Source organism: Streptomyces aureoversilis, from assembly GCF_042657885.1.
GTDB lineage: Bacteria > Actinomycetota > Actinomycetes > Streptomycetales > Streptomycetaceae > Streptomyces > Streptomyces aureoversilis.
On sequence record NZ_JBHSKJ010000003.1, the window covers coordinates 57,672 to 114,721 of the forward strand.

At 73.3% G+C, this 57,050-nt stretch carries 49 protein-coding genes (3 of these 49 running past the window's edge); 34 read left to right on the forward strand and 15 right to left on the reverse strand.

Going from position 1 to position 57,050, the window contains the following annotated elements; all coding sequences use genetic code 11:
* The 5 genes from mtnB to ACFPP6_RS05645 form a co-directional block, all read right to left on the reverse strand.
* Positions 1–524 carry the 5' portion of a methylthioribulose 1-phosphate dehydratase gene (gene mtnB, locus ACFPP6_RS05625; protein ID WP_382037814.1) on the reverse strand. Its footprint begins 103 nt before the window's first position, so the window shows 524 of its 627 coding nt (coding positions 1–524); the start codon lies at positions 522–524; its stop codon lies off the left edge, out of view.
* Complete coding sequence (gene mtnC, locus ACFPP6_RS05630; protein WP_382037816.1) at positions 521–1,246, reverse strand: acireductone synthase; 726 nt, start codon at positions 1,244–1,246, stop codon at positions 521–523. Before mtnC ends, mtnB begins: the two co-directional genes overlap by 4 nt.
* The gene (locus ACFPP6_RS05635) at positions 1,243–1,827 is read right to left on the reverse strand and encodes a 1,2-dihydroxy-3-keto-5-methylthiopentene dioxygenase (RefSeq protein WP_382037817.1); all 585 of its coding nucleotides are present in this window, start codon (positions 1,825–1,827) and stop codon (positions 1,243–1,245) included. Before ACFPP6_RS05635 ends, mtnC begins: the two co-directional genes overlap by 4 nt.
* A gap of 112 nt (positions 1,828–1,939) precedes the next feature.
* On the reverse strand, positions 1,940–2,665 hold the full coding sequence (locus ACFPP6_RS05640; RefSeq protein WP_382037819.1) for a 2OG-Fe dioxygenase family protein: 726 nt from the start codon (positions 2,663–2,665) through the stop codon (positions 1,940–1,942).
* Positions 2,666–2,920: 255 nt separating this feature from the next.
* Complete coding sequence (locus ACFPP6_RS05645; RefSeq protein WP_382037821.1) at positions 2,921–3,919, reverse strand: beta-ketoacyl-ACP synthase 3; 999 nt, start codon at positions 3,917–3,919, stop codon at positions 2,921–2,923.
* Between the two features lie 306 nt (positions 3,920–4,225).
* On the opposite strand from ACFPP6_RS05645, the gene ACFPP6_RS05650 reads away from it, so the two are divergent.
* The 14 genes from ACFPP6_RS05650 to ACFPP6_RS05715 all read left to right on the forward strand — a co-directional run bounded on the left by ACFPP6_RS05650 (position 4,226) and on the right by ACFPP6_RS05715 (position 20,344).
* A complete protein-coding gene (locus ACFPP6_RS05650; protein WP_382037823.1) occupies positions 4,226–5,035 on the forward strand; it encodes a thioesterase family protein in 810 nt (269 codons plus the stop codon).
* A gap of 103 nt (positions 5,036–5,138) precedes the next feature.
* Positions 5,139–6,920: a fatty acyl-AMP ligase gene (locus ACFPP6_RS05655; protein WP_382037825.1), complete on the forward strand. Its 1,782-nt coding sequence runs from the start codon at positions 5,139–5,141 to the stop codon at positions 6,918–6,920.
* Positions 6,921–6,932: 12 nt separating this feature from the next.
* Entirely contained in the window at positions 6,933–7,898 is a 966-nt protein-coding gene (locus ACFPP6_RS05660) for an acyl-CoA desaturase (RefSeq protein ID WP_382037826.1), read from the forward strand.
* Positions 7,899–7,908: 10 nt separating this feature from the next.
* Positions 7,909–8,856 carry an acyl-CoA desaturase gene (locus ACFPP6_RS05665; protein ID WP_382037828.1) on the forward strand — a complete coding sequence of 316 codons (948 nt, stop codon included), beginning with the start codon at positions 7,909–7,911 and terminating at the stop codon, positions 8,854–8,856.
* Between the two features lie 107 nt (positions 8,857–8,963).
* Entirely contained in the window at positions 8,964–9,263 is a 300-nt protein-coding gene (locus ACFPP6_RS05670) for an acyl carrier protein (protein ID WP_168094481.1), read from the forward strand.
* A 14-nt stretch (positions 9,264–9,277) separates the two neighbouring features.
* On the forward strand, positions 9,278–10,381 hold the full coding sequence (locus ACFPP6_RS05675; RefSeq protein WP_382037830.1) for a fatty acid desaturase: 1,104 nt from the start codon (positions 9,278–9,280) through the stop codon (positions 10,379–10,381).
* Entirely contained in the window at positions 10,378–11,241 is an 864-nt protein-coding gene (locus ACFPP6_RS05680; RefSeq protein ID WP_336010275.1) for an alpha/beta fold hydrolase, read from the forward strand. Before ACFPP6_RS05675 ends, ACFPP6_RS05680 begins: the two co-directional genes overlap by 4 nt.
* The gene (locus ACFPP6_RS05685) at positions 11,238–11,420 is read left to right on the forward strand and encodes a rubredoxin (protein ID WP_372504645.1); all 183 of its coding nucleotides are present in this window, start codon (positions 11,238–11,240) and stop codon (positions 11,418–11,420) included. Before ACFPP6_RS05680 ends, ACFPP6_RS05685 begins: the two co-directional genes overlap by 4 nt.
* Before the next feature lie 27 nt (positions 11,421–11,447).
* Positions 11,448–12,674, forward strand: coding sequence for a cytochrome P450 (locus tag ACFPP6_RS05690; RefSeq protein WP_382037832.1), 1,227 nt, complete (start codon positions 11,448–11,450; stop codon positions 12,672–12,674).
* A gap of 382 nt (positions 12,675–13,056) precedes the next feature.
* Positions 13,057–13,677: a hypothetical protein gene (locus tag ACFPP6_RS05695; protein WP_382037834.1), complete on the forward strand. Its 621-nt coding sequence runs from the start codon at positions 13,057–13,059 to the stop codon at positions 13,675–13,677.
* Between the two features lie 209 nt (positions 13,678–13,886).
* Positions 13,887–15,290 carry an MFS transporter gene (locus ACFPP6_RS05700; RefSeq protein ID WP_382037836.1) on the forward strand — a complete coding sequence of 468 codons (1,404 nt, stop codon included), beginning with the start codon at positions 13,887–13,889 and terminating at the stop codon, positions 15,288–15,290.
* Positions 15,291–15,822: 532 nt separating this feature from the next.
* Positions 15,823–16,893 carry a hypothetical protein gene (locus ACFPP6_RS05705; RefSeq protein ID WP_382037837.1) on the forward strand — a complete coding sequence of 357 codons (1,071 nt, stop codon included), beginning with the start codon at positions 15,823–15,825 and terminating at the stop codon, positions 16,891–16,893.
* A gap of 448 nt (positions 16,894–17,341) precedes the next feature.
* Positions 17,342–18,412: a hypothetical protein gene (locus ACFPP6_RS05710; RefSeq protein ID WP_382037839.1), complete on the forward strand. Its 1,071-nt coding sequence runs from the start codon at positions 17,342–17,344 to the stop codon at positions 18,410–18,412.
* A 132-nt stretch (positions 18,413–18,544) separates the two neighbouring features.
* Complete coding sequence (locus ACFPP6_RS05715) at positions 18,545–20,344, forward strand: S9 family peptidase (RefSeq protein ID WP_382037841.1); 1,800 nt, start codon at positions 18,545–18,547, stop codon at positions 20,342–20,344.
* Positions 20,345–20,629: 285 nt separating this feature from the next.
* Here ACFPP6_RS05715 and ACFPP6_RS05720 read toward each other — a convergent pair whose 3' ends face one another.
* The 3 genes from ACFPP6_RS05720 to ACFPP6_RS05730 form a co-directional block, all read right to left on the reverse strand.
* Complete coding sequence (locus ACFPP6_RS05720) at positions 20,630–21,352, reverse strand: RraA family protein (protein WP_382037842.1); 723 nt, start codon at positions 21,350–21,352, stop codon at positions 20,630–20,632.
* A gap of 89 nt (positions 21,353–21,441) precedes the next feature.
* Complete coding sequence (locus ACFPP6_RS05725) at positions 21,442–21,753, reverse strand: AzlD domain-containing protein (RefSeq protein WP_382037844.1); 312 nt, start codon at positions 21,751–21,753, stop codon at positions 21,442–21,444.
* The gene (locus ACFPP6_RS05730; protein ID WP_160330202.1) at positions 21,750–22,472 is read right to left on the reverse strand and encodes an AzlC family ABC transporter permease; all 723 of its coding nucleotides are present in this window, start codon (positions 22,470–22,472) and stop codon (positions 21,750–21,752) included. Before ACFPP6_RS05730 ends, ACFPP6_RS05725 begins: the two co-directional genes overlap by 4 nt.
* A gap of 121 nt (positions 22,473–22,593) precedes the next feature.
* On the opposite strand from ACFPP6_RS05730, the gene ACFPP6_RS05735 reads away from it, so the two are divergent.
* The 5 genes from ACFPP6_RS05735 to ACFPP6_RS05755 all read left to right on the forward strand — a co-directional run bounded on the left by ACFPP6_RS05735 (position 22,594) and on the right by ACFPP6_RS05755 (position 26,891).
* A complete protein-coding gene (locus ACFPP6_RS05735) occupies positions 22,594–23,124 on the forward strand; it encodes a CGNR zinc finger domain-containing protein (RefSeq protein WP_382037846.1) in 531 nt (176 codons plus the stop codon).
* 116 nt (positions 23,125–23,240) lie between these two features.
* Positions 23,241–24,188, forward strand: coding sequence for an ABC transporter ATP-binding protein (locus ACFPP6_RS05740; RefSeq protein WP_382037848.1), 948 nt, complete (start codon positions 23,241–23,243; stop codon positions 24,186–24,188).
* Positions 24,185–25,183, forward strand: a complete 999-nt coding sequence (locus ACFPP6_RS05745) for an ABC transporter permease (RefSeq protein WP_382037850.1) — start codon at positions 24,185–24,187, stop codon at positions 25,181–25,183. Before ACFPP6_RS05740 ends, ACFPP6_RS05745 begins: the two co-directional genes overlap by 4 nt.
* Positions 25,184–25,231: 48 nt before the next feature.
* On the forward strand, positions 25,232–25,618 hold the full coding sequence (locus ACFPP6_RS05750) for a GntR family transcriptional regulator (protein ID WP_382037852.1): 387 nt from the start codon (positions 25,232–25,234) through the stop codon (positions 25,616–25,618).
* A gap of 73 nt (positions 25,619–25,691) precedes the next feature.
* Positions 25,692–26,891, forward strand: a complete 1,200-nt coding sequence (locus ACFPP6_RS05755) for a hypothetical protein (protein ID WP_382037854.1) — start codon at positions 25,692–25,694, stop codon at positions 26,889–26,891.
* 30 nt (positions 26,892–26,921) lie between these two features.
* Here ACFPP6_RS05755 and ACFPP6_RS05760 read toward each other — a convergent pair whose 3' ends face one another.
* Positions 26,922–27,746 carry an SAM-dependent methyltransferase gene (locus ACFPP6_RS05760; RefSeq protein ID WP_382037855.1) on the reverse strand — a complete coding sequence of 275 codons (825 nt, stop codon included), beginning with the start codon at positions 27,744–27,746 and terminating at the stop codon, positions 26,922–26,924.
* 177 nt (positions 27,747–27,923) lie between these two features.
* On the opposite strand from ACFPP6_RS05760, the gene ACFPP6_RS05765 reads away from it, so the two are divergent.
* The 4 genes from ACFPP6_RS05765 (at position 27,924) to ACFPP6_RS05780 (ending at position 31,081) form a co-directional block, all read left to right on the forward strand.
* Positions 27,924–28,583 carry an RNA polymerase sigma factor gene (locus tag ACFPP6_RS05765; protein WP_382037857.1) on the forward strand — a complete coding sequence of 220 codons (660 nt, stop codon included), beginning with the start codon at positions 27,924–27,926 and terminating at the stop codon, positions 28,581–28,583.
* Complete coding sequence (locus tag ACFPP6_RS05770; protein ID WP_382037858.1) at positions 28,583–29,251, forward strand: hypothetical protein; 669 nt, start codon at positions 28,583–28,585, stop codon at positions 29,249–29,251. The genes ACFPP6_RS05765 and ACFPP6_RS05770 overlap by 1 nt, the downstream gene beginning before the upstream one ends.
* Positions 29,252–29,384: 133 nt before the next feature.
* Positions 29,385–29,933, forward strand: a complete 549-nt coding sequence (locus ACFPP6_RS05775; protein WP_382037860.1) for a cupin domain-containing protein — start codon at positions 29,385–29,387, stop codon at positions 29,931–29,933.
* Entirely contained in the window at positions 29,930–31,081 is a 1,152-nt protein-coding gene (locus ACFPP6_RS05780; protein WP_382037862.1) for a serine hydrolase domain-containing protein, read from the forward strand. Before ACFPP6_RS05775 ends, ACFPP6_RS05780 begins: the two co-directional genes overlap by 4 nt.
* A gap of 43 nt (positions 31,082–31,124) precedes the next feature.
* Here the strand turns inward: ACFPP6_RS05780 and ACFPP6_RS05785 are convergent, their stop codons facing one another.
* Positions 31,125–31,937, reverse strand: coding sequence for an ABC transporter ATP-binding protein (locus ACFPP6_RS05785; protein ID WP_382037864.1), 813 nt, complete (start codon positions 31,935–31,937; stop codon positions 31,125–31,127).
* Between the two features lie 174 nt (positions 31,938–32,111).
* Between ACFPP6_RS05785 and ACFPP6_RS05790 the strand changes: the two genes are divergently transcribed.
* Complete coding sequence (locus ACFPP6_RS05790) at positions 32,112–33,107, forward strand: ABC transporter substrate-binding protein (protein WP_382037866.1); 996 nt, start codon at positions 32,112–32,114, stop codon at positions 33,105–33,107.
* Between the two features lie 51 nt (positions 33,108–33,158).
* On the opposite strand, the gene ACFPP6_RS05795 is transcribed toward ACFPP6_RS05790, so the two are convergent.
* A complete protein-coding gene (locus tag ACFPP6_RS05795) occupies positions 33,159–34,286 on the reverse strand; it encodes a M20 family metallopeptidase (RefSeq protein WP_382037868.1) in 1,128 nt (375 codons plus the stop codon).
* Between the two features lie 142 nt (positions 34,287–34,428).
* Here ACFPP6_RS05795 and ACFPP6_RS05800 point away from each other — a divergent pair, with 142 nt between their 5' ends.
* From ACFPP6_RS05800 to ACFPP6_RS05810, 3 genes are read left to right on the forward strand one after another with little or no spacing between them, the layout of a single operon-like run.
* The gene (locus ACFPP6_RS05800) at positions 34,429–41,634 is read left to right on the forward strand and encodes an amino acid adenylation domain-containing protein (RefSeq protein WP_382037870.1); all 7,206 of its coding nucleotides are present in this window, start codon (positions 34,429–34,431) and stop codon (positions 41,632–41,634) included.
* 4 nt (positions 41,635–41,638) lie between these two features.
* A complete protein-coding gene (locus ACFPP6_RS05805; RefSeq protein WP_058042684.1) occupies positions 41,639–41,842 on the forward strand; it encodes an MbtH family protein in 204 nt (67 codons plus the stop codon).
* Positions 41,839–43,269, forward strand: coding sequence for a DHA2 family efflux MFS transporter permease subunit (locus ACFPP6_RS05810; RefSeq protein ID WP_382037872.1), 1,431 nt, complete (start codon positions 41,839–41,841; stop codon positions 43,267–43,269). The genes ACFPP6_RS05805 and ACFPP6_RS05810 overlap by 4 nt, the downstream gene beginning before the upstream one ends.
* A 79-nt stretch (positions 43,270–43,348) precedes the next feature.
* On the opposite strand, the gene fes is transcribed toward ACFPP6_RS05810, so the two are convergent.
* The 3 genes from fes to ACFPP6_RS05825 all read right to left on the reverse strand — a co-directional run bounded on the left by fes (position 43,349) and on the right by ACFPP6_RS05825 (position 47,502).
* Positions 43,349–44,581: an enterochelin esterase gene (fes, locus tag ACFPP6_RS05815; RefSeq protein ID WP_382037873.1), complete on the reverse strand. Its 1,233-nt coding sequence runs from the start codon at positions 44,579–44,581 to the stop codon at positions 43,349–43,351.
* A gap of 102 nt (positions 44,582–44,683) precedes the next feature.
* Entirely contained in the window at positions 44,684–46,879 is a 2,196-nt protein-coding gene (gene fhuB / locus ACFPP6_RS05820) for a Fe(3+)-hydroxamate ABC transporter permease FhuB (protein WP_382037875.1), read from the reverse strand.
* Between the two features lie 14 nt (positions 46,880–46,893).
* Positions 46,894–47,502, reverse strand: coding sequence for a histidine phosphatase family protein (locus tag ACFPP6_RS05825; RefSeq protein ID WP_382037876.1), 609 nt, complete (start codon positions 47,500–47,502; stop codon positions 46,894–46,896).
* A 285-nt stretch (positions 47,503–47,787) separates the two neighbouring features.
* Between ACFPP6_RS05825 and ACFPP6_RS05830 the strand changes: the two genes are divergently transcribed.
* The 7 genes from ACFPP6_RS05830 to ACFPP6_RS05860 form a co-directional block, all read left to right on the forward strand.
* Positions 47,788–48,012 carry a CbtB domain-containing protein gene (locus ACFPP6_RS05830; RefSeq protein WP_058042688.1) on the forward strand — a complete coding sequence of 75 codons (225 nt, stop codon included), beginning with the start codon at positions 47,788–47,790 and terminating at the stop codon, positions 48,010–48,012.
* A gap of 21 nt (positions 48,013–48,033) precedes the next feature.
* Positions 48,034–48,798: a CbtA family protein gene (locus ACFPP6_RS05835; RefSeq protein WP_382037879.1), complete on the forward strand. Its 765-nt coding sequence runs from the start codon at positions 48,034–48,036 to the stop codon at positions 48,796–48,798.
* A 236-nt stretch (positions 48,799–49,034) separates the two neighbouring features.
* Positions 49,035–49,979 carry a D-alanyl-D-alanine carboxypeptidase family protein gene (locus tag ACFPP6_RS05840; RefSeq protein WP_382037881.1) on the forward strand — a complete coding sequence of 315 codons (945 nt, stop codon included), beginning with the start codon at positions 49,035–49,037 and terminating at the stop codon, positions 49,977–49,979.
* 512 nt (positions 49,980–50,491) lie between these two features.
* Positions 50,492–52,546, forward strand: a complete 2,055-nt coding sequence (locus ACFPP6_RS05845) for an ABC transporter ATP-binding protein (protein WP_382037882.1) — start codon at positions 50,492–50,494, stop codon at positions 52,544–52,546.
* Positions 52,547–53,212: 666 nt separating this feature from the next.
* Positions 53,213–53,863 carry a DUF4360 domain-containing protein gene (locus ACFPP6_RS05850; protein WP_382037884.1) on the forward strand — a complete coding sequence of 217 codons (651 nt, stop codon included), beginning with the start codon at positions 53,213–53,215 and terminating at the stop codon, positions 53,861–53,863.
* Positions 53,864–54,216: 353 nt separating this feature from the next.
* Entirely contained in the window at positions 54,217–54,750 is a 534-nt protein-coding gene (locus ACFPP6_RS05855; RefSeq protein ID WP_382037886.1) for an ATP-binding protein, read from the forward strand.
* 221 nt (positions 54,751–54,971) lie between these two features.
* Positions 54,972–57,050, forward strand: the 5' portion of a protein-coding gene (locus ACFPP6_RS05860; protein ID WP_382037887.1) for a SpoIIE family protein phosphatase. 30 nt of this gene lie beyond the right edge of the window; the window shows 2,079 of its 2,109 coding nt (coding positions 1–2,079); the start codon lies at positions 54,972–54,974; its stop codon lies beyond the right edge, outside the window.
* On the reverse strand, positions 57,034–57,050 hold the 3' end of the coding sequence (locus tag ACFPP6_RS05865; RefSeq protein ID WP_382037889.1) for a cytochrome P450 family protein. The gene runs 1,243 nt beyond the window's last position; only the last 17 of its 1,260 coding nucleotides appear in the window; its start codon lies off the right edge, out of view — the gene reads right to left on this strand; the stop codon is at positions 57,034–57,036. The two genes, ACFPP6_RS05860 and ACFPP6_RS05865, sit on opposite strands and share 47 nt — an antisense overlap.

The following is a 57,050-nucleotide window of genomic DNA, read 5'->3' on the forward strand; positions in this document are numbered from 1 at the left end:
ACGTACAGCCCGTGCCCGGCCACGACCACCGCGGGCATCCGCGGCTCGCGGGCGGCCGCCAGCCGGTCGCCCAGCACCCGCATGTCCTGGCTGTTGCCGATCACCGGCAGGACGACCTCCGGTCCGTCGGCCGGGAGCCCGAGCCCCTTCAGTATCTCCAGGCCCTTCAGCACGATGCCCCCGGGACGGCGGCGGGCCATCGCCACCGACGCGACCGTGTGGACGTGCACGACCGCACCCGCGCCCGTCAGCCGGACCACCCGCGCGTGCAGCGCCGCCTCCGCCGAGGGCCTGCCGCCCGCCACGGCCGCGCCCTCGCCGTCGACCAGCACCACGTCGGCGGCCGTCAGTTCGCCCTTGTCGAGCGCGCTCGCCGTGACCGCCAGGCGCAGCGGCTCCCGGCCGGTGACCACCGACAGGTTCCCCGAGGTGCCGCGCATCCAGCCGAACGACGCGAAGCGGGCCGCCTCCGCGGCCAGCACCGCACCCGCCTCCGCCAGGTCCGGAAGCTCCGCGCCGGTCACGGCCCGCTCCCCGCCCGCGCGACGTCGATGCCGGCGAACGACCCCGTCTCCGGGTGCCCGCCCGTGCCCTGCGCGTAGTACGGCTCGCCCGGGCGCCGCACGCCCGCCGTGAGCCAGCCCGCCGTCCGCGCCGCGTCCAGCTCCGCGGGCCGGTCGGAGAGGAACAGGGTCCGGCCCGGCGGCGCCCCGATGGCCTCGGAGATGGCCCGGTACGAGCCCGGCGACTGCTTCGGCCCGGCGTTCTCCGTGTCGTACAACCCGTCCACCAGCGGCAGCAGATCGCCCTGCGCGCTGTGCCCGAACCACGCGCGCTGCGCCGCCACAGACCCGGAGGAGTACACGTGCAGCCGCACCCCGCCCGCGCGCCACCGCCGCAGCGCGGGCACCACGTCCTCGTAGAAGTGCGGGACCAGCTCGCCGCGGGCGAACCCCTCCGACCACACGATGCCCTGCAGGGTCTTCAGCGGAGTGGCCTTGCGGTCCTCGTCCAGCCAGGAGTTGAGCGCCTGCACGATGCGCGGGGCGTCCGCGGCCGGCTCCCCCAGGAGCGTGCGGACCTGCTCGGCGGCGCGCCGCACCGCGGGCTCGGCGGCCCGCTCGGTGAGCAGGGGGCCGAACCGGCTGCGCGAGTACGGGTAGAGCACGTCCACGACGAAGCCCGTCGCGCTCGTCGTGCCCTCGATGTCCAGGACCACGCAGTCCGCCGCGAACCGCAGGCTCATGCCGCCCGCCCGGCGCGCAGCTCGTCGAAGGAGGGGAAGCGGGAGGCGATGTCGCTGCCCGTGAAGGTGGCGGCCCAGCCGTCCGGCGCGTGGAAGAAGCGGATCGCGGTGAAGGACGGCACCGTCCCCATGTCGAACCAGTGCCGGGTGCCCCGCGGCACCCCCAGCAGGTCGCCCCGCTCACAGCGCACCGCGTGCACCAGGCCGTCCACGTGCAGGTAGAACACCCCGGCCCCGGCGACGAAGAAGCGGATCTCGTCGTCCTCGTCGTGCGTGTGCTCGGCGAGGAACTTTTCCCGGGCGGCCGCGGCCTTCGCCGGCCGGCCGGGGGAGCCGTCGGGGTGGAGCGCGGCCACGTCGACCGCGGCGAAGCCCTCCTCGGCCGTGAGCCGGCCGACCTCGGGGGCGTACGCGGTGAGCACGGCCCCGGCGGAGGCGCCGGCCGGCACGCCGCCGCGCACGGGCCACTGCTCGAAGCGCACGCCCGCCGGGGCCGGCGCCGCCGCGATCCGGGCGGCCTCGCCCGTGCGCAGGAGGAGGGTCTCCGGGCCGGAGTCCGGCCAGGTGCTCAGCAGCGTCATAGCAACTCCGGGGTCCGGACGGCCGGGAGGAACTGCCCGTCCGGATCGTAGTCCGCCGTGGCGGGGCGCCCAAGGTGGCACGGCCCGCAGAGGGGCTCGGGTCCGCAGGGGCTCACCCCGGCGATGCGACGTCCCCCTCAACCGGCAATGCGACGTCCCCCTCTCCGCGGGCGTCGTCGCCTCCTCCGGGGAAGAAGTCCACCAGCAGCATGTCCCGCACGCCGCAGGACGCGCCCGGCGCGGGCCGGACGGGCGAGACGCCGTGCAGCAGCCGCCGGTCGTCGAGCACGATCGTCTCCAGCGGGGTGGTGAGCACGGCCCGGTGGACCGGGCGGCTGCGCAGGTCGTACAGGGCGGATTCCGCGCCGCTCACGCCCTCGCGCCGGATCAGCACCTGGGCCACGTAGCAGTGCCCGTCCTGGTGGACGCCCTCCGGGGCGGGGTGGCCCTCGGTGCGGGTCGTGGCCGTGACGCGTATCTGGTGGACCCCGCAGGTGTCCATGCCGGCGCGCGGGCCGGGCAGATGACGGCGCAGGGTGTGGACGACCGTGCGCAGCACCTCGCCGCCGGCGACGGAGGCGGAGAGCGGGGCGAACAGGCGCGGCACCCCGCCGTGGACCTTGTTGACGGACTTGTCCTGGAAGAACGCCGTGTGCGGCAGCCGCTCCAGCCGGCCGGGCCGGATCCGGAAGAGCCCGTAGCGGCGGAAGCGGTACGGGGTGCCGGTGCCGAGGTGGGTGTCGGCCGGCAGGTCGTCCCACGATCCCGTGAACTCCTCGACGGCGCCCGCCCCGGCCCCCTCCAGGGCGGCCCCGAGCACCTCCGGTCCGAAGTGCACGAAGGGCGGGCCTCCGGGTGCCGCCGGAGCGCCGGCTGGCGTGCGGGTCAGGCGGGGGGCCGGTGCGCCCGGCGGACTGGAGGTCATGGCGGTGTCCTGCCTTCGTACGGGGAAGCGCTTGGTCTCGACAGTAGGCCGATTGCCGGTTCCGCTGGCCGGAATGCATCGTTCGGCCGCGCGACCGGAAGTGTGTTCCCGTAGGCAGGTGTTGGTGTCGCCGGTACCGGCGCCTTCCGGAGGCGGCCGGTCCGGTGCTCAGGGCAGGCGGACCACCTGGGCGCCCCACGTGAGGCCCGCGCCGAAGCCGAGGAGCAGCGCGAGGCCGCCGCTGCCCACGGACCCCAGCTCCTTCAGGCGCGCCAGGGCGAGCGGGACCGAGGCGGCGGAGGTGTTGCCGCTGTGCACCACGTCGCGGGCCACGGTGACGTGTGCGGGCAGGGCCAGCCGCTGGGTGACGGTCTCGATCATGCGCAGGTTCGCCTGGTGCGGCACGAAGGCGTCGAGCTCGCCGGCGCCGATCCCGGCCGCGTCGAGGGCCGCCCGGGCGACCGGCGGCATCTCCTCGATCGCCCAGCGGAAGACCTCGGGGCCCGCCATCTTCATGGTGGGCCACTCCCTTCCCGGGTCGTCCCGGAACGCGTCCCAGGCGGCGTCGTGCGCGATGAGCCCCGCACGGCTGCCGTCCGAGCCCCAGACGACCGGGCCGATCCCCTCCTCGTCCTGCGGCCCGACCACCACCGCCCCCGCCCCGTCCGCGAAGAGGATCGCCGCCGACGGGTCCTCCGGTCCGACGATGTCCGTCATCCGGTCGGAGCCGATGACCGCGACGTACTGCGCCGACCCGTCGCGGACCATGGCCGAGGCGAGTGCCAGGGCGTAACAGAATCCCGCGCAGGCGGCGTTGAGATCAAAAGCGGCGGCACGGATTCCGAGCCGGTCGGCGATCTCCGCGGAACCGCCCGGGCTCTGCTGCAGATACGACATGGAGGCCAGGATGACGGCGCCCAGCTTTCCGGGCGCGATTCCCGCGTCGGCCGCGGCCTTCCGCGCGGCTTCCACCGCCATATCGGTCACCGATTCGCCCGGGCCGGCATATCGGCGCTCGACGATGCCGGTGCGCCGCTCTATCCACTCGGCGGTCCGGCCGGTGCGGGCCGCGACTTCCGCATTGCCCACCACCCGGTGCGGGCGGTACGCGCCGATGCCCAGAATTCCTACGCCGTTCACCGCAGTTCGCTGCATCAATGCGCGCATACAGGCCCCCCCAAGCCACCTCTGACGTGTCGGCGGCGAGACTATCCCCGGGTGGGTTGGAGGACGCAACCCACTGCAGCGCAGAGTGTGCGTGTTGAACGTCACGCAGGGCCGAGGGTTCACTTCGGTCGTGATGCGGGTCACAAAATTTATTGCTTGCTTGGTGACGCACCGCCCTTCTACGGTCACTCGTGTGATCCAACTCGGAACAGTGAATGGCTTGTTGCCAAGGACCGAGCACCACCAGAGAATTCCGCCCCTCTCCCGCGTTGCGGCCGCCCGGCCGGCGGCCGGATCGGAGGGGCCATGACCAGTACCGCTTCACCGCTTTCCCCGGTGGCGCTCCTCGGCCGGTCCTCCGGCGAAGGGATCGCCGCCGGAAGTCATCTGCACGGTTTCGGCGGCTTTCACGGCGGCCTGACGCTCGCGCTGCTGGCTTCGGCGATGCAGGATGCCGCAGGGGAGGTGGCACCCGGCCTGCGGCTGCAGAGCGCAACGGCGCGTTTCCTGCGGCCGATCGGCGACGACTTCCGGCTGGAGACCTCGTTGCTGCGCGCCGGGCGCACGCTCACCACGCTCGGTGGCCGCGCGGTCACCGAAAAGGGTGTTCACGTAGAAGGATCGGCCGTCTTCGGAAATCCGCAGCCGGCCGACTGGCAGTCGTTCGCTCCGGCGGTTCCGGATGCGCCGCCTCCGGAAGAGTGCGACGTCTTCGTCATCCCGCCCGAGTTCGTCGCCATTTCCACCTACTTGGAGATCCGCCCGGTCGGGCCCAACCGTCCCTATGCGGGCGGCGCCGAGCCCGAACTCATCGCGTGGATCAGGATTTTGGAGGACGAGCGTCCGCCGGACGCGCTGCGTTTCGTGTTCCTGATGGATTCACTGGCTCCGTCGTACGCGGCGGTGCTCTCGACGCTGGCGTTGGTGCCCACGGTCGAACTCACGGTCCGGCCCGGCGCCCATCTCGCGCAGGCGTCGTCACCGTGGATCCTGCTGCGCGCACGGACCCGCTCCGCGACCGCCGAGGGCTGGGTCGACGAGGAAATCGATGCCTGGGGCAGGGACGGGGCCCACCTGGGTTCCGCACAACAGCTCCGCATCGTCCGTACCGGCTGACGAGGGCGACAGCCGACGGTACGGCGCACATCATTTTTCGCGGGCCGCGCACCGGTGACACGGGTGCGGCCCCGCTCACAGAACTGAACTTCACGGGGGCGTTGTGGACCACATAGCGGGGCGGGCCCGTACCTCATTGCCCGGGCTGCCCGGCATCCTCCAGCAGCGGGCCGCCGGGCCCCGGCGCACGGCCTTTCGCTTTCTCGCCGACGGCACCAGCGACGAGGCCGTCGACTGGACCTACCACGACGTGTACGAACACGCCGGCCGTATCGCCGCGGACCTGCTGGAGCGCGAACTCAGCGGGCGGCGCGTGGTGCTGGCACTCGATCCCGGCCTGCACTACATCGCCGCGCTCTTCGGGATATTCCGGGCCGGCGCCACCGCGGTGCCGTCCTTCCCGCCCACCGGGAAACGCGCAGTGGCCCGCTTCGCCTCGATCGTCGTGGACAGCACGCCCGATGTGATCATTGCGGACCGCCGGCTGGAGGGCCGCGTGGCCCAATTCGCCGCGGAACTCCCCGATACGGTGCGCCCGCCGGAATGGCTGTTCGTCGACGACGCCTACTTCGGCGGCCCGGCACCGGCGACCGCCGTTCCCGACGCCGTCTCCGATCCGGCGCTGCTGCAGTACACCTCGGGCTCCACCGGGGACCCCAAGGGAATCGTGCTCACCCACGAGAACCTGGTCAGCAACTGCCGTGCCCTGGAACACAACATGGGGTACGAAGCCGACCGCGTCGGCTGCACCTGGCTGCCGCCCTACCACGACATGGGCCTGATGGGCACGATCATGCTCGCGGTGCACGGCGGCTGGCCCCTGGTGCTCATGTCGCCGGCGCACTTCGTCCAGCAGCCGTACCGCTGGCTGAAGGCGATCACCGACCACAAGGTCACCATTTCCGTCGGGCCCAACTTCGCTTTCGACATGTGCACTTCGAGTATCACCGATGACGAGCTGGAAACCCTCGACCTCGGCACACTGCGCCAGGTCTTCTGCGGATCCGAGCCCGTATCCAGGGTAACCCTCGACAAGTTCCGCGAGCGATTCGGCCCCCGGGGCTACGACGAGACGTCCCTCATTCCCTGCTACGGCCTGGCCGAGGCGACGCTCTACGTATCGGGAAAGCCCACCGGAACCCCCTTGCGGACCGAACGGCTCGACAAGGAAGCCCTCGAGAACGGCGTCGTGCGCCGGTCCGAGGGGGACGGGAGGGATGCGGAGCCCGGCCGGGTCGCGCACGTCGTCAGCTGCGGCACCGTCGCCGACGGGCACGAGGTGACCGTCGTCGACCCCGACACCCTGCTGCCGGTCCCGGCCGGGCGGGTGGGGGAGATCTGGGTGAACGGCCCCAACGTGGCCCACGGTTACCTCGGCCGGCCCGGGCTCACCGCCGCGACCTTCACGGCGCGCACGGCGGACGGTGGCGAGGGGACCCACCTGCGCACCGGCGACCTCGGCTTCCTGCTCGACGGGGAGCTGTTCATCACCGGACGCCTCAAGGACCTCGTCGTCATCGCCGGCCGCAACCTCTACCCGCAGGACATCGAGCTCAGCGTCCGCCAGGCGCACGAGAAGGTGCGCGGCTGCGCGGCCTTCTCCGTCCCCGGCGAGCAGGGCGAGGAGCTGGTGGTCGCCGCCGAGTACCGCGGCACCGCACGCCAGCTGGCCGCGGAGGGGGCGGCCGTGCTGGACGCGGTGATCGCGGCGGTGACGGCCGAGCACGGGGTGCGGCCCGCCGCCGTCCACTTCGGACCGGTCGGCGCGATCCCCATGACCACCAGCGGCAAGGTCCGCCGGGACGCGACACGGAAGGCCTACGTCCAGGGGACGCTGAAGAAGCTGGCCCTGGCCGCCGACGACATGCCGCAGGCCGTGCGGTGACGGGAGCCCACCATGACGATTTCGCCTGAGTCACCCGGGGCCGCCGCAGCCGGTGCCCCGCGCACGTCCCGCCCGGGTGCGGCCCCGCAGGCCGCGGGCGGCGACACCGACGCCTCGGCCCGCCGGCTGGCCTACCTCACCGTCGGCGTGCCCACCCTGGGCTTCGCCGGTGCGGTGGCCTTCGCCTGGAACTACGGATTCACCGGGGTCGACCTCGGTCTGCTCATCGGGATGTACCTGCTGACCTCCCTGGGCGTGGAGGGCGGCTTCCACCGCTTCTTCTCGCACCTGTCCTTCGCGGCCAAGCCGGGGGTGACCGCCTTCTGGGGCATCGCCGGCAGCATGGCCGCGCAGGGCCCGGTCGTCTTCTGGGTGGCGACCCACCGCCAGCACCACGCGTTCACCGACCGCGACGGCGACCCCCACTCGCCCCGGCCGATGCAGGACGGGCGCAAGTACCCCCGGCTGCGCGGCCTGTGGCACGGCCACGTCGGCTGGCTGTTCACCGTCCGCCGGCAGAACTGGAGCAAGTACGTCCCCGACCTGATGAAGAACCGGCTCGTGATGAAGATCAACGAGTACTACTTCGTCTGGGTCCTGGCCGGACTCGCCCTGCCCGCGCTGCTGGGCTGGGCGCTCACCGGCGGCAGCCTCCGCGGTGCGGTCGGCGGGCTGCTCTGGGGCGGTCTCGCCCGCATCTTTCTCCTCGACCACGTGACCTGGAGCGTCAACTCCATCGGGCACACGCTGGGCAGCCGCCCCCACCGCACCCGGGACAACAGCCGCAACGTCGCGACGCTCGCACCCTTCTCGGTCGGTGGCTCCTGGCACAACAACCACCACGCCCAGCCCGCCCTGGCCCACAACCGGCACACCTTCTGGCAGATCGACATCGCCGGCGGATTCATCCGGCTGCTGGACGTCCTGGGCCTGGTCACCAACGTCCGCTACCCCAAACGCGCACGGTCAGAGAGATAAGGAGCGGCCCGTGTCTTCCGCAACCGCCGACCCGCTCGCGTCGGCGATCGTCAAGCTCGACCCCGCAAGCCGCCGCATCAAGCGCTTCTCCGCGCTCACCACGATGACGCTGCCGCTGATCGGCACCGCCGTCGCCGCCTGGTTCCTGTGGACCGGCAACTACACCACCACCGACCTGGTCATGTTCGTCGTCATGTACTTCGTGCACATGGGCGGCATCACCATCGGCTTCCACCGCTACCTCTCGCACAAGGCGTTCAAGACCTCGCCGGCCTTCGAGGCCGTCATGATGATCACGGGGTCCATGGGGGCCCAGGGCCCGCTGATGTTCTGGGTCACCACGCACCGCCGCCACCACCGCTTCAGCGACCGCGAGGGCGACCCCCACTCGCCCAACCTGCACGGCTGGAGCCTCAAGGCGCGGCTGCGCGGGCTGTGGTACGCGCACATGCCCTGGATGCTCAGCGACGAGACCTCCAAGTGGAGCGTCTTCGCCCCCGACGTCCTGCGCGACCGCCGGCTGATGTGGTACCACCGCACCTACCCGGCCTGGGTCCTCACCGGCCTGCTGATCCCGGCCGTCGTCGGCTTCGCCGTCGAGCAGACCCCGATGTCGCTGCTGACCGGCCTGGTCTTCGGCGGGTTCGCACGCATCTTCGTGGCCAACCAGGCCGCCTGGTGCGTGGGCTCGATCTGCCACGCCATCGGCACCCGCCCCTTCGACAACAAGGACCGCAGCGCCAACAACTGGCCCGTCGCCGCCTTCACCTTCGGCGAGGGACTGCAGAACAACCACCACGCCTTCCCCGGGTCCTACCGCCACGGCGTGACCTGGTGGGAGCCGGACCTGAGCGGCTGGATCCTCTTCGGCCTCGGCAAGGCCCGCGTCGTCTGGGACCTGAGGGAGCCGGACAAGGCCACCATCGAACGCAAGCGCGCCATGAAACAGGCCGCGTAGCCGCCCCCCGCCCCCACGGCGGTGCTCCACCCGCGGTCCCACCCGCAGTTCCATTCCCGGATCCACCCGCAGTGCTTTCACCCTCGCACCAGCAGGAGCGTAACCACATGTTCGGACGCAAGAAGGACGCCCAGCAGATCTCGGGCCCCCTCACGGAGGAGTCCCTGCGCCAGTGGCTCATCGAGCACCTGGCCAAGCGGATCGAGGCCGCGCCCTCCGACATCGACACCCAGAAGTCCTTCGAGGCCTACGGACTCGACTCGCGGGTCGCCGTCCAGGTCTCCGGCGCCCTGGAGAAGGTCGTCGAGCGCCGGCTCTCGCCCGGCCTGCTCTACGAGCACCAGACCATCGACGACCTGAGCAGCTATCTGGCCCAGGAACTCAGGCTGTCCCGCCGGACCGGCTGAAGGGAACCACGACGATGGGGGCATACAACTTTCCGTCCGCTCCGGACAAGGCGTTCGAGGACTTCAAACGCAAGTCGGAGCAGATCGAGGGCGAACGGCTCGCGGGGGCCATCCCGAGGGAGTACTTCGAACCACAGGTGGGCCGCGGCCTGCTCGGCTTCGCCGTCAGCTGGGTGCTGTACATCGGTGCGCTCGTCGGCATCGCGTTCTCGCCCCACTGGCTGCTCTGGATCCCGCTGTGGATCGTCGCCGGCCTGGGCGGCTGGGGCCTGCACTGCATCGCGCACGACTGCGGGCACGGCTCCTTCTCCCGCTCGCGCAAGTTCAACTTCGCGATCGGGCACGTCTCGCTGCTGCCGCTGATCTACCCGTTCCACGCCTGGCGCCACGTGCACAACCTGCACCACAGCCACACCAACAACCTGGAGCTGGACACCGACTGGCGTCCGGTCCCGGCGGCGCTCTACGACCGGATGCCGTGGCACGAGAAGGTCATCTACCACGGGACGCGCACCTGGGCGTTCTGGGGCGGCACCATCAACTACTGGCGCGAGTCCGGCTTCCGGCCGAGCTACTTCCCCAAGCGGGAGGCGCGCCGTGACGTCCGCCGGTCGATGCTCTTCGTCCTGGCCGTCATGGTCGCCTACTTCGTCCCGCTGATCTGGTTCACCGGCTTCACGGGCTTCCTGATCTACTTCGTCGCCCCGTGGCTCGCGACCCACGCCTGGTTCAGCGCGACGACGCTGATGCACCACAGCTCCAGCGACATCCCGTACCTGACCAACGAGCACTGGACGCGCAACGCCAGCCGCCTGCTGGTCACCACCGACTTCGTGTACCCGAAGTGGCTGCTGTTCCTCACGCACAACATCTCCATCCACACGGCCCACCACGTCGCCCCGGTCGTCCCCTTCTACAACCTGCAGAAGGCGCAGCGGGCCCTGAAGGAGGCCTACCCGGGCATGGTCCGCGAGGAGCGCGTGAAGCTCCGCCAGCTGAGCACCATCATCCGGCGGCTGCACTTCTACGACACCGAGTCGGGCTTCTACACCGACTTCAACCGGACCACGATCGCCCCGGCGGACGCCAAGCCGGTGACGGTGAAGTCGCCGTCATGACGCCCCTCGTCCTGAGAAGACTCGCCCACGCGGCCGCCGGCGTCCTCGCGCCCGGACCCGGCGGCCGCTGGGCCACCGACGTCTTCAGCCGGACCCGGGCCATCGGCACCCGGCCCGACAACGTCCTCCCGCTCGGCGCCCGGGGCTTCGACATCCTCGGCAACCCCGACGTGCACGGCGGATACCTGTGGGGCGACGACGACCGGCCCACCGCGCTCCTCGTGCACGGCTGGGGAGCCGACAGCAGCAGCATGTACTCGCTGATCGGCCCGCTGCGGGAACTCGGCTACCGGGTGGCCGCGTTCGACGCGCCGGCCCACGGAGTCAACCGCGGCACGCAGGCCACCATGACGCAGTACACGGCGGCCGTGCGCGCCGCCCTGGACTCGCTCGGCGGGGCGAAGGTCGTCGTCGCGCACTCCCTGGGTTCCATCGCCGCCGTCGGCGCGGTGGCCCTGGAGGAGCGGCCGGACGTCGACTGCATCGCCCTGGTCGCCCCGACCTGCACGCTGACCGCGGTGCTGGAGCGGTGGTCCAGGAGCGAGCTGATGCTCTCGCGCGCCGTCGTCGACCGCATCTACCGCGAACTGCACCGCCGCAACGGGGTGCCCGTCAGCCACTGGGACGTCGTCGGCCTCGGCCGCGAGCTCGACGTCCCGGTGCTGGCCCTGCACGACCCCGAGGACCCCGTGGTGCCGTACTGCGAAGCCGAGGCCATTGCCGCCGGCCTGCGCGACGTACGGCTCCAGCAGGCCCCGGGCCGTGGCCACATGGGGATCCTGATGTCCCCCGAAGCGAAAAGCGCCATCTCCGTGTTCGTCGCCGAACACGGAACGAGAACTGGAGAGACCATCCCGTGAGCGAAGACGTCGGGAAAAGGGCATGGATGTGCCTCGTCTGCGGCTGGGTCTACTACGAATCCCTGGGACTGCCCGAGGAGGGGATCGCGCCCGGCACGCCGTGGGAGGAGATCCCGGACGACTGGGAGTGCCCGGACTGCGGGACCACCAAGGCCGATTTCGTCATGGCACCGCTGTAGAACCGCTGTAGATCTAGGAGAAGTGACATGAGCACACCGGTGATGGACCCGGGCCGGGCGATGATGACGCTGCTGAGCCCGGCCGGGAAGCGGGACCCGTACCCGCTCTACGAGGCGCTGCGCTCCTACGGGCCGCTGCTGCCGCTCGGCCCCGGCCAGCTGGTGGTCACCGGGCACGCCGAGTGCGCCCGGGCGCTGCGCGAGCCCGGGCTCCTGTCGACCGACGGGGCCGTGCAGGACACGATGATGCCCGGCTGGCGGGAGCACTCCTCCTGGGTGTGGCTCACCAAGAACATGCTCTTCAGCAACAACCCCGACCACGACCGCTACCGGCGGTTCTTCAGCGTCGGCTTCACGCCGCGCCGCATCGCCGCGCTGCAGCCGGCGGTGGAGCGGCTGATCGGCGCGCTGGTGGACCGCCTGGGCACGCTCGGCGAAGGGGGCGCACCGGTCGACTTCATGGCCGAGTTCGCCTTCCGCGTGCCGATGGCGATCATGGGCGAGCTGCTGGGCATACCCGAGGAGGAGCAGGCGGGGTTCCGGGGCCACATCGGCGCCATCACCACCGCCCTTGAGCCCATCCAGGACCTCGCCCAGCTCCGGCCCGGCGACGCCGCCATGGAGGAACTGGCCGTCTACTTCGGCGACCTGGTCGCCGAGCGGCGGGCGCGGCCCGGCGACGACCTCGTCAGCGAGATGGTCCGCCAGCTCGACACGACGGGCGGCATCAGCGAGGAAGAGCTCGTCGCCAACTTCATGCTGCTGCTGGTCGCCGGCACCGAGGCGCCGATGGACCTCATCGGCAACGCGCTGCGGCTCGCCGTGGAGCACCCGGAGTACGCCGACGCCCTCCGCAAGGACGACTCCCTCGCACCGGGCTACGTCGAGGAGGTGCTGCGCTTCGACCCCGCGGCGCAGGCCCTCAACCGCATGGCCGTCAAGGACATCGACTTCTTCGGGGTCCCGCTGACCGCGGGCACGAAGGTCACGCTCCTGATCGCCGCGGGCAACCGCGATCCGCGGCAGTACGCCGACCCCGGCACGTTCAACCCGTACCGCAAGGGCAACCACGCCCTGACCCTCAGCGGCGGCGCGCACTTCTGCCTCGGCGCGGGCCTCGCCCGCATGCAGGCGGAGATCGCCCTCCCGGCGGTCCTGCGCCGCTTCCCGGCCATCGCCCTCGCGAGCGAACCGACGTTCCGCGACCAGCTGGTCCAGCGGGGCTTCGCGACACTTCCGGTGAAGCTGGCCTGAACGCGGGGGGGCCTCCGGCCCGGGCACACTTCCTCCGCCGCCGCGGTGCGTGACCACGATGGTGGAGCCCGGCGGTGCCGTGCCTGCCTGAGGCGGGTGCGGCACCGCCGGGTGTGTTTGCCGGTGGCTGAGCGCCGTGGCGGCGGAGGGAGTGGTGCGGGCACCCGCACATTCCCGCCGCGGCGGGAACGGAGGCGCGGGGCACCAGAGCTTGGTACGGGCTCCGTCCCGATCCTCCCGAATCCGGTGTCCGGGCACGCTTCCTCCGCCGCCGTGGTGCGTGACCACGATGGTGGAGTCCGGCGGTGCCGTGCGGGCACCGGCCGGATCGGGTGCGAACCCTGCCGTCAGCGTGCTGCAAGGCGCGTCGGATGATGGCCCGGTGAAGCAAGAAACCGCGCGCAAGAGCCTCTGGTCGCCGCCCACGTTCGTCACGGCGACCGGGGCACTCGTGGCAGAGGCGACCCTCGCGATCGGCGTGTTCGTCCTCTGGGCGGTGGTGCATCCGGATGCCGCCCCGGGCTCCGGCGGTGCCGGCGATCCTTCCGAGGACGACAGCGGCGCCCTGGGCCTGATCGTCATCCCGTTCGTCCTGGCCGTCTGGACCCTCGTGGCGGCTTGCCTCGCCGCCGCGCTGGTCGTCCCCGCCGCCGGGCTCGCCCGGTGGGCGGCGCGCCGGACGGGCCGTGCCGGCGCCCGCTGGTGGGTGCCCGCCGCCGCGGCGTGCGTCGCCGTACCGGCGGTCCTGGTCGCGGTCCTGTTCTCGGGCCACGCCGACGTCCTCACCGGGCAGCCGGTGACGTGCCTGTGGTGGTGGGCGGGGGTGACGGCCGCCGTCGCCCCCGCCGCTCTCCTCACTCTGGTCGCGGACCACCGCGCCGCCTCGGGACGCCCGCCCTGGCGGCTGCCCCTGTGGCTGCTGGGCGGCGGCTGCGGTGCACCGATCGGCGCCTTCGTGCTCATGATCGTGGTGGCGCTGGTCGTCCACCTCGTCACCGGCTGACGCCGGCCCGCGCCTCGCCCCGCCGCCCCGCGCCTCCATCCGCCGCCCGAATCCGACACACCGTCAGTACGGCCGCACCAGGCTCTTTTCGGCCCGGTGCGGCCGTACTGCCGTACGGGCGCCGTGACGCCTACATCACACCGACACGCCCCGGGGGACGCTGTATGCTCACGTGAGTTGGAAAAGCCAACTCACTAGCGAGGAGAGCGATGACTCAGACTGCCGCCGGACAGGCGGGCAGCGTGACGAAGCCCGCCTTCGGCCCGGTGTTCGCCGTCGTTGTAGCCGGGGTTGCGATGTCCAACCTCGACATGTTCATCGTCAACGTCGCCCTGCCCGACATCGGCGCCCAGTTCTCCGGGTCCTCGCTGGCTTCGCTTTCGTGGATCCTCAACGCCTACGCGGTGATCTTCGCCGCGCTGCTCGTTCCGGCCGGCAGCCTCGCCGACCGCACCAGCCCCCGGAACGCCTACCTGCTCGGCATCGCGGTCTTCACCGTCGCCTCCGCGCTGTGCGCCGTCGCGCCGGGCGTCTGGCTGCTGGTCGCGGCCCGCGTGGTGCAGGCCGTCGGCGCCGCCATGCTCATCCCCTCCTCGCTGGGTCTGCTGCTGGCCGCCGCACCCCCGGAGAAGAGGATCCCCGCGGTCCGCGCCTGGACGGCCATCAGCGGCCTGGCCGCCGCCCTCGGCCCCGTGATCGGCGGCCTGCTCACCCAGCTCGACTGGCGCTGGGTCTTCCTCGTCAACCTGCCGATCGGCGTCTTCGCCCTCCTCCTCGGGGCGAAGGTCCTGCCGCGCATCGCGGCCCGCCCGGCCGCCGCCCGGCTGGACCTGCTCGGCGCCGCCCTGCTCACCCTGGGCATCGCGGTCCTGGCGCTCGGCCTGGTCAAGAGCGAGGACTGGGGCTGGACTTCGGGCAAGGTGCTCGGCTCCCTCCTGGTCGCCGTCCTCCTGCTGGCCGCCTTCGTCTACAGCTCCTCGCGCCACGCCTCGCCCATCCTGCCGCTGGGCCTGCTGAGGATCCCCGCGGTCGGCCCCTCGACCTTCGCGAACCTCCTGTTCGCCGTGTCCTTCGGCGCGATGCTCCTCTCGGCGGTGCTGTGGTGCCAGCAGGTGTGGCACTGGTCGCCGCTGAAGACCGGCCTCGCCATCGCGCCCGGACCGGTCCTCGTCCCCGCCTTCGCGATGGGCGTGGGCCCCGTCATCAAGAAGTTCGGCTCCGCGGCGGTCTCCGCGGTCGGCTGCGTGCTCTTCGGCGCCGGCATCGGCTGGTGGATCTACCGGCTCGGCACCGCGCACGAGTACGCCGCGGGCCTGCTCCCGGGCATGCTCCTCACGGGCGTCGGCGTGGGCATGGTCGTCCCGACCCTCGTGGGCGCCGCCGTCTCCGCGCTGCCGCCGCAGAGCTTCTCCACGGGCTCGGCCGTCGTCACCATGGCCCGTCAGGTCGGCTCCGTGCTGGGCGTGGCCCTGCTGGTGGCCTTCATCGGCGCGCCCTCCGGCGCGGACGACGCCGTCACGGCCTTCGACCACGGATGGGCCTTCATCCTCGCCGCAACGGCCGCCGCGGCCCTCGCGTGCCTGTTCATCCCCCGCCCCAAGCCAGCCGCGTAATGCCCTGACGCTCACAGGACAGCGCGGCACACGAGCCGGGCGGTCCGCGCAGACACCCCCGACTGCGCGTGACCGCCCGGCATTTTTCTTCCCGGAATCCCTGATTCTGTGTCAGGAGTGATTCACATCACAGTGGTGCGGAGCGGGAAGTTCCGGCCTGTGACCGCCGGTTCTGCGGCCCAGCCCTCATGGATCATGGCCGGAACCGTGCGGCGGCAGGATTCCGGTTTGCCTCCGGGGCCGGAAGTCCCCTCCGGATCGGGGTGGGTGCGGGGGTGTTGAGGTGAGGGGTGAAGCGGGCATACGGTCTGTTTCCCTGTGGTGAGGGCACCGTCGGCCTCGGTCTTCATAGATTTATCTGCCGTGAGACACCCATAGAGCCGGGCAAAGGTGACCAGCCGCCCAAAACGGTCGGACTCCGAGCTCAAACCGGCATATGTTCCGGCCATTGCCCCCCGGCATATTGCGCGGGGTTCGCCGGGTGCTGTTTTCTTGCGTCCAGATAATCAGCCACCTGGGGGTATCGCCGATTATGGCAATCAAGATCAACCCGGCGCGATTCAGTCAGTTCGGCCCGGCCGAGGGAAGCATCTTCTGCCTGATCACCAATCAGGAGATGGTCCAGGAATTCGAAATCGTCAGGGATGCCCCCTACGTGGAGTACCGGACGATCATTCTGAAACCGGGCGACGACTTCGAGAAGATGCTCGCTGATGAAACGGTTCCGCAGAATTCTCATTCGCTGGTCATCTCGCCCTACCGATTCTTCGAGTCCCCGTCCGAGGAGGCGCTCGGCCCGCGCCGCAAGCTGATGGGCATGGCGTGCAACTCGACGCCCACGGACCTGGGCATCATCCGCCACTTCATCGGGGTCATCGAGCGCACCTCGGCCCAGGAGCAGGCGGAGTTCAGCGACCGGTTCTTCGAACTCGCCGAGTCCACCGACCACTTGGTGTACGTCGACGAGCGGCACGGCACCCGCGCCGTCCTGGACCACCTCGCCGACGACCTGGTCTGGAATCAGCAGGCCGGCCCCCTTGAATGGGGCGAGCAGCAGATCGTACCCTCGGGTGAGATCAGCGTCCTGCCGATGCAGATCGTCGAGTTCGACGAATCGCTGCACCTCCCGCTCGAAGGCAGCATCGCGTTCCGCGGCTTCCCCATCCTGCACAACGGAACGCCCTCGTTCCTCCGCAAGGACCAGGCGCGCCTGCAGGGCAAGCTGGCCGGGCTGGAGCACGAGGCGGTCGTGGCCGACGTGCACAAGGGAGCGATCACCTCGCTCCGGCCGTTCCGGCCCGCCGGCGCCCCGGTCGCCGAGGTCTTCGAGGCGATGTTCGAGATCGACTCCCGCTACACCCTGGTCTGGGAGATCGGTCACGCCCTCAACACCAGCCTGGACATCGTCCGGGGCAACCACGCGATGAACGAGGTCTACGGCGGCGACCGCGGCTGCCTGCACTGGGGACTGGGGCTCACCCCCTTCACCCAGTACCACCTCGACATCATCTCGCCCGACACCACCGTCTACACCGAGAGCGGTGAAGTGGTGCTCGGCAACAAAGGCGGCGCCCCGAGCGTCCGCATCGCACCGGCCGCCTGAGCGGCCGGCCGCGGACGCGGCGGGAGCGCGAAATCCATGTGGACGGGAGGTGATTCCCCATGAAGAAGACCATCAAGGTGCGCAAGAACAGCAACTACCTCGGGACCCTGCTGGGCTGAACGCCCGGTGACCCGGCCGGATCCGAGCCAATGGAGGGTGGTGAGTTCCCGTGAAGAAGACCATCAAGGTCCGTAAGAACAGCAACTACCTGGGGACCCTGCTGGGCTAATCGCCCCGCAGTCCATCCGAAAACAATGGCCATTGGCGGGAGGTGAGTTCCCATGAAGAAGACCATCAAGGTGCGCAAGAACAGCAACTACCTCGGGACCCTGCTGGGCTGAACCCGGGTGACGGGCTGAATTGAACAGCCCTGGCGCGAGGCGGGTCGAGGTGCTGACTCGACCCGCCTCGCCGACACGCAACACGCATATCTGGGAGTGGTGTCGCGATGATTATTGTCCGCCCCGAGGCCTACCGCCAGTATCCGGTCGGCCGTACACACTTCGTACTGGTCCTGGAAAAGGCGCTCGCCGACTTCTTCCGCCTCGAGGGCGGCAGCCGTTACGAGCAGTGCGCCACCGTGACCGCCGGCCCCGGCCGCACCCTGGGCGACATCCTGCGCACCGAGGTGCCGGACAACAGCGACGTCCTCGTGATCGCCACCGCCGACGCCCTGCTGACCGCTCCGTCCGCCGACACCGGCCCCGGCCGCACGGTCGCCGTCCTCCGCGCCGGGCAGGGCCCGCTCGCCCTCGACCAGGCCGGCACCGTGCTGACGGCCCTGGAGAAGACCGACCCCGACGAGGTCCAGGCCCGCGCCGACAAGCTCACCGAGGCCCTCGCCGCCTCCGGCGGCCTGCAGATCGAGGAAGCGCTGACCGGCTCCGTCGCCCGGCTGACCTACGACCGGCCGACCTGGTCGCGGACCGACGGCGGCCTCTTCCAGCCGGGCGCCGTCCGCACCGCACCCACCGGCCGGCTGCGCCTCGCCGCCGACCTCACCGGCACCGCGCTCTCCGGCCAGATCACCGTCAAGGGCTGGCCCGTCGTCCGGGCCCGCAGCGCGAGCGCCGACCGCCGCCACGAGATCTACGAGCAGCTGACCGGCCTCTCGCACTACCCGCTGGTGCTGACCGTGGAGAACGGTGCGGTCACCGACCTCAAGGCCGCCGCCACGGGCTCCGGCACGGCCGCGGCCGAGCTCGAGCGCCTCTTCGCCGAGCACCCCGACCACGCGCTGGTCTCCGGGATCGAGTTCGGCCTGAGCACCGGCATGCAGCCGCTGCCCTTCAACACCGAGGGCAACTCCGCGGCCACCGGCAAGGCAACGGTCTCCGCCCACATCGTCCTGGGCGCCCTGCCGCAGACCCCGTACCAGCTGACGCTGGCCTGCTCCACCAGCACGGTCACGGCCCTCGGCGGCACCGAAGCGCTCGCCGGGGCCGGCACGGAGACAGGCGAGGCACGGCCGAGGCGCCGGATGAACCGGGTCACCTCGGCGAGCTGCGGCTGCCACTGACGCACGCGTCCACCCAGGCGCCCGGGAGCCGGCGCCGCCCGCCGGCCGCCCCGGCCCACCGCCGGCGGCGGCGGGTCCCCGATGGAGGGGCGGGGGCGCACACCCCAGGGAGCCACGGGAGGAACCCCCTCGATGACCACGACCGCCCCCCGCCGGCACCTCGCCGACGGGCCCGTGTGGGAACGGCGCTTCCGCGCCCCCCGCCACACCCTGCCGGCCTGGGCCAAGAGCGCGCCCGACCGCTGCGTGTTCGTCAGCGACCTCTCGGGCATCGCCCAGGTCTACGCCTGGGACCGCGCGGCCGGAACCCTCCGCCGCGTCACCGACCGCCCGTCCGGCACCCAGCAGTGCGCCGTCGAGGCGTCCGGGGAGGCCGTGTGGTGGTTCGACGACGGCGCGGGCGACGAGTACGGCCGGTGGATGCGCCAGCCGTTCACCGGCGGCCCCGACACCCCGGCCGTCCCGTCCGCCGGGCTGTACTGGCCCTCGGGCCTGGCCGTCGGCCTCGACGGGCACTCCCTGCTCGGCTGCTCCACCGAGGACGGCGCGGAGGTCCACCTCGTCCTGCCCGGCGGCGCGGCCCGCCGGCTCTACCGGCACGACGAACCGGCCTACGCCGTCGACCTCTCCCGCTCGCTGGACCTGGCCGTCATCGCGCACAGCGAGCGCGGCGACCTGTGGGACCTGGGCGTGCGCGTCCTGACCACGGACGACGGCGCGACCGTGGCGGACCTCGCCGACGAGGAGGGCGGCGGCCTGGAGGCCGTGGGCTTCTCGCCCGTGCGGGGCGACGCGCGCCTGCTGCTGCAGCACCAGCGCGACGACCGCTGGGAACCGGTCCTCTTCGACCCGCGCACCGGCGAGCGCACCGAGCTGCGCCTCGGCCTGCCCGGCGACGTGTCGGTGCAGTGGTTCCAGGACGCCCGCTCGCTGCTGGTCGTCCACGACCACGAGGCCCGCTCCACGCTCCACCGCTACGACCTGGACAGCGGGCGCCTGGAGCGCATCGGCACGCCGCCCGGGGTCATCGCCCACGCCCGGACCCGGCCCGGCGGCGACGCCTGGCTGCTGTGGTCGAGCTCGGCGCGGCCCCCGGAGTTCCGCGGCCTGCTGGAGGACCCGCGGCTGCCCGTCCCGGACGCCCCGCCGCCCCCGGCGGCCGAGGCGCGGGACCTGTGGGTGGACGGCCCCGGCGGCCGGGTCCACGCCCTGCTGAACACGCCCGCGGGGCCCGGCCCGTACCCCGCGGTCTTCCTGCTGCACGGCGGCCCCGACGAGCAGGACGAGGACGCCTTCGACCCGGCCGTCGCGGCCTGGACCGACCACGGGTTCGCCGTCGTGCGCGTCAACTACCGCGGCTCGACCGGCTACGGGCGCGAGTGGACCGAGGCGCTGCGGCGCCGCGTGGGGCTCACCGAGCTGGAGGACGTGGCCGCGGTCCGGCGGTGGACGGTCGGCCACGGCATCGCCGACCCGGCCCGGCTCGTCGTGGCGGGCTGGTCGTGGGGCGGCTACCTCACGCTGCTCGCGCTCGGCGCGCAGCCGGGGGAGTGGGCGCTGGGGCTCGCCGGGGCACCGGTCGCCGACTGCGCCGCGGCACACCACGGCGCGATGGAGGAGATCAAGGCGCTCGACCGCAGCCTCTTCGGCGGCTCGCCCGACGAGGTGCCCGAGCGCTACCGGGAGTCCTCGCCGCTGACGTACGCCGACGCCGTCCGCGCGCCGGTGCTCATCATGGCCGGCGCCAACGACGCCCGCTGCCCCGTGGCGCAGGTCCGCGACTACGCCGAGCGGCTCGCGCGGCGCGGCGTCGCCCACGGCCTGCACGTCCACGACGGGGGCCACAGCGTGACGGACGTGGACGAACGCGTGGCGATGTTCCGGCGGCAGCTGGAGTTCGCGCGGGCCCATCTTCCGCAGGCCGCCTCCTGAGCGGTCCTGCGGGCCGCCCCCGGCCCGGCCGGGGGCGCGGCGCAGCGGGCCCGGGTCCGGTCCCCGGCGGCGGGGGTCCACCGGGAACCGGGCCGGAGCCCGCTGTGCCTGTACCGACGTCGACGCCATGAGGAGAAGGGGACCTCCTGTGAACCGATCTGCGAACGGACTGGCCGTGCTGACGTTCTCGCTCTGCGTCCGGGACGGGATTCCGGAGCCCCACCCCTGGTCCCGCCGGCACCTGCTGCTGCGGCGGGGCCTTCCCTCGTACGTCCCCTGCTCCTCCTACTCCAGTGCTCCGTCGACCTGGGCCAGATGGGAGCGGAACGCATAGCCGGGGTCGGTGCGCCTGCGCTCCAGGAAGCGGTCCCAGCCCAGCTGCTCGCGGAGGCTGACGCCCTCCAGGGCCCGCTCGGCCTGGGCGCGCTCGGCCCGGACGATCTGCCCGGCGACGGCGGCCACCTCGGCGTGGGCCGCCGCCGGGACGATCAGCACGCCGTCGGAGTCGGCCGTCACGCTGTCGCCGTCCCGGCCCGTGAGCGGGGGGAGGGCGGGCGCCGGGCCGCGGCCGGGGCCGAGCCGCGGCGAGGCGGGGCAGGGGCCGAGGCTGAACACCGGCAGGCCGATGGCGGCGAGTTCGTCGCTGTCGCGGTGGCAGCCCCACACGACGATGCCCGCGAGGCCGGCCTGCCGGGCCTCGATCGCGACGAGGTCGCCGACGCAGGCCTCGTCCGTGCGGCCGGAGTTGTCGACGAGCAGGATGTCGCCCGGGGCGGCCGCGTCGATCCCGGTGAAGATCGAGACCACGCCCTCGGTGTGCTGCACGCGGCGCAGGGGGCCGGCGCAGCGCATGCCCGCGGCCACCGGTGCCAGCGGCAGGGGCGGCAGCGTGACGGCGGCGCCCAGGCGGATGCCCGCGTCCCACAGGGCCGTGGTGGGCGGCGTGCCGGCCGGCCGGGGCGGGGCTGCCGCGGCTGCCGTGAGGGGCGGGGCGTCCGAGTTCTCCATGGGGGCCTCCTTCCGGTCGGGGAGCGGGGGTCGGGGCGGGCGGCCGGGGGAGCCGTCGTGCCGGGTGCGGGCGCCGCCCGCGGGCCCGGTCAGTTCGTCACCAGCCGGGTCAGGGCCGTGGCCGCGGCCCCGAGCACCACGACGAGCAGGGTGGGCCACTTGCGCCAGACGCCGAAGGCCCCGACGACGAGCCCGACGGCGCGGGCGTCGATGACGAGCGACTTGCCCTGGCCGAACATCTGGGTGGCGATCAGCGCCGCCAGCAGGGTGGGGGCCATGAGCGTGACCACGCGCTGCATGGCCGCGGGCAGCTCCTCGCCGCCGAGCAGTACGGGGCCGGTCGCCTTGAGCGCCATGGAGACGGCGCCGACCAGGAGCACGGCGAGCCACAGTCCGGTCATTTCCTCAGTCCCAACAGGCAGGCGGCGGTGGCGGCGATGAGGGGCACGCCCGGCGAGGCGAAGGGCACCAGGGCCAGGGCGATGGCGACGCCGAGGGCCGAGGCCGCGAGCGCCTTGCGGCTGGTGATCTGGCCCTTGAGGAGGGCGATGAACAGCACGGGCGAGACGACGTCCAGCCCGAAGCGCTCGGGATCGCCGAGGTAGTGGGCGCCCAGCAGACCGACCGCGGTGCCGCCGACCCAGGCGGCGTAGACCAGCACGCCCGCGCCGAGCAGCCGGCCGCGCGAATAGCGGCCGTTGCCCACGTGACCCACGGCCCAGGACTCGTCCACCACCAGCTGGGCGGACAGGAAGCGCTTGAGGACGCCGCCGGTCATGGCCGGGGCCACGCTGATCCCGATGGGCAGATAGCGGGAGTTGAGCAGGACGGCCGCGACGATCGCGGCGGCGACGCCGCCGCCGGTGCCGAGCACCGAGGCCGCGGCGAACTGCGCGGACCCCGCGAAGGTGGTCAGCGACATCACCACCGGGGCCAGGACCCCCATGCCCGCCGCGCGGGCCACGACGCCGAAGGAGACCGCGAATCCGAAGACGGCCACGGCCAGGGGGACGGCGGCCCGCAGACCGTAGAGTGCCTCCTCCCGGAATCCGGCGGCAGGGGCGGGTGTTTCCTGCGGTGGCGCCGACTCCTCGGCGGGTAATGCCTCTTGCGAGTCCATCGACATCCTCCGCGGACATGCGGGCAACAGGAAACAGTGCCGCCGCAGGTGATGCGGTGGCGACTACGAGCAGCAATAGTACGGAGTCATGGTGAGGTTTACTAGTTACTCAGACGGTTCGGTGACCCTGGCTGAGGACCTGGTCAATACCTACAACATCGTGCGGAATGTGGAGAAGATGCCCGATGTTGCGGCGTTGTCCGCCCTGCTCGACGCCCACGGCATCCGGCCGCCCGCGGCCCCGACCGAAGCGGACCTCGCCGCCGTGCGCGGGCTCCGGCCCGTGCTGCGCGAGGTCTTCGGCGCCCCGGACGCGGCCACGGCCGTCGGCCTGCTCAACGCCGTGCTCGCCGCCCACCGCGCCGTGCCGCACTACACCGACCACGACGGCTCGTGGCACCTGCACGTCGCCGCGCCCGACGCCCCCGTCGCCGACCAGTACGCGGTCAACGCCGCCATGGGGCTGCTCACCGTGGTCACCACGAGCGGCATGGAGCGGCTGCACGTGTGCGTAGGGAACCGCTGCGCCGAGGTCTTCGTGGACACCTCCCGCAACCTGTCGCGGCGCTTCTGTTCCCCGCAGATCTGCGGCAACCGTGCGACCGCGGCCGCCCACCGGGCCCGCCGGAAGGCGTCGAGCCCGGCCGGCTGAGCCCGTAATTGCACCTTTTGTCCCTATCTGTACCGGATATTGACAGCGCAAGGGTGTTCTATATGCTCATTCCACTAGCTGACTAGTTAATTAGCCGGTGGGGCAGGTGGGGTGGGATGACGTCAGCCGACGGCGCGAGCCGCTGGGCCGTCGAGGCACGGGGGCTCGGCAAGCGCTACCGGCGCCGCTGGGCCGTGCGGGACTTCTCCGTGCGGATCCCGGCCGGCGCGGTCTGCGGGCTCGTGGGCCCCAACGGCGCCGGCAAGAGCACGCTGCTCGGCATGGCCGGGCGGCTCGTCCGCCCGACGGCCGGGAGCCTGCAGGTCTTCGGGGCGCCGGTGTCCGGCACGTCGGGCCTCGCCGACACGGCGTTCCTCACCCAGGACAAGCCCCTGTTCCCCCGGTTCACGGTCGAGGAGACCCTGCGCCTGGGCCGGGAGCTCAACCCGCGCTGGGACCAGGCCGCGGCCGAACGGATCGTACGGTCCGGGAAGCTGTCCATGGCCGCGCGCGTCGGCAGCCTCTCCGGCGGCCAGCGCTCCCGCGTGGCCCTCGCCCTGGCCTTCGGCAAGCGCCCCCGCCTCCTGCTCCTCGACGAGCCCATGGCCGCCCTGGACCCGCTGGCCGCCCACGAGATCGGCGGCCTGCTGCTGGCCGAGGCGGCCGAGCAGGGCACCACGGTCGTGATGTCCTCGCACCGCATGGCCGACGTGGCGACCATGTGCGACCACCTCGTCGCCGTCGACAACGGCCGGGTGCGCCTCGCGGGCGAGGTGGACGAGCTGCTCTCCGCCCACCTGCTGGTGACCGGAGTGCACCTGACCGACGGCATGCCCGCGGAGATCGCCCGGCACACCGTCGTCGAATCGCGCGCCGTGGGCCGTCAGTTCACCGCGCTCATCCGGCCCCGCGGCCGGGTCGAGGGCGACTGGAAGATCGCCGAACCCGGCCTGGAGGAGGTGCTGCTGGGCTACATGCGCTCGCCCGCCGCACCGCCCTTGCTCACGGCCGACACCCGTATCGAGAGCGCACAGAACCAGGAAGACGAAGAGGGGGCGGCATGAGCACGGCCGTAGGGACGCCCGTCGCCGGGAAGGGAGGCAACGGCGAGGACGGCAAGGAGCCGCCGCGCATCCTGCGCGGCCTGCCGTGGCTGGTCTGGCGGCAGCACCGCGTGGCCTTCGTGGCCTGCCTGCTGCTGACCGCGGCCGGGTGCGTGCACATGCTCTGGCAGCGCGGCACGGTGACCGACTTCCTCGCCGGTCCCCGGGCGACCGCCGCGGTGGGGCTGGCCGAGGTCTTCGACCAGAAGTACGGCGAGCCGTTCCAGAACGCCACGTGGCTGATGTCGATGGTGCCCGTGGTCGCGGGCGTCTTCCTCGGCGCCCCGCTGATCGCCGGGGACCGCGAGCGCGGCACCGTGCAGCTGGTCACCACGCAGTCGGTGACCCGCGGCCGCTGGCTCGCCGTCAAGCTCGGCATGGCGGTGCTGATCACCGTCGTGTGCTCCGCGGCGCTCTCGGCCGCCTTCACCTCTTGGTGGGAACCCGCGCACGCCCTCGTCAACGGCGGCGATTGGATGGGGGACAACATCTTCCTCAACACCGGCCCCGTGCCGGTGGCGCTGGCCCTGCTCCACCTCGCCGTGGGCGCCGCGATCGGGCTGTTCGTCCGCCGCACCCTGGTCGTCATGGGGTTCGCCCTCGCCTTCTCCTTCGTCTGGAACCTCGTCCTGTCCGGCTGGTTCACGGTGGGCTTCCCGAAGCCGCGCGTGCTCCTCAACCCGGTCGAGCAGGGGCAGCCCATGCTGCCCGAGGGCGCCGTGCGCCACGACAACTGGACCGTCGACGCGCAGGGCGGGCTCCACGGCTTCGGCACGTGCTTCAACGAGCGCACCCCTGCGGACTGCAGGGCCAAGGGCATCGTCGCCGAACGCCTGGAATACTTCGGGTACGACCAGATGCCCGGCATGCAGTGGACCTACGCGGCGCTCGTGCTGGCCGCGGCCGTCGCCCTTCTCGCCCTCACCCTGTGGTGGGGCCGGCGGCGCCCGCTGTGAGCCGCGCCGGGTCGCAGCACGCAGGGACGGGATGAGGGGGGCCGCACCATGGTCGAGTTCAGAATCGACCGGCAGAGCGGGATGGCCGCCTACCTGCAGATCGTCCAGCAGGTCCAGGAAGCGCTGCGCCTCGGCATCCTCACCGTGGGGGACCAGCTGCCCACCGCGGCCCGCGTCGCCGCCGTCACCAAGCTGAACCCGAACACGACGCTCAAGGCCTACCGCGAGCTCGAGCACCTCGGGCTCGTGGAGGCCCGGCCGGGGGTCGGCACCTTCGTGAGCGCCTCCCCGCAGCGGCCCCGCTCCCTCGCCGACTCCCCGCTGCGCGGCGAGCTCGCGGACTGGATGAGCCGGGCCCGCCGGGAGGGCCTCGACTGGACGGACGTCTCCGCGCTCATCACGGCCGCCCGAGCGGAGCACTACCCGGCCGTGTGACGGACCCGGCCCCCGCACCAGTCCCACCGCGTACCCACGCCCGTACGCCTCCGACGAAATGGCATGACCGCCCATGACGGCTCTCGTACCCGACTCCTCCACCGCCGGTCCCGGCGCGATACCGGCCCCGCCGGAGCCGTCGGCACGGCAGCGAGCGAAACGTATCTTCCGGTTCCTGCTGCCCGCGTGCGCCGTCTACGCGGTCACCACCGCGCTCCACCTGCTGATCCTGTCCGCCATGAGCGACGCGGACGGCCCCGGCCTGCGCAAGCGCCTGCTGGCCTGGGACGGCAACCTCTACGTGGGCATCGCCCAGGACGGCTACGCCCACGCGTACTCCTACAACGACGACGGCAGCCTCACGGGCAACAACCTCGCGTTCTTCCCGCTGTTCCCGATGCTGATCCGCGCCGTCCACGCCGTCACGTGGCTCGACTGGGGCACCTCCGGCATCGTCGCCGCCCACCTCGCGCTGCTCGCCGCACTGATCGTCGTGCACCGCCTGCTGGCCCGGCTCCACGGCGAGCGCACCGCTCTCTGCGCGATCGTGCTGCTCGCGGGGGCGCAGCCGATGGCGCTGTCCTTCCTCATGTCCTACAGCGAGTCGCTCTTCCTCGCCCTGGCCGCCGGAACGCTCCTGGCCGCGCACCGCAAGGCCTGGCTCACCGCCGGGACGCTGGCGCTGCTCACCGGCCTGACCCGGCCCGCCGCCGCGGCCGTCGCCGCCGCGCTCGCCGTGGCCGCCCTCCTGCACCTGCTGCGCGAACGCCGCATCACCCCGCGGCCCGTGGCCGCCGTCGTCCTCGGCTGCCTCGGCACCCCGCTCTACCTGTGGTGGGTGGGGCAGCGCATCGGCGAATCCGACGCCTGGTTCCGCATCCAGGAGGCCGGCTGGGGCACCCACTGGGACAACGGGGCGGCCTTCCTCGACTTCCTCGGCGAGACGCTGCACCGGGGCGAGGGGTGGGTCTCGGTGAGCACCGCCGTGCTCCTGCTCGCCCTCGGCTGCGCCACCGTGCTCACCTGGCACCGCGGCACCTGGCCCCCGCTGCTCGTCCACGGCACGGGCATCGTGGTCCTCACCCTGGCCCAGAGCAACTACTCGCACTCCAAGCTGCGGCTGCTCATACCCGCGGTCCTCTTCCTCGTCCCCGCGGCCCGCGCACTGGCGGCGGCCCGCACCCGCACGGCGGTGACCGTGCTGTGCGCGGCCACGCTCTTCGGCTGCTGGTACGGGGCCTTCATGCTCACGGTGTGGAAGTACGCGATATGAGGGTGAGGGTGAGGGCGAGGGGCGCGCGGCTCACGGCTTCCGGGCGATCGCGGCGTAGCAGACGGCTTCCGCGGCCGTGGGCCGGCCCGGGTCCTCAGGGCGGCCGGGGCGCCAGCGGTGGGCGAGCGTGACGCCCGGCTCCAGCAGCTCCCAGCCGTCGAAGAAGCGGCGGAACTCGGCAACGCCGCGCAGCTGGAGCGGGGTCCCGGCCCGCGCGAGGACGTCAGTGACCCGGCCCATCGCCAGCGGGGAGAAGTCGGAGGTGCCGTGCGTGATGACGAGAGCGCTGCCGCCGGGCAGCGCGGCCTTGAGGTCCTCGACGACCGCGTGGGCGCGGTCGCGGCCGTCGTCGGGGACGAAGTGCAGCAGGGCGTTGAGGGTGAGCGCCACCGGGCGGCGGAGGTCGAGGGTCGCGTGCAGCCGCGGCGCTTCCAGGACGCTGCCGGCGACGGTGACGTCGGCCTGCACGTACGCCGTGCGGCCCTCGGGGCGGCCGCGCAGCAGGGCGGCGGCGTGCGCGAGGACGACGGGGTCGTTGTCCGTGTAGACGACGCGGGCCGCGGGGCTGATCCCCTGGACGATCTCGTGCAGGTTGGGCGAGGTGGGGATGCCCGTGCCGATGTCGAGGAACTGGGTCAGGCCCTCGCGGGCGAGGTGGGCGACGGCCCGGTGCATGAACGCCCGGTTCATCCGGGCGGCTTCGCCGGCCGCCGGGAAGGCCGACAGGATGCGCCGCCCCGCCTCGCGGTCGGCGGCGAAGTGGGTCCGCCCGCCGAGGAGCCAGTCGTAGATGCGGGCCGAGTGGGCCAGGTCCAGCCGGAGGTCGACCACGGGATCCTCGTGGGCCTCGCCCATCTTCTCCGCCTCCCCCTTGCGTTACGACCGCCCCATACCTGTCCCGCGTCACCGACGGGTAACCGCTCCGCTGCGGAGAGCCAGTTTTTTTGCGGGGTTGTGGCACGGCGGGGTCTGCTTTTCCGGTTCATTGGAAGAACGCAGAAGACGCAGGAGAAGACGCGACGAGAGGCGCCCATGAGAGACAGCGGTCGGACGCCCGCGCCCGCCGGGACCACCCGCCCCTCCGAGCGCCGGATGGAGATCGCCTTCACGGCCTTCCGTGAACTGCACGAGCACAGGTGGGGCGCGTACGCCTACGTCCACACCGGCGACGCCGAGGCCGCCGAGCACATCACCGAGGCCGCCTTCGACCGGCTGTGCGCGCAGTGGCCGCACGCGCTGCGCCAGCCCTCGGCCGACTCCTACGCCTGGTCGCTGCTCAAGGAGCACGTGGCCGGCTGGCTGGCCCGGCACCGGCGCGGCACGGCGCTGCCGACGGCCGCCCTCCACTGCGCGGCGCACGCCCCGGAGCCCGAGCGCGGCCGGCGGTTCCGGCTCCTGGAGAGCCGGATGGCGCTGTACGCGGCGATCGCCCGGCTGCCCGAGCGGCAGTGCGACGCGCTCGTCCTGAACCTGGTCATCGGCTACACCGTGGCCCAGGTCGCGGACCTGCTCGGCGTCGAGCGGGCGGCCGCGCGCTCGCTCATCGGGCACGCCAAGCGCAAGGTCGTCGCGGCGGTGTCCGCGGTGTCCGCGGCACCTGAGGAGCCTGCGGCGTGTGCGGCGCCCGTGCCGTCCGCGTCATCCGCGTTAGAAGTCCCTTCAGAGGCCCAGCATTCCGGCAGGGGGAAGTAATGCCGCGCAGCCACGACACCGAGGGTGACGTCATCGAAGCCATGCTGACCTCGGACGCCCGCGCCATCGCGGTGGCGTTCGAGAGCCGGCGCCGCCCGCGACGGCACAGGCCGCCCGCGGAGCCCGCCCCGGCCGGCCCCGCCGCCCGCGAAGAGGCCGCCCACGAGCTCGACCTGGCCTGCGTCCTGGTGATCAACGCCGTCGAGGCGGCCGACAGCCTGGAGCGGTTCGTGGACGACCGGGGCATCGACCCCGAAGGCGCTCTCGTCTTCGCGTGCCTGCTGCACGTGGCCGGGCACACCCGAGCGGCCGACTTCTGGTGGCAGTTCGCCGCCGGGGGCGGCAGCCGCACCGCCGCGTACTGCCTCCACCTCTCCCACCGCCGCAACGGCGAGTTCCGCGACGCCGCGTACTGGCGCGCCCAGGCCGCCCACGACCCGCAGGAGCCCCCGCGGCCCGCGTCCCGGGTGGACGGCCGCCGCAAGCTCCTGACCGACGCGGCCCGCCACGAACTGCTCATCCAGTGGCACAGCGGCCTGACCCCCCATCTGCCCGCCGCGCTGGAGAGCGTCGTCAACCGCCTCACGGTCGACGGCGAGGACGAGGACTTCGGCGAGGTCCCGCAGCCCGCCCCCGGTCTCGTGGAACGGCTCTCCCGCGAGGCCTGAGCCCCTGCCCGCCCGCCTCCTGACCCGTACGGGTGAGAGCACGGGTGCCGTCCGGTACGAACGGGAAATCTTCACAGTGCCGGACGATGTGGTTCCGCCACGACGTCGAACGCCGCCGGGAAGGACCGCCGCCATGACCCTGATTTCCGCCCAGGACGGTCTGGTCGTGCCGCCCGGCGGGGGACGCACCCTCGTCACCCCCGCCCAGCAGGTGACCTTCAAGGTGACGGGGGAGCATTCGCGCGCGGCCTCCAGCTTCGAGGTCGTCGTCCCGCCCGGTTTCGACGTCGGCGCGCACCTGCACACCCGCAGCGAGGAGCTCTTCTACGTGCTGGAGGGCGAGCTGGACGTGCTCGCGTTCGAGCCGCTCGTGCGGACGCGGGACCACTGGCGGGAGTGGCGCTCGGCCGCCGGACAGCGGTACGCCCGCGCCACGCCCGGCACGGTGATCCTGGTGCCGCCGGGCTGCCCGCACGCCTTCGCCAACCCCACCTCGGAGCCGGTGCGGATGTTCTTCCAGGCCTCGCCGCCGCCCGACCACGAGCGCTATTTCGAGGAGCTCTTCGAGATCCTCGAGGCGGGGCCGCCGGTCGACCAGGAGGCGATCGCCGCCCTGCGCGTGCGCTACGACATCGAGCAGCTCACGCCGCTGCGCACCGCGGGCCCCGCGGCGGGCCCGTGACGGATCTTCACGACGTCCTCGAACCGTACGTCCGCAGCGGTGCGGTGCCGGGGGCGGTGGCCCTGGTGGCCCGCGCGGGCCGGGTCGAGGCGGAGGCCCTCGGCTCGCTCGACGCCGACGGCACCGCCCCGATGGCCAGGGACTCCGTCTTCCGCGTCGCCTCGCTCACCAAGCCTGTCACCGCCGCGGCCGTCATGATGCTGGCCGAGGACGGCCGGATGGCCCTGGACGAACCGGTCGCGCGGTGGCTGCCGGAGCTGGCGTCCCCGGTGGTGGTCCGCACGCCGGAGTCGGCCGTCGGCGACGTGGTCCCGGCCGCCCGGCCGGTCACCGTGACGGACCTGCTCACCTTCCGCGCCGGCTACGGCTTCCCGGCCGACTTCTCGCTGCCGGCGGTCGCGGCGCTGTTCGAGGAGGTGCAGGGGCACATCCTCGCCCCGCAGGACACCCTCCCGCCGGACGAGTGGCTGGCGGCCCTGGCCCGGATCCCGATGCTGCACCAGCCGGGTGAGGCCTGGCTCTACCAGACCTGCTCGGACGTCCTGGGCGTGCTGATCGCCAGGGTCGCGGACCGCCCCCTGCCCGACTTCCTCGCCGAGCGGCTCTTCGAGCCGCTCGGCATGACCGACACCGGGTTCGCGGTCCCGTCCGCCGCGCTGGGCCGGTTCACCAGCCTGTACCGGCCCGTTCCGGACGGCGGACTGGAGCTGACCGATCCGCCCGACGGCCAGTGGAGCAGTACGCCCGCGTTCCCGTCCGCGGGCGGCGGGCTCGTCTCGACCGCCGACGACCTGTACGCCTTCGCCCGCATGCTCCTCGCCGGGGGCACGACGGACGGCGGGCGGCCGCTGCTGTCGCCCGCGGCCGTACGGCAGATGACCACCGACCACCTGACGCGGGCCCAGCGCGAGGGCGCCGCGCTGTTCCTGGAGGGCCAGGGGTGGGGTTTCGGCGGCTCGGTCGACATCGCGGCCGCCGACCCGTGGAACGTCCCGGGCCGCTACGGCTGGGTCGGCGGCACCGGTACGGCCGCGCACCTCGTCCCCTCGACCGGCCTGGTCACCGTCCTGCTCACACAGGTGCAGATGGCCGGGCCGGCTCCGCCCGAGGTGATGCGGGACTTCTGGCGGTACGCGGCCGGCTTCTGATCCGGCTTCCGCTGTTCTCCGACGGGGTCTCCTACGGGTTCCGCTACGAGGCGGCCGCGACGGCGGCGGCCGCGGCCACCGGCGCGCGCCGGGCCGGGACGACCACGGGGGAGCCGTCGGCGGGGGCCTCCAGGATGTCGGCCTCGATGCCGTACAGCTCGCGCACCAGGGCGGTGTCGACGACGTCGCGCGGTGAGCCGTGGGCGACGACGCGACCGTCCTTCATGGCGACGACGGTGTCGGCGTAGCGGGCGGCGCTCGCGAGGTCGTGCAGGACCATGACGACCGTGCGGCCGGCGAGGGCCACCTCGCGGACGAGGTCGAGCACCTCGACGGCGTGGCCGATGTCCAGGGCGCTGGTCGGCTCGTCGAGGAGGACGATCGGCGTCTCCTGGGCGAGGACCATCGCGAGCCAGCAGCGCTGGCGCTGACCGCCGGAGAGCTGGTCGAGCCGGCGGCCGGCGAGGGCTGCGACGCCGGTGGCGCGCAGCGCCTCCTCGACGGCCCGCTCGTCGTCGCGCGACCACTGGCGGAACAGGCCCTGGTGCGGGTGGCGTCCGTAGCGCACGAGCCCGGCCACGGTGACGGCCTCGGGGGCCAGTGGCGACTGGGGGAGCAGGGCGATGCGGTGCGCGGCCTGGCGCTGCTTCAGCTGCCAGATGTCGGCGTCGCCCGCGTACACCCGGCCGGACTCGGGCTGGTGGAGCCGGGCGACGGAGCGCAGCAGGGTGGACTTGCCGCAGCCGTTGGGACCGACGATCGCGACGACCCGGCCGGAGGGGATGGTGAGGTCGACTCCCGCCACGGCGCGGTGGCCGGGGTATCCGGCGATGAGCTGTTCGACGCGGAGCTCCACAGGCGGGCCTTTCCAGAAGATCGCCGGCTGATATGGACCCTCCCATGGGGAGAGCTTTAAGGTAAGGCTAACCTAATGTCCATTGCGGGCCGGTGCGAGGGGTTCCTCATGCCGTCTGCCGTCCTTTTGCCATTCCTTTCCGTCCCCGTCTTCACCCACGCCCGGAGCTTTCTGATGACCACACCCAACCGCCTCCTCCCCTTCGCCCCGCGCCGCGCGGTGCAGGTGCTCGCCGCTGTGGGGGCGGCCGCGCTGCTGGTCACCGGCTGTGGCTCGGACTCCGACAAGGGCTCGGACAAGAAGTCCGACAACGCGGCCGAGTCGGGCGGCGGCACCCGTACCGTCAAGGACGCGACCGGCACCGCGGTGAAGGTCCCGGCCAACCCCAAGCGCATCGTGACGCTCACCCAGGAGGACCTGGACGCGGTGCTGGCGCTGGGCGTCAAGCCGGTCGGCATCACCAACGGCCAGGGCCTGAGCAAGCCGCCGGCCTACCTCGCCGACAAGGTCAAGGGCATCAATGTCGTCGGCAACCTGCTGCAGCCGGTGATGGACAAGGTCGTCGCCGCGAAGCCCGACCTCATCCTGGCCGGCGACATGCAGGACGAGCAGATGCTCAAGCAGCTGCGCGAGATCACCCCGGCCACGCTGGTCACCATGGCCCCGACCGATGACTGGAAGCTCTCCTTCCGTGGCATCGGCAACGCCCTGAACAAGATGAACGAGACCAACAAGGTCATCGGCGACTACGAGGCCAAGGCCAAGAAGGCCGGCGAGGGCCTGGGCGACAACAAGGGCGCCGAGGTCAGCATCGTCCGCTGGAACCCGGACGGCCCCAGCTGGATGGAGAAGAAGCAGTTCGCCAGCGGCGTCGCCCTGGACATGGGCCTCAAGCGCCCCAAGGCGCAGGACAAGGACGGCAACGCCCACACCCCGGCGCTCAGCCTGGAGAAGATCAACGAGATCGACGGCGACTGGCTGTTCCTGTCGACCCTCACCTCCGACGGTGAGAAGGCGCTGAAGGACGTCCAGGAGAAGCCGGCGTACAAGGACCTCGGCGCGGTCAAGAAGAACCACGCCGTGACGGTGGACGGTTCGGTCTGGTCCACGCGCGGCGGCCCGATCGCCAGCACGGTCGTCGTGGACGACATCGTGAAGGCGCTCAAGTAACCGACCCGGGTGCGGGACGGGCCGTCAGGCCCGTCCCGCACCCGGATTCCTTCAGCGACCGCTCGCGAAGTCGGCCGCCGTCCAGGCCATCCCGACCGCGCCGTCGAGCAGCGCCTGCTCGCCGCGGGGCGACACCGCGGCCTCGGCGAACTCCGCCTCGTGCGGGCCGCAGGCCCCGTCGCTGATGTCGAGCACCGGGTGGATCGACGGCACGACGTGCGAGACGTTCCCCATGTCCGTGCAGGCGAAGGCGTCCCGCTGCAGCGGCTCGGGCCGGCCCAGCGCCCGGGCGTTGTCCTGCCAGAGCGCGACGAGCCGCGCGTCGGTGCGGAAATCCAGGTAGTCGGGCTCGGGGCGGGTCAGTTCCACCTCGCAGCCGGTGGCCAGGGCGCCCGCGCGGAAGCACGCCTCGACGCGCTCGCGCAGCTCCCGGAGGTCCTCGGCCGCGGAGGCGCGGATCTCGTACTCGGCCGTGGCGCGGTCGGGGATCAGGTTGGGCGCCGTGCCGGCGCCCGTGGTCACCCCGTGCACCTTCCACTGCGGCGGCAGCTGCTGGCGCAGCAGCCCGAGGGCGACCTGGGCGACGGTCAGCGCGTCGGCGGCGTTGCGGCCCTCGTGCGGATTGAGGCTCGGGTGGGCGGACTTGCCGGTGTACGCGACGGAGAGCGTGCCGAGCGCGAACGAGCGGAACTCGGCGACCTCGAACGGGCACGGGTGCACCATCATCGCGGCGTCGACCCCGTCGAAGGCGCCCGCGTCCAGCATGAGCGCCTTGCCCGCGCCGCGCTCCTCCGCGGGCGTGCCCAGCACCCGTACCGTCAGCCCCAGTTCGTCCGCGTGGGGCGCGAGGGCGAGGGCCGCGCCGAGGCCGGCCGCGGCTATCAGGTTGTGGCCGCAGGCGTGCCCGAGGCCGGGCAGGGCGTCGTACTCGCAGACGAGGGCCACCGTGACCGGTCCCGAACCGGTCGTCGCGGAGAAGGCGGTGTCGAGGCCGTACGCGGGCGCCGTCACGTCGAAGCCGTGCCCGCGCAGGAAGTCGGCGCACCAGCCGGCGGCGCGGTGCTCGGCGAAGGCCGTCTCGGGGTGCGCGTGGATGCGCCGGCTGAGCGACAGGAGGTCGTCGCGGTGGGCGAGTACGCGCTCGCGCAGGGCTGATTTGAGGCCGTCGGCCGCGGTCATGATCGGTGCTCCTGTTCGTTCCCCACCCTGTGGTGGGAGACTCTCACGGTGAGGCAAAAAATAGCTTAGGCTTACCTAAGCTGACATACCGGGGGGTACCGGTGTGGCCAGATCGCTGTCATACAACGGGAGTCCCCACACCATGCGTCACCACGAGGCCGAGACTTCTCCTGTCGAGCTGCCGCTGCTCGCGGCCCAGGCCGGAATCCTGTACGCGCAGGAACTCGCCCCTGACAACCCCGTCTACAACACGGGTGACTGCGTGGAGATCCGGGGCCCCCTGGACGAGGAGCTCTTCGCCCGGGCCCTGCAGCGCGCCGCCGGCGAGGCGGAGACCCTCTCCCTGCTCGCCGTGCCGGCCGACCCCGCCGACGAGGACGCCGTCCCCGCACAGCGCCTCGCCGGCGGACAGCGGCCGGCGCTCCACCGCATCGATCTGCGCACCGCCGGAGACCCGTGGGCCGAGGCGGAGACCTGGATGCGCGCCGACCTCGACCGCCCGGTCGACCTCACCCGCGGCCCCCTGGTCACCCAGGCGCTCTTCCGCATCGACGACGAACTGCACTGGTGGTACCAGCGCGTCCACCACTTCGCCGTCGACGCCTACGCCCTGACCCTCATCGGCCGCCGCGTCGCCGAGGTCTACACCGCCCTCGCCGCCGGCGAGGAGCCCCCCGCCGCGGACTTCGCCCCCCTGCGCGAACTCACCGACGAGGAAGCCGCCTACCGCGCGAGCGCCCAGCACGCCACCGACCGCGACCGCTGGCTCGCCCACCTCGGCGACCGGCCCGAGCCCGCCTCCCTCTCCGCCCGCCCCTTCGCTCCCGCGACGACGGTCCTGCGCCGCACCGCCGTCCTCCCCGCAGGCACCCGCGCCCGCCTGGAGAAGGCGGCGGCCGGAGCCAAGGGCAGCACCTGGGCCGAGCTCGTCATGGCCGCCACCGCCGGCTACGTGCACCGCATATCCGGCGCCCAGGACGTCCTCCTGGGCCTGCCGCTGAAGAACCGGCGCAGCCGCGCCGCCCTGCGCACCCCCGCCATGACCGTCAACGTCATGCCGCTGCGCCTCGCCGTCCGCCCCGGGGACACCGGCGCCGAACTGGTGCGCCGCGTCGTCCTCGCCGTGCGCGCCGCCGGCCGGCACCAGCGCTACCGCCTGGAGGACCTGCGCCGCGACCTCGGCCTCACCGGCAGCGACCGGCCGCTCTTCGGCCCCATGGTCAACATCAAGCCGTTCGAGGACGGCGGCCTGGACTTCGCGGGCCTGCCCGGCACCGTCCGCAACCTCGCCGCCGGCCCCGTCGACGACCTCGCCGTCACCGTCACCCCCGGTCCCGGCGGCTCCCTCCTCCTCGGCCTCGACGCCAACCCCGGCCGCTACACCGCCGAGGAGCTCGCCGCCCACGAGCAGGCCTTCCTGCGCTACCTCGACGCGCTGACCGACCTCCTCCTGGAGGACCCGGACCGGCCCGTGGGCACCCTCGACCTGCTCGACGCGGACGGAATCCGCCGGGCCACCGCCGGCCGCACCGAGCCGCCCGCCGAGCACACCCTGCCCGAGCTGTTCAGCGCGCAGGCCGCCCGCACCCCCGGCGCCACGGCCGTCCGCAGCGGCGGCGAGACCCTCACCTTCGCCGAACTCGAGGCCGCCGCCAACCGCCTGGCCCACGAGCTGACCGCCGCGGGCGTCACGGCGGAGACCCCCGTCGCCCTGGCCCTGCCCCGCAGCGCGTCGACCGTCGTCGCCCTGCTCGCCGTCCTCAAGGCGGGCGGCGTCTGCCAGCCCCTCGACCTCGGGCACCCCGCCCAGCGCATCACCGCCGTCCTCGACGACGCCCGGCCCGGCTGCCTCGTCGGCACCGCCGATGCCGTCCGCGGGCTGCCCCCGCACGGCATCTCCACCCTGCTCCTGGACGACCCGGAGACCCGCGCCCGCATCGACGCCCGCCCGGCGACCGCCCCCGCCGCGCCCACGCTCCGTCAGGCCGCGTACATCATCCACACCTCCGGCTCCACCGGCCGCCCCAAGGGCGTCGTCGTCACCCACGCCTCGCTGGCCAACCTGCACGCCGGGCACGGCAGCGACCACATCGCCCCCGCCGTGGCCCGCACCGGCCGCGACCGCCTGCGCATCGGCCACAGTGCCTCCTTCGCCTTCGACGCCTCCTGGGACCCGCTGATCTGGCTGGTCCACGGCCACGAGCTGCACCTGCTGGACGACGCCGACTACCGCGACCCCGCCGCCCTCGCCGGCTACGTGCACGACGAGCGCCTCGACTACCTCGACGTCACCCCCTCCTACGCCGAAGCCCTCCTCGCCGAAGGGCTCCTGGACGAGGGCCGGCACCATCCGGCCGTCGTCGTCGTGGGCGGCGAGACCGTGCCCGACCCGCTCTGGCGGCGCCTGGCCGCCACCGAGGGCCTGGGCCCCGTCAACCTCTACGGCCCCACCGAGACCACCGTCGACGCCTACTACTGGCTGGCCGGCCAGGACGGCACCCCCCAGGGCAGACCCGTCCGCGGCTCCCGTGCCTACGTGCTCGACTCCTCCCTGCGCCCCGCGCCCGACGGCGTCACCGGCGAGCTGTACATCGCCGGGGCCTGCCTGGCCCGCGGCTACCTCGGCCGCCCCGACCTGACCGCCGAGCGCTTCACCGCCGACCCCTTCGGCGCCCTGCACGGCGAGCCCGGCGCCGCCATGTACCGCACCGGGGACCTGGTGCGCCGCCGCCCCGACGGCACCCTCGAATTCCTCGGCCGCGCCGACGACCAGGTCAAGATCCGCGGCTTCCGCATCGAACTCGGCGAGATCCAGGCCGCGCTGGCCGCCCACCCCGCGGTCTCCCAGGCCGCCGTGATCGCCCGCGACACCGCCCACGGCAAGCGCCTCCTGGGCTACGCCGTCCCCGCCGAGGGCACCGGCCCGGCCGCCCTCGACACCGAGGCCCTGCGCGCCCACCTCGCCGGGCAGCTGCCCGCGCACATGGTGCCCGCCGCGATCCTCGCCCTGGACGCCCTGCCCCGCACCGCCAACGACAAGCTCGACCACCGCGCCCTGCCCGACCCCGAGCCCACCGCGGGCCCGGCCGCCCGCGAGCCCCGCACCCCGCAGGAAGCCGCGCTCTGCGGCCTCTTCCAGGACGTCCTCGGCCTGGACGCCCCGCCGTCCCCCGACGCCGACTTCTTCGCCCTGGGCGGTCACTCCCTGCTGGCCGGCCGTATCGCCGCCCGGATCCGCGAGAGCGCGGGCGAGGGCTTCGGCCTCGCCGACGTCTTCCGCAACCCCACCCCCGCCGCCCTCGCCGCCCTCCTGGACACCGCCCCCGGCGGCCCGGCCGACGAGCGCCCCGCCCTCGTGGCCGTGCCCCGCACGGAGCGGATGCCGCTCTCCCCGGCCCAGAAGCGGCTGTGGTTCATGCACCGGCTCGAAGGCCCCAGCCCCACGTACAACATCCCCCTGCTCCTCACCCTCACCGGCCCGCTCGACCGGGACGCACTGCGCCTGGCCCTGCGCGACCTCACCGAGCGTCACGAAACACTCCGGACCGTATACCCGGCCACTGACAACGAGCCCTACCAGCGGATCCTGACGGCCGAGGAGGCGTACCCCGAGCTCCACACCGCCCCGCTGACGGCCGACGTCACCGCCGCCGTCCGGCACTGCTTCGACCTGGCCGCCGAACCCCCGCTGCGCGTCACCCTGTTCACGGGAGGCGGGACGGAGCACACCCTGCTCCTCCTCCTGCACCACATCGCCGGCGACGGCGCCTCCACCACGCCCCTCGCCCGCGACCTCGCCGCCGCCTACACCGCACGCGCCGCGGGCCGCGCTCCCGAACTCGCGCCGCTGCCCGTCCAGTACGCCGACCACACGGCCTGGCAGCAGCGGCTCCTCGGCACCGCCGACGCCCCCACCGCGCTCGCCGACCGCCAGATGGAGCACTGGAAGCAGGCCCTCGCCGGCCTGCCCGACCAGCTCGAACTCCCCACCGACCGGCCGCGCCCGGCCGTCGCCTCCTACGCCGGCGACACCGTGCCCTTCCACCTCGGCGCGGACGCGCACGCCGCCGTCGAGACGCTCGCCCGCACCACCGGCACCAGCGTCTTCATGGTCGTCCAGGCCGCCCTCGCGGCCCTGCTGACCCGCTACGGCTGCGGCACCGACATCCCGCTCGGCACCCCCGTGGCCGGCCGCGACGACGACGCGACCGCAGGCCTCGTCGGCTTCTTCGTCAACACCCTCGTCCTGCGCGCGGACACCTCCGGCGACCCCGCCTTCCGCACGCTGCTGGAGCGCGTCCGCACCGCCACGCTCGGCGCCTACGAGCACGGCGACCTGCCCTTCGACCGGCTCGTCGAGGAGCTCAACCCGCCGCGCTCGCTGGCCCGGCACCCGCTGTTCCAGGTGATGCTCGCCTGGCAGTCCCTGCCCGACGCGGCGTTCGCCATGGGACCGGGCCTGACCGCCGCCATGACGGCCACGCCGTCCGGCACCGCCAAGTTCGACCTCACCCTGAACGCGGGGGAGCAGCCCGGCGGCGGCATCGCCGGCTTCCTGGAGTTCCGCACCGACCTCTTCGACCGCGCCACCGCCGAGCGCCTCTCGGCCCACCTGACCCGCCTGCTGACCGCTGCCGCGGCCGACCCCGACACCCCCGTCGGCCTGCTGCCGATGCTCGGCGGCGACGAGCGCCACCGCCTGCTCGTCGAGTGGAACACCGGCACCCCGGCCCCCGCGCCGTCGAAGCAGACCCTCGTGGAGCTCTACGAGGACGCCGCCCGCCGCCACCCCGGCCGCACCGCCGTCACCTGCGACGGCGCGTCGCTGGACTACGCGGGGCTGTCGGCCCGGGCCAACCGCCTCGCCCGGCTGCTCGCCGCGCGCGGCATCGGCCCCGGCTCCATCGTCGCGCTCGCCCTGCCGCGCTCCCTGGAGCTGGTCACCGGCCTGCTGGCCGTCGCCAAGGCCGGCGCCGCCTACCTCCCGATGGACCCCGACTACCCGGCCGACCGTCTGGCGTACATGCTCCAGGACGCCGCGCCCGCCGCCGTCGTCACCGACACCGCCACGGCGGCCCGCATCCCCGCGCACGACCTGCCCGTCGTGCTCGTCGACGGCGCCGAGGCCGAGGCGTACGCGGCCGCGGACCTCGCCCCGGAGGAGCGCGTCCGGCCGGTGCGCCCGGACGACGTCGCCTACGTCATCTACACCTCCGGGTCCACCGGCCGCCCCAAGGGCGTCCCCGTCACCCACCACAACGTCGTCCGGCTGTTCACCGCCACCGACCAGTGGTTCGGCTTCGACCACACCGACGTGTGGACGCTCTTCCACTCCTACGCCTTCGACTTCTCCGTGTGGGAGATGTGGGGCGCCCTGCTGCACGGCGGCCGCCTCGTCGTCGTGCCCCACCTCGTCAGCCGCGACCCGGCCGCCTTCCTGCGCCTGCTCGCCGCGGAGAGCGTCACCGTCCTCAACCAGACGCCGTCGGCCTTCTACCAGCTGATGGCCGCCGACAAGGAGAACCCGGGCAGCGATCTGGCCCTGCGCTACGTCGTCTTCGGCGGGGAGGCCCTCGAACTGGCCCGCCTGGCCGACTGGTACGAGCGCCACGCCGAGGACGCGCCCACGCTCGTCAACATGTACGGCATCACCGAGACGACCGTGCACGTCTCGTACATCGCCCTGGACCGGGTGAAGGCCGCGGCCGGCGCCTCCAGCACCATCGGCGTCAACATCCCCGACCTGCGCGTCTACGTCCTCGACCCGTACCTGCAGCCCGTGCCGCCCGGCGTCACCGGCGAGATGTACGTCGCCGGCGAGGGCCTGGCCCGCGGTTACCTCGGCCGGCACGCCCTCACGGCGGAACGTTTCGTCGCCGACCCGTACGCGGCCCTCTTCGGTGAGAGCGGCACCCGCATGTACCGCTCCGGCGACCTCGCCCGCCGCCGCCCCGACGGCAACCTCGACTACTTCGGCCGCGCCGACCACCAGGTCAAGATCCGCGGTTTCCGCATCGAGCTCGGCGAGATCGAGGGCGTCCTCGCCGACCACCCCGACGTCGCCGACGCGGCCGTCGTCGTCCGCGAGGACACCCCCGGCGACAAGCGCCTCGTCGCCTACGCCGTCCCGGCCCGCGAGGTCACCCCGGCCGCGCTGCGCGAGCACGCCGCCGGCGAACTGCCCGTCCACATGGTGCCCTCGGCCGTCGTCCTCCTCGACCGGCTGCCGCTGACCGCCAACGGCAAGCTCGACCGCAAGGCCCTCCCGGCCCCCGACCTCGCGTCCGCCGTCACCGAGGGCCGCGCCCCCCGCGGCCCCCGCGAGGAACAGCTCTGCGCGATCTTCGCCGACGTCCTGGGCCTGCCCCGGGTCGGTGTCGACGACAACTTCTTCGACCTCGGCGGCCACTCGCTGCTCGCCGTGCGCCTCGCCGGGCGCGTCAAGGACGCCCTCGGCGCCGACGTCGGCATCGGCACCATCTTCCAGGCGCCGACCGTCGCGGCCCTGGACGCCGCCCTCGACGCCTCGGAGCGGACCGACGCGCTGGACGTCCTGCTGCCGCTGCGCCCGGCCGCGCCCGGCGACAAGGCCCCGCTGTACTGCGTCCACCCCGCCGGCGGCCTCAGCTGGTGCTACGCGGGCCTGATCCGCCACCTGCCCGCCGACGTGCCGATCTACGGCATGCAGGCCCAGGGCGTCGGCCCGGCCACCGCCGCGCAGCCGCTGCCGCAGACCCTGGAGGAGCTCGCCGCCCACTACGTCGACCGGCTCCGGGAAGTCCAGCCCGAGGGCCCGTACCGCCTCCTCGGCTGGTCCACCGGCGGCATCATCGCCCAGGCCATGGCCACCCGCCTGCAGGACCTGGGCCAGGAGGTCGAGCTGCTGGCCATCCTCGACGCCTACCCCGCCGAGGGCTTCCGCGAGCTGCCCGTGCCCGACCAGGCCGAGGCGCTCGAAGCGCTCCTCGCGATGGGCGGCTACGGCCCGGACAGCCTGGAGGGCAAGCCCTTCGAACTCGCCCACGTCACCGACGTGCTGCGCCGCGAGGGCTCCCCGCTGGCCAGCCTGGACGACGCCACCATCGAGGCCCTCAACCGCACCTACCTCAACACCAACCACCTGGTGCGCGCCTTCGACCACCGGGTGTACGAGGGCGACGTGCTCTTCTTCCGGGCCACCGTCGACACGATCGACGACGAGCTCACCCCCGAGACCTGGACCCCGTACGTGACCGGGCGCATCGACAACACGGACGTCGCCTGCTCGCACAAGGACATGACCCTGCCCGAACCGATCGCGCACATCGCGAGCGTGATCGCCGACCGTCTGCAGAACCTGGAGAACTGACCCCATGAGCGACGCACCCGCCAACCCCTTCGACGGCGACGGCCCGTTCCTCGTCCTCGTCAACGCCGAGGGCCGGCACAGCCTCTGGCCGGGTTTCGCCGCCGTGCCGGACGGCTGGACCGTCGTCCACGGCCCCTGCGAGCGGCAGCAGGCCGTGGACTGGATCACCGAGAACTGGACCGACCTGGCCCCGGCGGCCCAGGGGTGAAGGGCATCAACCCGCGCGTCGCCGTCGTGATCGTGTACACGGCGGCGATGTGCATGAACGGCCTCGACTCCACCATCGTCAACCCGGCGCTGCTCACCATCGCCCGGGACTTCGGCGAACCCGTCTCCGCCGCCAACACCGTCGAGGTCGCCTTCCTGGTGGCGCTCGCCGTCGCCCTGCCGGTCGCCGGCTGGCTCGGCGACCGCTTCGGCACCAAGAAGGTCTTCCTCGGCTCGCTGGCCGTCTTCACGGCGGCCTCGGCGGTCTGCGGCCTGGCCCAGGACCTGCCGACCCTGGTCCTCGCCCGCGTCGTGCAGGGCATCGCGGGCGGCCTGCTCACCCCGGTCGGCATGACGCTGCTCTTCCGCGCCTTCCCGCCGCACGAGCGGATGAAGCTGTCGAAGGTCCTCATCGTGCCGACCGCCCTGATGCCGGCCCTCGGGCCGCCGCTGGGCGGCTTCCTGACCGAGCACTTCTCCTGGCACTGGCTGTTCTTCGTCAACGTGCCGATCGGCGCGGCGGCGGTGCTGCTGGGCGTGGTGGGGCTGCGCGAGGAGAAGGAGGAGGCGGCCGAGGACGGTGCCGCCCCGTTCGACGTCCCCGGCTTCCTGCTGGCCACCCCCGCGCTCGGCCTGCTCACGTACGCGCTGGGCTTCGGCCCCTCGCACGGCTGGACCTCGCCGTCCGTCGCCGTGGCCGGCCCGCTCGGGCTCGTCCTGCTCGTGGCCGGGTGCGTCCACCTGCTCCGGGCGAAGACCCCGCTGCTGGAGCTGCGGCTGCTCGCGGACAAGGTGTTCGCCTCGGCCACGGTGCTCGCCCTGGTCACCTCGGCCGGTCTGATGGGTGTCCTCTTCGCGTTCCCGCTGCTCTACCAGGCGGCGCTCGGGGCCTCGGCCCTGGACGCGGGCCTGAGCGTCTTCCCCGAGGCGCTCGGCCTGATGCTGGCCTCGCAGGTCGCCGACCGGCTGATGCCGAAGCTGGGCCCGCGCCTGCTCGCCGTGCCCGCCCTGGTCCTGGCCACGGGGGTGTTCGGCGCGCTGGCCGTGCCGGGCGTCGCGGAGAACGCCTGGGCGGTGCGGGCGCTGATGTTCTGCGTCGGCCTCGTCCTCGGCACGGCCGTGCTGACCGTCCAGATCGCCGGGTTCGCGGACGTCCCGCCCCCGGCCATGGGCCAGGCGATGGGCCTGTTCACCATCGTGCGCACGCTGGGCGGCGCGCTCGGCATCGCCGCGACGGCCGCGGTGATCGCGGCCTCCGGCGGCTCGCACGGACAGGACACGGACCCCGGCCCGTACCGGGCGGCGATCCTGGTCACCGCCGGCCTGGTCGCCCTCGGCGCGCTCGCCGCGCTGCGGATGCCCAAGGACGCCCCCGCGCCCCCGCCGTTCGACGACGAGCCGCAGGAGGAGCAGGCCGTGGCGGCCTGACCGACCACCGGGAAACGGCCGCGGGCCGGGACCGGCGTACGCTCGTACGCCGGTCCCGGCCCGCGGTGCGTTGCGGCCGTCAGCCCCGGTCGCCCAGCAGGGCGGCCAGCCCCCCGGCGAGCCCCCCGCGCCAGCAGGCGTAGTCGTGGCCCCCGTTGAACTCGCCGTAGGCGACGTCGTAGCCCCGGGCCTCCAGCACGTTGCGCAGGTGGCGGTTCTGCGGGAGGAGCATCCACTCCTGCAGGCCCACCTCCACGCGGAGACGGACGGGCAGCTTCTCGCTGACCGCGAACTGCCGGGTCAGCCACTCGCTGCCGCCGTCGAACTCCGTCCCGTCCGGCCACCAGAAGGAGCCGGACTGGGAGAGGGCGTTGCCGAACCGCTCCGGCCGCCGGAACGCCGCGAACGCGGCCGTCAGCCCGCCCGCGCTCTGCCCCGCCACGACCGTGCGCGCCGGATCGTCCGTGGCGCCGTGGGTCTGCGCGGCCCACGGCAGCAGGACGTCCGCCAGCCAGTCGACGAACCCCTCGCTGCAGCTGAGGTCCTCCATGCGGCGCGCGCGGCCCATGGTGTCCACCATCAGCGTGACCGCAGGCGGCATGCGCCCGTCCGCGTACAGGTTGTCCAGGGCGGTGCCGAAGTCCAGGACCGGCCCCCACATCTCGCCGTCCAGCAGCACGACGACGGGGTACGGGCCGCCGTCCGCCCGGTGCCCGGCGGGCAGGTGGACGTGGACGCGCCGCCCTTCGACCACGGCCTCGGCCCGCGTGCCGCGCGCCGTCCCCGGCCGGGGGGCGGTCCACTCCTGGACCGGCGCGTCCGGGAGCGCCATCACCGACGACGGGTTCCGCCCGTCGCGCGAGGGCAGCTCCGGGAGCGTGCTGAACGGGTCGGGCACGGCCGAGTCCAGGACGTGCAGCCACGCCTTGCGGTCCGCGCGCAGCGTCTCCTCGCGCGGACCGCGGGCCACGAAGAACTGGTACGACGCCCGGTGGTCGGCCCGCAGCCGGTGGCTGATGGCCCAGACGTCCGTGCCCTCCAGCTTGCCCATGAGGTGCGGCGCGAGGTCGCCAGCGTGCCGGTCCTTGTCGGTGACGGTGTGCAGGAGGGCGAGCACGTCGGAGGCGGGCCGGCCGGGCTCGTCACGCCAGAGGAAGGTGACCAGCCGCCAGGCGGGGTCGCCTTCGGGGTCGGGTTCGACGAGGGGCGTGCCCTTGGTGGCGGCGTGCCGCCAGAAGATGCCGAGGGCGTCGGGTATGCCGTGGCGCACGGCGGCGGCGAGGTCGCGGAGGAGGGGGCTCTGCGGTTCCATGGGCTTCCTTGTCTCAGGCAGGCGAAACGAGGCGGGGACTGGGCATCGATCGAGCCCGTCCGGCGATTGAGGACCGGGGTCCGGGGCGGAGCCCCGGAACGACTACACCCGCGTCGCGGCCGACCGCCCCAGCAGCACCCACAGCAGGAACGGTCCGCCGAGAACGGTGCTGACGATCCCGACGGGAATCTCCGCCCCGTCGAGCGCGACCCGCCCCACGGTGTCCGCCAGGACCACGAGCGCGGCCCCGACCAGCATGGAGCCCACGACGGGCACCCGCAGCGGCCCGGCCAGCCGCCCCGCGATCACGGGCGAGGCGAGGGCGATGAAGCCGACCGGCCCGCAGATCCCCACCGCCAGGCCGGCGAGGCCCACCGCGAGCAGCATGCACACCAGCCGCACCCGGCCCGGCGCGACGCCGAGCGACGCGGCGGTGGAGTCGTCGAACCGCAGCACGTTGAGGTGGCGGGCGACGACCAGGGCGATCGGCACGAGGACGGCCAGGCCGATGAGGACCGGCACGGCCACGGAGTAGCTGCGGCCGTTGAGGCTGCCGGACGTCCACACGTACAGCGAGCTGGCCGAGTTCAGGGAGCGGCGGGAGAGGACGACCTGGGTGATCGCCGAGGCGAGCGCCGACATGGCGAGGCCCACGACGAGGACGCGGTAGCCGCGCTGGCCCAGGCCGCCGGAGACGGTGGTGACGACGAGCACGGCGGCGAGCGCGCCGAGCGGGCCCGCCCACCACGCACCGAACGTGCCGCTGAGGGTGGCGGAGAGCAGGACGGCGGCGGTGGCGCCGTCGTTCACGCCGAGCAGCTCGGGCGTGGCGAGCCGGTTGCGGGCGAGGGTCTGCGTGAGGCAGCCGGCGAGGCCGAGGGCCGCGCCCGCGGCGAGCCCCGCCACGATCCGGCCGAGCCGGAACTTCTGCACGAGCAGGACGTCGAACCGGTCGCCCGACCCGAAGACGGCGTTGAACGTACGGCTCAGGCTCATCTCGCTCTGCCCGGCGTACGCGGAGAGGACGACCGCGCCGACGAGCAGGGCGGCGAGGGCGAAGGCCGCGACGGCGGCCCGGCGCGGCACGAGCAGCGACAGGGAGCCGCTGCGGACGACGAGGGTGTCGGCGCCGCCGTCCTCTTCCTTGCGGGGCCGGGGCAGCCTGGCCGCGACACCGCGCCCGCCCTTCGGGCTCTCCTCCGCGGCGGGGTCGGTCATGCCCATCGAGGCCATCCGCCGGGAGCGGACGATGGCGATGAGAACGGGGGCGCCGAAGAGGGCGATGATGACGGAGACGGGCGCCTCGAACGGCCGGGAGACCACGCGGGCGAGGACGTCGGAGCCGGTGAGCACGCCCGCGCCGATGAGGCCGGCGAGCACGATCTGGGCGGTGAGGCGCGGTCCGGTGACGGCCCGTGCGAGGAACCCGGCCAGCAGGCCGAGGAAGGAGATGGGCCCGACGAGCGCCACCGACGCGGCGGTGAGCAGGGTGACGGCCACGGCCACGACGACGCGGATGACGCCGGGCCGGTGGCCCAGCCCCTTGGCGAGGTCGTCGCCGAGCGCGAGCGCGGACAGCGGGCGGGCGATCAGCAGCGCGACGACGAATCCGGCGGCGAGGACGGGCACCAGGCTGCCGAGCTTGGTGAAGCCCTCGACGCCCGCGAGCGAGCCCAGGACCCAGAAGCGGAAGCGGTCGTAGGTCTCGGCGGAGTTGACGATGAGCACGCTGGTGATGCCGCCGAAGGTGGCTCCGAGCGCGGAGCCGGCGAGCACCAGCCGCATGGGGGAACCGCCGCCGCGGCGGCTCGCGATGAGCAGCACCAGCGCGCTGGCCAGGACGGCGCCGCCGAAGGCCCACAGGAGGTAGCCGTAGCCGCTGCTCACGCCGAGGAAGGCGATGCCGACGACGACGCCGAGCGAGGCGCCGGCGTTCACGCCGAGCAGGCCGGTCTCGGCCAGGGGGTTGCGGGTGACGGCCTGCAGCAGGCAGCCCGCGGTGCCGAGCGCGGCGCCGACGGCCAGTGCGGTGAGCGTCCGGGGCAGTCGCAGGTCGCCGACGACCAGCGAGAGCCGGGAGCTGTCGCGGGCCCCGTTCCGTCCGAGGACGTAGTCCAGCACGTCCCCGGCTCCGACCTCGCCCGCCCCGACGGACAGGGAGAGGGCGGACAGCACGAGGACCCCCACCACGAGGAGGGCCGAGGCGGTCAGGACGGCCCGGTTGCCGTGCACACGCCCCACCGGGGCCTGTTGGCCGGCGGGCTGCACCTCCGGGGGGCCCACTTGCGACACAGTCATAAGGTAAGGCTAGCCTAAGGAGTTTGTGTTTCCGCAGGCGAGGCGGCGTCCGTCGTCCCCTGCGGCAGCGGAGCGCCGCAGCGCAGGTTCCACCGGCCCCCGCGCCCCGACAGTTCCGTCACCGACAGGGGCAGCACGTCGAGGCGCCAGAACGTCTGCGGCGGCAGGGCCAGGGCGTGGACCAGCGCCGCGCGGACCACCGCCGGAGGGGCGACGGCCAGCACCCTGCCGTCCTCCAGGCCGTCGAGCCACGCACCGACCCGGGCGACGACGTCCCGCACCGACTCGCCGCCGTGCGGCGCCGCCTCCGGGTCCGTCAGCCAGGCGGCCAGCGCCCGGGGTTCGTCCGTGCCGACCTCGGCGAGCGGGCGGCCGCGCCAGCGGCCCGGGTCGAGGTCGCGCAGCGCCGGCTCGGGACGGGCCTCGGCCAGGCCGAGGGCCGAGGCGCTCCCGGCGCAGCGGGCGGACGGGGCGGTCAGCACCTGCCCGGCGGCCGGCAGCGAACCGGCCGCCGCCCTCGTGCGGCGCAGGCCCGCCGCGCCGAGCGGCCCGTCGTCGCCGAACCGGGCCTCGTGGGAAGGGCCGTCGGAGGCAGGTGAGATCAGCATCACACGGACGGTCACGGTGATCCTCGTCCCCCTCTGTCAACGGGTGGCGTCTGCCGCGAATCAGCAGATCACGGGCGCCGCCGGAGCCGCGCGCCGGGGTGAGCATCCGCACGCCGTAGCGCAGGTCACCCGCGCGCGGTACGGTCGCGTGGCAATGACGACGGTGTGACGGAAGCCCGGTGAGATCCCGGCACGGTCGCGCCACTGTGTACCCGGCGGAGCCCCCGCAGGGAAGTCAGACCCCGCACTGTCGTCCTAGGCCCCAATGATCGGGACGCGTGTTCCCCAGGAGGTTCTGCCATGGCCCAGTCCGCCGCCCCCGCCGCCGGTTCGTCCGCGATACCCGCGGTCGCCCCCATCTCGCTCAAGCAGATCGCCCCGTGGGCGCTCTTCGTCGGCATCCTCATGCTGGTCCTGCTCTACTTCGTCGGCGCCGAGCAGGGCGCCACCTCCCTCATCGCCGGCGAGAACGTCCACGAGTGGGTCCACGACGGGCGCCACCTGCTCGGCTTCCCCTGCCACTGACGAGCCACCAGGGGAACCACCGTGAACTCGATCTCCGTCAGAGCCCTGCTCGTCCGCGGCATGCTCGCGGGCCTCGCCGCCGGCGTCCTGGCCCTCGCCGTCGCCTACTTCCTCGGCGAGCCCCACGTGGACTCCGCCATCGCCTTCGAGGAGGCCCACAGCCCCCACGACCACGGCGAGGGAGGTGAGGACCCGGTCAGCCGCACCATGCAGTCCACGGCCGGGCTGGCCACCGGCATCCTCGTCTACGGCGTCGCGCTGGGCGGCATCGCCTCGCTGGTCTTCTGCGTCGCCCTGGGCCGCATCGGCCGCTTCGGCCCGCGGGCCACCGCCGCGCTGGTCTCGCTCGGCGCGCTCCTGGCCGTCTACGTGGTGCCGTTCCTGAAGTACCCGGCCAACCCGCCCTCCGTCGGCGACCCCGACTCCCTCGACATGCGCACCGCGCTGTTCTTCCTGATGATCGCGCTCAGCATCCTGCTGGCGGTCGGCGCGGTCATCCTCGGCAAGCGCCTCGCGCCCCGGCTGGGCAACTGGAACGCGACGGTCGCGGCGGGGGCGGCCTTCGTGGTCGCCGTCGGCCTGGCCTACGCCTTCCTGCCCTCGGTCAACGAACTGCCCGACGACTTCCCGGCGGGCCTGCTGTGGAAGTTCCGCCTGTCGGCCCTGGCGGTGCAGCTCCTGCTGTGGACCGGCTTCGGCCTCGTCTTCGGCCACCTGGCCGAACGGCTCCTGGCCCCGCGGGCCGGGGCGCCGGACAAGGCGCGGACGGCGGCGCAGGCGGGCTGAGCCCCCGCTGGCACCCCCGCCGCACCCTCGTGAGAAGAGCCCGCCCGGGCCACCGGGCGGGCTCTTTCCGTGCCCCTCCGGCGGAGTCCCCGCGAACCCTCCCCGTGCCGTCCCGCACGCCCCGTCAGCCTCATAAGTCCCGCTCACCCGTTAGTGGTTCGGATTTCTTTCCGGGCACGGGCCGGTGCGACGATGCCGCTCGCCCCGACCACCGACAGCCTGGGAATGGAGCCTTGATGCAGCGACGTGGGGGAGAGCAGGACCGCCGCCGGGGAGCGTGGGGAGCGCCACTGGCGGCGACGGTGACGGCGACGGCCGCGGCCCTCGCCGCCGCCCTTCCGGCGCCGGCCGCGCACGCCGCGCACGGTCCGTCGGTCGACGCGAAGGGCGCCTACCTGATGGACGCCGCCTCCGCGCGCCCGCTGTGGGCCAAGGACGCGACCGTCAAGCGGCCCATGGCCAGCACCACGAAGATCATGACCGCGGTGGTGGTCCTGGACACTCCGGGGGTGAACCTGGAGCGGCAGATCCAGATCAAGCAGTCCTACCGCGACTACGTCCAGCGGACCGGCGCGAGCACGGCGGACCTCCGCACCGGCGACAAGCTCACGGCGCGTCAGCTCCTCTACGCGCTGATGCTCCCCTCCGGCTGCGACGCCGCCTACGCCCTCGCCGACGCCTTCGGCACGGGACCCGACGAGGCGGCCCGCACGAAGTCGTTCGTCTCCAGGATGAACGCCAAGGCCAGGCAGCTGAAGCTGCGCGGCACCAGCTACGACTCCTTCGACGGCATCTCCTCCGCGGGCAGGAACTACTCCACCCCCCGGGACCTGGCCGAGCTCTCCCGGCACGCCCTGCGCAGCGCCACCTTCCGCACCGTCGTCTCCGCGCTGAACACCCAGCAGAAGGCGAAGAACGTCAACCGGCTGTACACCTGGTACAACACCAACAAGCTCCTCGGCTCGTACCGGGGAGTGACGGGGATCAAGACCGGGACCACGACGGCGTCCGGGCCCTGCCTGGTGTTCGCCGCACGGCAGGGTGGGCGGAGCGTCGTCGGCGTCATCCTCAACGACGCCGCGAACCGCTACCCGGACGCCGCCGAGATGCTCGACTACGCCTTCAAGAAGCGCACGCCCCTGAAGCTGCGCCGGCTCCCCTCCGCGGCGCACGAGGACTGACCGCACGCCGCCCGCTGCGCACGTCCTGCGGGCCGCCGCACCACCGAGCCCGGACCCCGCCGAGGGGTCCGGGCTCGCGTTGTACCAACTCCCGGGAACCGGCGGTCACTTATACCTGAACGAGTGAACAGTCTGCAGGGAACTGCGGGTTGGCGAACTTTCAACAGGGTCGGGGCGGCTAGAGTCCTCCTGTCCGGAAACGGGCACCGGAAGGCCGCGGAAACCCCGACGGCGTCGGACAGGTCACCGTCCGCCGGGGTCCCGTCCACCACCCCTCAGTCCGACTCCCGCACGTCGCCGTGTACCGCAGCCGCGGCGTGCTCCTCGGCCATGCCCTTGGCACGGATCGGTTCACCGACGCGTCTCGCCGCCAAGCACCAGCGCCCTCCTGCCCGCACCCGCCGGCCAGCCCCACCGTCCTCAGGAGGCTTCATGTCCCGCCCCGCGTCCCCCGCGGCGTCTCCCCCCACGTCCGTGACCGGCCCGCGAGCCTACCGCGTGCCGGGGGAACGGTGACGCCCTTCGCGCGGCGCCCGCCGCGCCCGATCCCCGTATCGGAGAGCGAAGTCCTGCTGTTCGGCGGCGCCTTGCGGCACGACAAGGCCTTCGTCAACCACGAACGGCCGCTGCTGCGGCTGTCGTTCTGGTCGATGGCCCGTCAGCTTCCGGCCATGGTCGCCACCGTCACCCGGGCCGCCTGGCGCGAGGACCGCCCGGCGCTGCTCGCGCTCGTCGGCGCCGAGCTGGGCCAGGGGCTGACGCGCGCCTTCGGGCTGGTCGCCGCCAACCGCGCGCTGACCGCCCTCTTCACCGCCGGACCCACCGCCGAGCGGCTGCGGGAGGCCCTGCCGTCGCTGCTGGCGGTCACCTCGGTCGCCGCCGCCACCGCGCTGCTGTCGGCGGTCTCCGTGGCGGCCGCAGGGCAGCTGGAGCCGAAGGTGGAGCGGGTGTGCACCGCGCGCTTCTACCGCGGCGCGGTCCGCGTGGAGCTCGCGGTCCTGGAGGACAAGGACTTCCACCGCCTGCTCGACGCGGGCCGGTTCGGCACCGACTCGGTCCGGCTGATGATCGGCTCGTCGGTCACCGTCGTCAACGCCGTCGTGGGGCTGGCGGCCTCCGCCGGGGTGCTCGCCCTGCTGCACCCGTCCCTGGTGCCCATGCTGCTGCTCGTGGCCGCCCCCAAGGGCTGGGGCGCGGTCGTCACCGCCCGGCGGCAGTACGCCTCGCGGCACGCCTGGATCGAGCACCGGCGCGCCATCTCCGTCATCACCTCCACGCTCACCGGCCTCGACACCGCCGCCGAGATCCGGGTGCACGGCGCGGGCCGCATGCTCGTCGGCGCCTACGACGACATGGCCGCCACCGTGGAGAAGGAGCAGCAGCGCCTGGCCCGCGCCGAGGCGGTCACGCGCACCGCCGCGTCCGCGCTCTCGGGGACGGCCGCGCTCGTCGTCTACGGAGCGCTGTGGCTGCTGCTCGCCTCGGGCGGCATGCCGCTGGCCGTCGCCGGTACCGCGGTGATCGCCGTACGGGCCGCCGGCGCGAGCCTCACCGCGCTGGTGACCCAGGTCAACCGGCTCTACGAGGAGGCCATGTACCTCAGCGACCTGGAGCGCGCCTGCGTGGAGGCGGAGCGGCACGCCATCCCCGAGGGCGGCACGCCGATGGCGCCCGGGGTGAAGGAGATCCGGCTGGAGAAGGTCACCTTCGTCTATCCCGGGGCCGCGGCGCCCGCGCTCAGCGAGGTCAGCCTGACCGTCCCGCCGGGCAAGGTCGTCGCGCTGGTCGGTGCGAACGGCTCCGGCAAGACCACCCTGTCCAAGCTCGTCGCCGGGCTGTACCTGCCGACCTCGGGGCAGCTGTACTGGAACGGGGTCGAGATCCACGACGCCGACCGCGACCTGCTCTTCGACCAGGTCGCCGTGTTGTCCCAGGACTTCCCCCGCTGGCCCATGACCGCCCGCGCCAACGTCCACATCGGCCGCCCGGGGATGCCGCCGGACCAGGACCGGATCGAGCGGGCGGCCGCCGAGTCCGGCGCCACCGGCGTCATCGACTCGCTGCCGCACCAGTGGGACAGCCTCGTGGTCAAGGGCTTCGAGCGCGGCACCCAGATCTCCGGCGGCCAGTGGCAGCGCCTGGGCAGCGCCCGCGCGCGCTACCGCCGCGCGCCCCTGCTGATCGTCGACGAGCCGACCTCCGCCCTCGACCCCAAGGCGGAGGCGGAGGCGTTCCAGTCGCTGCGGTCGCTGACCGACGGCGGCACCACCGTCCTGCTGATCACCCACCGGCTCGCCGCGACCGCGACCGCCGACCTGATCTACGTCCTCGACAACGGCCGGGTGGTGGGGGAGGGGACGCACGAGGAGCTGATGGCCGTCGACGGCGGCCTGTACCGGTCGATGTACGAACTCCAGGCCGCCCAGTACGGATTCGGCGCGCCCCGGACCGCCCCTGCCGGCCAGGCTCCCGCCTCCGCCCAGACCGCCGCTTCCGCTTCCGCCCATGCTGCCTCCGACCCCGCCCTGCACAAGAGTTCGCCGCATGCACAGCCCGCCCAGACCTGAGGACAGGGCGGTGTCCGCGCCGCCGGCGCCGCCCGCGCCGCCCGGCCCTCCGCCGGACCCGCTGGGTCCGCTGGCGAGCACCTTGCGCGATGTGCTGGGGTGCCTGGGTGTGATCACGGCCGCGGTTCTCATCTCCGTCCTGTGCGTCCATCTCGGCCAGGCCTTTCCGGGACTGGCCGCCAAGTGAGTAGAGGAACGCCGTAACCGCCCCCGGGGTTACGGGCCGGAGCCGTATCGAATTCCGGGACGGCTTGCGGGGCTGCCGATTTCCATGTGGATCACGCCGCCTCCTGTGTTTAGCGGGAGGCGGCTGCCGGGAAAAACGGGGTGAATTCACGGTTCCGGGTAAGCGCCGGGCGCGGCCCATTTCACTGTATTGAGCAAGTGTCTACAGGTGTCCGGGGGTTGTGACTTCCCACCCACCCCGGTCACCTGGGCCTCCGTTCGGACGGGAAAACCGGGGAACGGTTGTCCGACGAGGAGTCTGGCGGACTCGGGTGGCGCCTCCTACCATTCGAACGCTCCCCGTCCCCAGGGGTCGTTCGGACGCGGGGCATGGCATGTCCATGCCCTAGTGATCCGCGCTCTCACCCATTCCGGTCCGGCGTCCTCCGGGTCCCGGCCCGAAATGCAGCCGCTCATTCGAGGACAACCGATTGGAGAGCCATGCCCGGCGCCCTTATCGCAGGAGCCGCGCTCGCGGCACTGTTCGCCTCGCCGTTATCCACGTACGACGCCTCGGTCATCGTCAACCCGCCACCGGACAAGATCGTGATCGAGATCGCCACGGTCAACGGCTCCGGCTGCCCCGCGGGGACGGCCGCGGTGGCCGTCTCGCCCGACAACACGGCCTTCACGGTCACCTACAGCGACTACCTCGCCCAGGTCGGCGTGGGGTCCAAGCCGACCGACTTCCGCAAGAACTGCCAGCTCAACCTGATCGTGCACGTTCCGCAGGGCTTCACCTACGCCATCGCCAGCGCGGACTACCGCGGCTACGCGAAGCTGGAGCCCGGGGCGACCGGCACCCAGAAGGCCTCGTACTACTTCCAGGGGTCCTCCACGACCACGCCGAGCTCCCACGTCTTCCGCGGCGCCTACGCGGACAACTGGCAGGCCACCGACCGCGTCGACGTGGCCGCACTGGTCTGGGCCCCCTGCGGCGAGAAGCGCAACTTCAACATCAACACCGAGCTGCGGGTCAACGCGGGCTCCTCCGACCCGTCCAAGACCACCAGCTTCATGACCATGGACTCCACCGACGGTGACATCAACACCATCTACCACCTGGCCTGGAAGGAGTGCCCGAGGAAGTAGCGGCCCGTCCGCCACGAGGGCGCAGGGGCCGGCGGGGCCGCGGAACGGCGCGGGCCCGCCGGCCGGTCCGCGCCCCCGGGCCGGTCCACCGGCTCACAGCGTTAATTTATGCCGTACTCACACGCCCCCACCTGCGGTGATCGCGCTCCGCAGGGAACTCGTGACCAACGGGGTATAGACCTCTGGCGAAAAGCAGGCGACTGTGGGGGGAACCACACAGCGAAGTCCCGCGGCCCGCACAGCTTCCCAGGACCGTTACGGCGCCACGGACGAGCTCTCGTCCAGCGCCCTTCGCGCTCACCCGATTGCACTTGAGCCACATGTTTGCAACCAGTCGCGACACCGCGAGTCCCTTGCATTCGGCTGACGCCGTCATCAGCGCCACCGACCCGGTCGCCCTCCGGGCCTCCACCCCGCGGAAGCTCCCCGGTCCCTGGGGTCACCAGATCCCCCTGTGCATGCACAGCCCGCTCTCCCGGCGGCAGCCCCACGCCCTCGCGTCCCCCCACGCCACGCACGCCGTCTCCCTCCCGGCGACGGAGCGCTCGGCCGCGGCCGCGCGCCGGTTCTGCCGGCAGCTGCTGTCCGAGTGGGGTCTGGAGGAGCTGGCCTCCGACACCGCCCTCCTGCTCTCGGAGCTCGTCACCAACGCCGTCCTGCACGTCCCGGAGGCGCCCGAGGGCATCCGGCTCGTGCTCAGCCGGGGCCAGCGACACCTCGTCGCCCAGGTCACCGACGCCGGCGGGCGCCTGCCGCGGTGCAACGAGGCCGGGCCCGACAGCGAGAACGGGCGCGGGATATGGCTCGTCGAGCAGATCGCCGCCCAGTGGGGCCACCACGCCTCCGGCAACGGCAAGACCGTCTGGTTCACCCTCCGCCTTCCCTAGTGCCCCCGGCCCGGGAGGCCCTCCCGCGCCACCCGCGTACCGCCACTGGTCCGGACCTGTGAACCCGCGGCCGGCGCGCCCCGCCCCGCGGGCTGCGCACCCACCGGTTTCGGAGAGACCATGGAAGTCGTTGCGGTGACACGGTGGCGCGGGGACGGGTGAGCCGGTCCGGCCGGCACGGGGCCGCCGCACCACCCCCGGCGGGCGGAAGGAGGTCCTCGATGGGCGCGACCGATGCGTTCCGGGCCCGGCCCGTCCAGCCCGCCGACCGCCCCTCCCTCGTCCCCGGGGGCCTGCTGGACGTCCTGGGCGTGGCCGCGGGGGTGCTGGACCGCGAGGGCCGGATCGTGCTGTGGAGCCCGCAGGCCGAGCAGCTCTTCGGCTGGAGCGCGGCCGAGGCCCTCGGGCAGTACGCGGCCCGGCTGCTGGTCGCCGAGGACGACGTCGGCGCGGTGCTGGAGCTGTTCGCGGAGGTCATGCGCGAGGGGGAGACGTTCGCCGTGGTCTTCCCCGCCCGGCACAAGGACGGCGGCACCCGGCTGGTCGAGTTCCGCAACGTGCGCCTGGAGGACCGGCACGGCGACTTCTACGCCCTCGGCATCGCCACGGACCGGGAGGTCCTGCGCGGGGTGGAGCGGGACCTCGCCCTGTCGCTGCGGCTCGTCGAGCAGTCCCCGATCGGCCTCGCCGTCTTCGACACCGAGCTGCGGTACGTCCTGGTCAACCCCGCCCTGGAGCGCATCCAGGGCCTGCCCGCCGCGGCGTGCGCGGGCCGCACCGTCCGCGAGGCCCTGCCCCACGCGGACGCCGGCGCGATCGAGGGCGCCATGCGCCGGGTCCTGGCGACCGGCACCCCGCTGCTGGACGAGCTGAGGGTCGGCCGGGCCGGCGGGTCCGCCACCGACGAAGAGGCCCAGCTCGTCTCCTACTACCGGCTGGAGGACCCGGGCGGCAGCGTCCTGGGCGTCGCCACGTCCGCCGTGGACGTCACCGACCGCCACCGGGCCAACAAGGAGGACCGCCGCCGGACCGCCCTGATCGCCGACGCCTCCGTGCTGATCGGCACCACGCTCGAACTGGAGCAGACCGCGCGCGAGCTCGCCGAGGTCGTGGTGCCCGGGCTGGCCGACGTGGCGGCCGTCGACATCCTCGACACCGTCGTCGACGGCGACCGCACCGCCGCCCCGGACGGGCAGCCCGCCGTCTTCCGGGCGCTGGCCGTCGCCGCGGCGGGCGGGGCGGAGTCCTCGGCCGTCGCGGACGCCGTGCGGGCGGCCGATCCGCCCGGGCAGATCGCCAAGTACGACCCCGACCGGCTGGTCGCGCGCTGCGTGCGCACCGGCCGTCCGGTCAGGGTGCCGCACGTGCGCGCCGAGGACCTGCCGGGCATCGCCCGCGACGACGAGGCGGCCCGGCTGCTCGCCCGCGCCGGCCTGCACTCCTACATGGCGGTGCCCCTCATCGCCCGCGGCGAGGTGCTCGGCGCCCTCGACCTCAAGCGCCTCACCGACCCGCGCCCCTTCGACGAGGCCGACGCCGCCCTCGCCGCCGAGCTCGCCGCCCGCGCCGCCGTCTCCATCGACAACGCCCGCTGGTACCAGCGCGAGCGCGCCACCGCCCTCACGCTGCAGCGCTCCCTGCTGCCCCAGGCGCCCCAGGACCCCACGGGCCTGGAGATCGCCTACCGCTACCAGCCCGCCGGCACCGCCAGCAGGGTCGGCGGCGACTGGTTCGACGTCGTCCCGCAGGACGGGGACAAGAGCGCCCTGGTCGTCGGTGACGTCATGGGGAGCGGCATCAACGCCGCGGCCGCCATGGGCCAGCTGCGCACCGCCGCCCGCACCCTCGCCCAGCTCGGCCTCGACCCGGCCCGGGTGCTGCGCCACCTCGACCGCACCGCCAGTGGTCTGGACCAGATGATCGCCACGTGTCTGTACACCGTGTACGACCCGCAGGGCGGCACCTGCTGCGTGGCCAACGCCGGGCACCTCCCGCCCGTCGTCCTGCGCCCCGGCCTCCCCCCGGCCCTCGTCGACCTCCCCGCCGGTGCCCCGCTCGGCGTCGGCGGCATCCCCTTCGAGAACACGGCCGTCGACCTCAAGCCCGGCGACCGCCTCGTCCTCTACACCGACGGCCTGGTGGAGACGCGCGACGAGTCCATCGACACCCGCCTCGAAGCCCTCCTGACGGTCCTCGCCGACGCCCCCGAAGGCCTGGAGGAGACCTGCGACCTCCTCCTGACGTCCCTGCGCTCCGGCAACGACCAGGACGACGTGGCCCTCCTCATCGCCCGTGCCGTC

Excerpts from the sequence above, each read along its gene's own strand:
- mtnC (WP_382037816.1), bottom strand. The coding sequence starts at position 1,246 with ATGAGCCTGCGGTTCGCGGCGGACTGCGTGGTCCTGGACATCGAGGGC.
- ACFPP6_RS05635 (WP_382037817.1), bottom strand. The coding sequence starts at position 1,827 with ATGACGCTGCTGAGCACCTGGCCGGACTCCGGCCCGGAGACCCTCCTC.
- ACFPP6_RS05645 (WP_382037821.1), bottom strand. The coding sequence starts at position 3,919 with ATGCGCGCATTGATGCAGCGAACTGCGGTGAACGGCGTAGGAATTCTG.
- ACFPP6_RS05650 (WP_382037823.1), top strand. The coding sequence starts at position 4,226 with ATGACCAGTACCGCTTCACCGCTTTCCCCGGTGGCGCTCCTCGGCCGG.
- ACFPP6_RS05660 (WP_382037826.1), top strand. The coding sequence starts at position 6,933 with ATGACGATTTCGCCTGAGTCACCCGGGGCCGCCGCAGCCGGTGCCCCG.
- ACFPP6_RS05670 (WP_168094481.1), top strand. The coding sequence starts at position 8,964 with ATGTTCGGACGCAAGAAGGACGCCCAGCAGATCTCGGGCCCCCTCACG.
- ACFPP6_RS05675 (WP_382037830.1), top strand. The coding sequence starts at position 9,278 with ATGGGGGCATACAACTTTCCGTCCGCTCCGGACAAGGCGTTCGAGGAC.
- ACFPP6_RS05680 (WP_336010275.1), top strand. The coding sequence starts at position 10,378 with ATGACGCCCCTCGTCCTGAGAAGACTCGCCCACGCGGCCGCCGGCGTC.
- ACFPP6_RS05690 (WP_382037832.1), top strand. The coding sequence starts at position 11,448 with ATGAGCACACCGGTGATGGACCCGGGCCGGGCGATGATGACGCTGCTG.
- ACFPP6_RS05700 (WP_382037836.1), top strand. The coding sequence starts at position 13,887 with ATGACTCAGACTGCCGCCGGACAGGCGGGCAGCGTGACGAAGCCCGCC.
- ACFPP6_RS05705 (WP_382037837.1), top strand. The coding sequence starts at position 15,823 with ATGGCAATCAAGATCAACCCGGCGCGATTCAGTCAGTTCGGCCCGGCC.
- ACFPP6_RS05710 (WP_382037839.1), top strand. The coding sequence starts at position 17,342 with ATGATTATTGTCCGCCCCGAGGCCTACCGCCAGTATCCGGTCGGCCGT.
- ACFPP6_RS05715 (WP_382037841.1), top strand. The coding sequence starts at position 18,545 with ATGACCACGACCGCCCCCCGCCGGCACCTCGCCGACGGGCCCGTGTGG.
- ACFPP6_RS05720 (WP_382037842.1), bottom strand. The coding sequence starts at position 21,352 with ATGGAGAACTCGGACGCCCCGCCCCTCACGGCAGCCGCGGCAGCCCCG.
- ACFPP6_RS05725 (WP_382037844.1), bottom strand. The coding sequence starts at position 21,753 with ATGACCGGACTGTGGCTCGCCGTGCTCCTGGTCGGCGCCGTCTCCATG.
- ACFPP6_RS05730 (WP_160330202.1), bottom strand. The coding sequence starts at position 22,472 with ATGGACTCGCAAGAGGCATTACCCGCCGAGGAGTCGGCGCCACCGCAG.
- ACFPP6_RS05740 (WP_382037848.1), top strand. The coding sequence starts at position 23,241 with ATGACGTCAGCCGACGGCGCGAGCCGCTGGGCCGTCGAGGCACGGGGG.
- ACFPP6_RS05745 (WP_382037850.1), top strand. The coding sequence starts at position 24,185 with ATGAGCACGGCCGTAGGGACGCCCGTCGCCGGGAAGGGAGGCAACGGC.
- ACFPP6_RS05750 (WP_382037852.1), top strand. The coding sequence starts at position 25,232 with ATGGTCGAGTTCAGAATCGACCGGCAGAGCGGGATGGCCGCCTACCTG.
- ACFPP6_RS05755 (WP_382037854.1), top strand. The coding sequence starts at position 25,692 with ATGACGGCTCTCGTACCCGACTCCTCCACCGCCGGTCCCGGCGCGATA.
- ACFPP6_RS05760 (WP_382037855.1), bottom strand. The coding sequence starts at position 27,746 with ATGGGCGAGGCCCACGAGGATCCCGTGGTCGACCTCCGGCTGGACCTG.
- ACFPP6_RS05765 (WP_382037857.1), top strand. The coding sequence starts at position 27,924 with ATGAGAGACAGCGGTCGGACGCCCGCGCCCGCCGGGACCACCCGCCCC.
- ACFPP6_RS05770 (WP_382037858.1), top strand. The coding sequence starts at position 28,583 with ATGCCGCGCAGCCACGACACCGAGGGTGACGTCATCGAAGCCATGCTG.
- ACFPP6_RS05775 (WP_382037860.1), top strand. The coding sequence starts at position 29,385 with ATGACCCTGATTTCCGCCCAGGACGGTCTGGTCGTGCCGCCCGGCGGG.
- ACFPP6_RS05790 (WP_382037866.1), top strand. The coding sequence starts at position 32,112 with ATGACCACACCCAACCGCCTCCTCCCCTTCGCCCCGCGCCGCGCGGTG.
- ACFPP6_RS05795 (WP_382037868.1), bottom strand. The coding sequence starts at position 34,286 with ATGACCGCGGCCGACGGCCTCAAATCAGCCCTGCGCGAGCGCGTACTC.
- ACFPP6_RS05800 (WP_382037870.1), top strand. The coding sequence starts at position 34,429 with ATGCGTCACCACGAGGCCGAGACTTCTCCTGTCGAGCTGCCGCTGCTC.
- ACFPP6_RS05805 (WP_058042684.1), top strand. The coding sequence starts at position 41,639 with ATGAGCGACGCACCCGCCAACCCCTTCGACGGCGACGGCCCGTTCCTC.
- fes (WP_382037873.1), bottom strand. The coding sequence starts at position 44,581 with ATGGAACCGCAGAGCCCCCTCCTCCGCGACCTCGCCGCCGCCGTGCGC.
- fhuB (WP_382037875.1), bottom strand. The coding sequence starts at position 46,879 with ATGACTGTGTCGCAAGTGGGCCCCCCGGAGGTGCAGCCCGCCGGCCAA.
- ACFPP6_RS05830 (WP_058042688.1), top strand. The coding sequence starts at position 47,788 with ATGGCCCAGTCCGCCGCCCCCGCCGCCGGTTCGTCCGCGATACCCGCG.
- ACFPP6_RS05840 (WP_382037881.1), top strand. The coding sequence starts at position 49,035 with ATGCAGCGACGTGGGGGAGAGCAGGACCGCCGCCGGGGAGCGTGGGGA.
- ACFPP6_RS05850 (WP_382037884.1), top strand. The coding sequence starts at position 53,213 with ATGCCCGGCGCCCTTATCGCAGGAGCCGCGCTCGCGGCACTGTTCGCC.